Annotated in this window: 63 protein-coding genes (1 of these 63 only partly in view); 36 read left to right on the top strand and 27 right to left on the bottom strand. The window is 48.0% G+C overall.

Going from position 1 to position 56,648, the window contains the following annotated elements; translation table 11 throughout:
- The first annotated feature begins 69 nt into the window (after window positions 1–69).
- A complete protein-coding gene (locus XMD564_RS01170) occupies window positions 70–570 on the top strand; it encodes a ZapG family protein (RefSeq protein WP_173480532.1) in 501 nt (166 codons plus the stop codon).
- Between the two features lie 34 nt (window positions 571–604).
- Here the strand turns inward: XMD564_RS01170 and XMD564_RS01165 are convergent, their stop codons facing one another.
- Window positions 605–1,366 (bottom strand): Nif3-like dinuclear metal center hexameric protein, encoded by a 762-nt coding sequence (locus XMD564_RS01165; protein WP_173480531.1) that lies wholly within the window; start codon window positions 1,364–1,366, stop codon window positions 605–607.
- Between the two features lie 95 nt (window positions 1,367–1,461).
- On the opposite strand from XMD564_RS01165, the gene XMD564_RS01160 reads away from it, so the two are divergent.
- The gene (locus XMD564_RS01160; protein WP_173507661.1) at window positions 1,462–2,550 is read left to right on the top strand and encodes a S1C family serine protease; all 1,089 of its coding nucleotides are present in this window, start codon (window positions 1,462–1,464) and stop codon (window positions 2,548–2,550) included.
- A 20-nt stretch (window positions 2,551–2,570) separates the two neighbouring features.
- Here the strand turns inward: XMD564_RS01160 and hisD are convergent, their stop codons facing one another.
- From hisD to XMD564_RS01115, 9 genes are all read right to left on the bottom strand, one after another.
- The gene (hisD, locus tag XMD564_RS01155) at window positions 2,571–3,881 is read right to left on the bottom strand and encodes a histidinol dehydrogenase (protein WP_173480529.1); all 1,311 of its coding nucleotides are present in this window, start codon (window positions 3,879–3,881) and stop codon (window positions 2,571–2,573) included.
- Between the two features lies 1 nt (window position 3,882).
- Entirely contained in the window at window positions 3,883–4,527 is a 645-nt protein-coding gene (gene hisG, locus XMD564_RS01150) for an ATP phosphoribosyltransferase (protein WP_173480528.1), read from the bottom strand.
- Between the two features lie 14 nt (window positions 4,528–4,541).
- A complete protein-coding gene (gene murA / locus XMD564_RS01145) occupies window positions 4,542–5,804 on the bottom strand; it encodes a UDP-N-acetylglucosamine 1-carboxyvinyltransferase (RefSeq protein ID WP_173507660.1) in 1,263 nt (420 codons plus the stop codon).
- 21 nt (window positions 5,805–5,825) lie between these two features.
- Window positions 5,826–6,065 (bottom strand): BolA family protein, encoded by a 240-nt coding sequence (locus XMD564_RS01140; RefSeq protein ID WP_173480526.1) that lies wholly within the window; start codon window positions 6,063–6,065, stop codon window positions 5,826–5,828.
- A 106-nt stretch (window positions 6,066–6,171) separates the two neighbouring features.
- The gene (locus tag XMD564_RS01135) at window positions 6,172–6,417 is read right to left on the bottom strand and encodes a lipid asymmetry maintenance protein MlaB (RefSeq protein WP_173480525.1); all 246 of its coding nucleotides are present in this window, start codon (window positions 6,415–6,417) and stop codon (window positions 6,172–6,174) included.
- Window positions 6,417–7,037 carry a phospholipid-binding protein MlaC gene (locus XMD564_RS01130; protein WP_173480524.1) on the bottom strand — a complete coding sequence of 207 codons (621 nt, stop codon included), beginning with the start codon at window positions 7,035–7,037 and terminating at the stop codon, window positions 6,417–6,419. The genes XMD564_RS01135 and XMD564_RS01130 overlap by 1 nt, the downstream gene beginning before the upstream one ends.
- A 1-nt stretch (window position 7,038) precedes the next feature.
- The gene (gene mlaD, locus XMD564_RS01125) at window positions 7,039–7,497 is read right to left on the bottom strand and encodes an outer membrane lipid asymmetry maintenance protein MlaD (RefSeq protein ID WP_173480523.1); all 459 of its coding nucleotides are present in this window, start codon (window positions 7,495–7,497) and stop codon (window positions 7,039–7,041) included.
- Entirely contained in the window at window positions 7,497–8,279 is a 783-nt protein-coding gene (gene mlaE, locus XMD564_RS01120; protein ID WP_173480522.1) for a lipid asymmetry maintenance ABC transporter permease subunit MlaE, read from the bottom strand. The genes mlaD and mlaE overlap by 1 nt, the downstream gene beginning before the upstream one ends.
- Entirely contained in the window at window positions 8,276–9,088 is an 813-nt protein-coding gene (locus tag XMD564_RS01115; RefSeq protein WP_173480521.1) for an ATP-binding cassette domain-containing protein, read from the bottom strand. The genes mlaE and XMD564_RS01115 overlap by 4 nt, the downstream gene beginning before the upstream one ends.
- 181 nt (window positions 9,089–9,269) lie before the next feature.
- Here XMD564_RS01115 and XMD564_RS01110 point away from each other — a divergent pair, with 181 nt between their 5' ends.
- From XMD564_RS01110 to yjgA, 12 genes are read left to right on the top strand one after another with little or no spacing between them, the layout of a single operon-like run.
- Window positions 9,270–10,256 carry a KpsF/GutQ family sugar-phosphate isomerase gene (locus XMD564_RS01110; protein ID WP_173480520.1) on the top strand — a complete coding sequence of 329 codons (987 nt, stop codon included), beginning with the start codon at window positions 9,270–9,272 and terminating at the stop codon, window positions 10,254–10,256.
- Window positions 10,256–10,792 carry an HAD family hydrolase gene (locus XMD564_RS01105; protein WP_173507659.1) on the top strand — a complete coding sequence of 179 codons (537 nt, stop codon included), beginning with the start codon at window positions 10,256–10,258 and terminating at the stop codon, window positions 10,790–10,792. The genes XMD564_RS01110 and XMD564_RS01105 overlap by 1 nt, the downstream gene beginning before the upstream one ends.
- Window positions 10,789–11,379: an LPS export ABC transporter periplasmic protein LptC gene (gene lptC, locus XMD564_RS01100; RefSeq protein WP_173507658.1), complete on the top strand. Its 591-nt coding sequence runs from the start codon at window positions 10,789–10,791 to the stop codon at window positions 11,377–11,379. Before XMD564_RS01105 ends, lptC begins: the two co-directional genes overlap by 4 nt.
- Window positions 11,354–11,863: a lipopolysaccharide transport periplasmic protein LptA gene (gene lptA / locus XMD564_RS01095; RefSeq protein ID WP_173483318.1), complete on the top strand. Its 510-nt coding sequence runs from the start codon at window positions 11,354–11,356 to the stop codon at window positions 11,861–11,863. Before lptC ends, lptA begins: the two co-directional genes overlap by 26 nt.
- A gap of 2 nt (window positions 11,864–11,865) precedes the next feature.
- Window positions 11,866–12,591: an LPS export ABC transporter ATP-binding protein gene (gene lptB, locus XMD564_RS01090; protein ID WP_173483918.1), complete on the top strand. Its 726-nt coding sequence runs from the start codon at window positions 11,866–11,868 to the stop codon at window positions 12,589–12,591.
- Between the two features lie 30 nt (window positions 12,592–12,621).
- The gene (locus tag XMD564_RS01085) at window positions 12,622–14,121 is read left to right on the top strand and encodes an RNA polymerase factor sigma-54 (protein ID WP_173507657.1); all 1,500 of its coding nucleotides are present in this window, start codon (window positions 12,622–12,624) and stop codon (window positions 14,119–14,121) included.
- Window positions 14,122–14,173: 52 nt separating this feature from the next.
- On the top strand, window positions 14,174–14,464 hold the full coding sequence (gene hpf / locus XMD564_RS01080; protein WP_173483917.1) for a ribosome hibernation-promoting factor, HPF/YfiA family: 291 nt from the start codon (window positions 14,174–14,176) through the stop codon (window positions 14,462–14,464).
- Between the two features lie 12 nt (window positions 14,465–14,476).
- Window positions 14,477–14,935 carry a PTS sugar transporter subunit IIA gene (locus XMD564_RS01075; RefSeq protein ID WP_173507656.1) on the top strand — a complete coding sequence of 153 codons (459 nt, stop codon included), beginning with the start codon at window positions 14,477–14,479 and terminating at the stop codon, window positions 14,933–14,935.
- A gap of 2 nt (window positions 14,936–14,937) precedes the next feature.
- Window positions 14,938–15,798 (top strand): RNase adapter RapZ, encoded by an 861-nt coding sequence (gene rapZ / locus XMD564_RS01070; RefSeq protein WP_173507655.1) that lies wholly within the window; start codon window positions 14,938–14,940, stop codon window positions 15,796–15,798.
- Window positions 15,799–15,806: 8 nt separating this feature from the next.
- Entirely contained in the window at window positions 15,807–16,076 is a 270-nt protein-coding gene (locus tag XMD564_RS01065) for an HPr family phosphocarrier protein (protein WP_173483320.1), read from the top strand.
- A gap of 29 nt (window positions 16,077–16,105) precedes the next feature.
- The gene (gene mgtE / locus XMD564_RS01060) at window positions 16,106–17,461 is read left to right on the top strand and encodes a magnesium transporter (RefSeq protein WP_173480510.1); all 1,356 of its coding nucleotides are present in this window, start codon (window positions 16,106–16,108) and stop codon (window positions 17,459–17,461) included.
- 2 nt (window positions 17,462–17,463) lie between these two features.
- Window positions 17,464–17,985: a ribosome biogenesis factor YjgA gene (yjgA, locus tag XMD564_RS01055; RefSeq protein ID WP_173488568.1), complete on the top strand. Its 522-nt coding sequence runs from the start codon at window positions 17,464–17,466 to the stop codon at window positions 17,983–17,985.
- Window positions 17,986–17,994: 9 nt separating this feature from the next.
- Here yjgA and XMD564_RS01050 read toward each other — a convergent pair whose 3' ends face one another.
- From XMD564_RS01050 to XMD564_RS01025, 6 genes are read right to left on the bottom strand one after another with little or no spacing between them, the layout of a single operon-like run.
- A complete protein-coding gene (locus tag XMD564_RS01050) occupies window positions 17,995–21,753 on the bottom strand; it encodes a YhdP family protein (RefSeq protein ID WP_173507654.1) in 3,759 nt (1,252 codons plus the stop codon).
- A 10-nt stretch (window positions 21,754–21,763) separates the two neighbouring features.
- Window positions 21,764–23,242, bottom strand: coding sequence for a ribonuclease G (rng, locus tag XMD564_RS01045; protein WP_173507653.1), 1,479 nt, complete (start codon window positions 23,240–23,242; stop codon window positions 21,764–21,766).
- A gap of 11 nt (window positions 23,243–23,253) precedes the next feature.
- A complete protein-coding gene (locus XMD564_RS01040) occupies window positions 23,254–23,838 on the bottom strand; it encodes a nucleoside triphosphate pyrophosphatase (protein WP_173507652.1) in 585 nt (194 codons plus the stop codon).
- Window positions 23,838–24,329: a rod shape-determining protein MreD gene (gene mreD, locus XMD564_RS01035; RefSeq protein WP_173507651.1), complete on the bottom strand. Its 492-nt coding sequence runs from the start codon at window positions 24,327–24,329 to the stop codon at window positions 23,838–23,840. Before mreD ends, XMD564_RS01040 begins: the two co-directional genes overlap by 1 nt.
- Complete coding sequence (mreC, locus tag XMD564_RS01030) at window positions 24,322–25,158, bottom strand: rod shape-determining protein MreC (protein ID WP_173480504.1); 837 nt, start codon at window positions 25,156–25,158, stop codon at window positions 24,322–24,324. Before mreC ends, mreD begins: the two co-directional genes overlap by 8 nt.
- Before the next feature lie 34 nt (window positions 25,159–25,192).
- Window positions 25,193–26,230, bottom strand: a complete 1,038-nt coding sequence (locus XMD564_RS01025) for a rod shape-determining protein (RefSeq protein ID WP_173480503.1) — start codon at window positions 26,228–26,230, stop codon at window positions 25,193–25,195.
- 195 nt (window positions 26,231–26,425) lie between these two features.
- Here XMD564_RS01025 and gatC point away from each other — a divergent pair, with 195 nt between their 5' ends.
- From gatC to XMD564_RS11540, 5 genes are read left to right on the top strand one after another with little or no spacing between them, the layout of a single operon-like run.
- A complete protein-coding gene (gene gatC / locus XMD564_RS01020) occupies window positions 26,426–26,713 on the top strand; it encodes an Asp-tRNA(Asn)/Glu-tRNA(Gln) amidotransferase subunit GatC (protein WP_173480502.1) in 288 nt (95 codons plus the stop codon).
- A gap of 19 nt (window positions 26,714–26,732) precedes the next feature.
- Window positions 26,733–28,184, top strand: a complete 1,452-nt coding sequence (gene gatA / locus XMD564_RS01015) for an Asp-tRNA(Asn)/Glu-tRNA(Gln) amidotransferase subunit GatA (RefSeq protein WP_173480501.1) — start codon at window positions 26,733–26,735, stop codon at window positions 28,182–28,184.
- 10 nt (window positions 28,185–28,194) lie between these two features.
- The gene (gene gatB / locus XMD564_RS01010; RefSeq protein WP_173507650.1) at window positions 28,195–29,646 is read left to right on the top strand and encodes an Asp-tRNA(Asn)/Glu-tRNA(Gln) amidotransferase subunit GatB; all 1,452 of its coding nucleotides are present in this window, start codon (window positions 28,195–28,197) and stop codon (window positions 29,644–29,646) included.
- Between the two features lie 12 nt (window positions 29,647–29,658).
- Window positions 29,659–31,029 carry an FAD-binding oxidoreductase gene (locus XMD564_RS01005; protein ID WP_173480499.1) on the top strand — a complete coding sequence of 457 codons (1,371 nt, stop codon included), beginning with the start codon at window positions 29,659–29,661 and terminating at the stop codon, window positions 31,027–31,029.
- Complete coding sequence (locus XMD564_RS11540; RefSeq protein ID WP_173480498.1) at window positions 31,029–31,208, top strand: oxidoreductase-like domain-containing protein; 180 nt, start codon at window positions 31,029–31,031, stop codon at window positions 31,206–31,208. Before XMD564_RS01005 ends, XMD564_RS11540 begins: the two co-directional genes overlap by 1 nt.
- Here the strand turns inward: XMD564_RS11540 and XMD564_RS00995 are convergent.
- Complete coding sequence (locus XMD564_RS00995) at window positions 31,177–31,860, bottom strand: DUF3108 domain-containing protein (protein WP_256368148.1); 684 nt, start codon at window positions 31,858–31,860, stop codon at window positions 31,177–31,179. The genes XMD564_RS11540 and XMD564_RS00995 overlap by 32 nt on opposite strands.
- 209 nt (window positions 31,861–32,069) lie before the next feature.
- Window positions 32,070–32,492, bottom strand: a complete 423-nt coding sequence (locus tag XMD564_RS11525; RefSeq protein WP_371731415.1) for a cold-shock protein — start codon at window positions 32,490–32,492, stop codon at window positions 32,070–32,072.
- A gap of 176 nt (window positions 32,493–32,668) precedes the next feature.
- Between XMD564_RS11525 and XMD564_RS00985 the strand changes: the two genes are divergently transcribed.
- Window positions 32,669–32,878 (top strand): SlyX family protein, encoded by a 210-nt coding sequence (locus XMD564_RS00985; RefSeq protein ID WP_173480496.1) that lies wholly within the window; start codon window positions 32,669–32,671, stop codon window positions 32,876–32,878.
- Between the two features lie 24 nt (window positions 32,879–32,902).
- Here XMD564_RS00985 and XMD564_RS00980 read toward each other — a convergent pair whose 3' ends face one another.
- The 5 genes from XMD564_RS00980 to mpl are packed head-to-tail and all read right to left on the bottom strand — an operon-like array spanning window position 32,903 to window position 37,184.
- Window positions 32,903–33,679, bottom strand: a complete 777-nt coding sequence (locus XMD564_RS00980) for a class I SAM-dependent methyltransferase (RefSeq protein ID WP_173480495.1) — start codon at window positions 33,677–33,679, stop codon at window positions 32,903–32,905.
- Window positions 33,679–34,491 (bottom strand): undecaprenyl-diphosphate phosphatase, encoded by an 813-nt coding sequence (locus tag XMD564_RS00975; protein WP_173480494.1) that lies wholly within the window; start codon window positions 34,489–34,491, stop codon window positions 33,679–33,681. The genes XMD564_RS00980 and XMD564_RS00975 overlap by 1 nt, the downstream gene beginning before the upstream one ends.
- Window positions 34,488–35,177, bottom strand: coding sequence for a tRNA (adenosine(37)-N6)-threonylcarbamoyltransferase complex dimerization subunit type 1 TsaB (gene tsaB, locus XMD564_RS00970; RefSeq protein WP_173480493.1), 690 nt, complete (start codon window positions 35,175–35,177; stop codon window positions 34,488–34,490). The genes XMD564_RS00975 and tsaB overlap by 4 nt, the downstream gene beginning before the upstream one ends.
- 10 nt (window positions 35,178–35,187) lie before the next feature.
- Window positions 35,188–35,808, bottom strand: coding sequence for a flavin prenyltransferase UbiX (locus XMD564_RS00965; RefSeq protein ID WP_173480492.1), 621 nt, complete (start codon window positions 35,806–35,808; stop codon window positions 35,188–35,190).
- 8 nt (window positions 35,809–35,816) lie between these two features.
- Window positions 35,817–37,184, bottom strand: a complete 1,368-nt coding sequence (gene mpl, locus XMD564_RS00960) for a UDP-N-acetylmuramate:L-alanyl-gamma-D-glutamyl-meso-diaminopimelate ligase (protein WP_173480491.1) — start codon at window positions 37,182–37,184, stop codon at window positions 35,817–35,819.
- 129 nt (window positions 37,185–37,313) lie between these two features.
- Between mpl and XMD564_RS00955 the strand changes: the two genes are divergently transcribed.
- The 3 genes from XMD564_RS00955 to XMD564_RS00945 all read left to right on the top strand — a co-directional run bounded on the left by XMD564_RS00955 (window position 37,314) and on the right by XMD564_RS00945 (window position 39,571).
- The gene (locus tag XMD564_RS00955) at window positions 37,314–38,294 is read left to right on the top strand and encodes a class 1 fructose-bisphosphatase (protein WP_173480490.1); all 981 of its coding nucleotides are present in this window, start codon (window positions 37,314–37,316) and stop codon (window positions 38,292–38,294) included.
- Window positions 38,295–38,374: 80 nt separating this feature from the next.
- A complete protein-coding gene (gene ppa, locus XMD564_RS00950) occupies window positions 38,375–38,908 on the top strand; it encodes an inorganic diphosphatase (RefSeq protein ID WP_173480489.1) in 534 nt (177 codons plus the stop codon).
- Between the two features lie 102 nt (window positions 38,909–39,010).
- On the top strand, window positions 39,011–39,571 hold the full coding sequence (locus XMD564_RS00945; RefSeq protein WP_173480488.1) for a hypoxanthine-guanine phosphoribosyltransferase: 561 nt from the start codon (window positions 39,011–39,013) through the stop codon (window positions 39,569–39,571).
- A gap of 4 nt (window positions 39,572–39,575) precedes the next feature.
- Here XMD564_RS00945 and XMD564_RS00940 read toward each other — a convergent pair whose 3' ends face one another.
- Window positions 39,576–40,343: a ParA family protein gene (locus tag XMD564_RS00940; RefSeq protein WP_173480487.1), complete on the bottom strand. Its 768-nt coding sequence runs from the start codon at window positions 40,341–40,343 to the stop codon at window positions 39,576–39,578.
- A gap of 3 nt (window positions 40,344–40,346) precedes the next feature.
- The gene (locus tag XMD564_RS00935) at window positions 40,347–41,390 is read right to left on the bottom strand and encodes a DUF2333 family protein (protein WP_173507649.1); all 1,044 of its coding nucleotides are present in this window, start codon (window positions 41,388–41,390) and stop codon (window positions 40,347–40,349) included.
- Between the two features lie 336 nt (window positions 41,391–41,726).
- Here XMD564_RS00935 and accB point away from each other — a divergent pair, with 336 nt between their 5' ends.
- The 13 genes from accB (at window position 41,727) to XMD564_RS00870 (ending at window position 54,188) form a co-directional block, all read left to right on the top strand.
- Window positions 41,727–42,185, top strand: a complete 459-nt coding sequence (gene accB / locus XMD564_RS00930; protein ID WP_173494696.1) for an acetyl-CoA carboxylase biotin carboxyl carrier protein — start codon at window positions 41,727–41,729, stop codon at window positions 42,183–42,185.
- A 28-nt stretch (window positions 42,186–42,213) separates the two neighbouring features.
- Window positions 42,214–43,557, top strand: coding sequence for an acetyl-CoA carboxylase biotin carboxylase subunit (gene accC, locus XMD564_RS00925; protein WP_173480484.1), 1,344 nt, complete (start codon window positions 42,214–42,216; stop codon window positions 43,555–43,557).
- A 71-nt stretch (window positions 43,558–43,628) separates the two neighbouring features.
- On the top strand, window positions 43,629–44,519 hold the full coding sequence (gene prmA, locus XMD564_RS00920; protein ID WP_173480483.1) for a 50S ribosomal protein L11 methyltransferase: 891 nt from the start codon (window positions 43,629–43,631) through the stop codon (window positions 44,517–44,519).
- 16 nt (window positions 44,520–44,535) lie between these two features.
- Complete coding sequence (locus XMD564_RS00915) at window positions 44,536–45,270, top strand: DUF3426 domain-containing protein (RefSeq protein WP_173480756.1); 735 nt, start codon at window positions 44,536–44,538, stop codon at window positions 45,268–45,270.
- Between the two features lie 413 nt (window positions 45,271–45,683).
- A complete protein-coding gene (gene dusB / locus XMD564_RS00910; protein WP_173480482.1) occupies window positions 45,684–46,658 on the top strand; it encodes a tRNA dihydrouridine synthase DusB in 975 nt (324 codons plus the stop codon).
- 37 nt (window positions 46,659–46,695) lie between these two features.
- Window positions 46,696–46,965 (top strand): DNA-binding transcriptional regulator Fis, encoded by a 270-nt coding sequence (fis, locus tag XMD564_RS00905; RefSeq protein WP_173480755.1) that lies wholly within the window; start codon window positions 46,696–46,698, stop codon window positions 46,963–46,965.
- Between the two features lie 23 nt (window positions 46,966–46,988).
- Entirely contained in the window at window positions 46,989–48,566 is a 1,578-nt protein-coding gene (gene purH / locus XMD564_RS00900; protein ID WP_173480481.1) for a bifunctional phosphoribosylaminoimidazolecarboxamide formyltransferase/IMP cyclohydrolase, read from the top strand.
- A gap of 21 nt (window positions 48,567–48,587) precedes the next feature.
- A complete protein-coding gene (purD, locus tag XMD564_RS00895; protein WP_173480480.1) occupies window positions 48,588–49,871 on the top strand; it encodes a phosphoribosylamine--glycine ligase in 1,284 nt (427 codons plus the stop codon).
- 149 nt (window positions 49,872–50,020) lie between these two features.
- Window positions 50,021–51,064: a YeeE/YedE family protein gene (locus tag XMD564_RS00890; RefSeq protein ID WP_173494697.1), complete on the top strand. Its 1,044-nt coding sequence runs from the start codon at window positions 50,021–50,023 to the stop codon at window positions 51,062–51,064.
- A 30-nt stretch (window positions 51,065–51,094) separates the two neighbouring features.
- Window positions 51,095–51,709 (top strand): LysE family transporter, encoded by a 615-nt coding sequence (locus XMD564_RS00885; protein ID WP_173494698.1) that lies wholly within the window; start codon window positions 51,095–51,097, stop codon window positions 51,707–51,709.
- Window positions 51,710–51,723: 14 nt separating this feature from the next.
- Entirely contained in the window at window positions 51,724–52,089 is a 366-nt protein-coding gene (locus XMD564_RS00880) for a histidine triad nucleotide-binding protein (RefSeq protein WP_217363598.1), read from the top strand.
- 9 nt (window positions 52,090–52,098) lie between these two features.
- Entirely contained in the window at window positions 52,099–53,037 is a 939-nt protein-coding gene (locus XMD564_RS00875) for a bifunctional enoyl-CoA hydratase/phosphate acetyltransferase (protein ID WP_173483903.1), read from the top strand.
- A gap of 2 nt (window positions 53,038–53,039) precedes the next feature.
- Window positions 53,040–54,188: an acetate/propionate family kinase gene (locus XMD564_RS00870; protein ID WP_173483902.1), complete on the top strand. Its 1,149-nt coding sequence runs from the start codon at window positions 53,040–53,042 to the stop codon at window positions 54,186–54,188.
- On the opposite strand, the gene rlmB is transcribed toward XMD564_RS00870, so the two are convergent.
- Window positions 54,180–54,917 (bottom strand): 23S rRNA (guanosine(2251)-2'-O)-methyltransferase RlmB, encoded by a 738-nt coding sequence (gene rlmB / locus XMD564_RS00865; RefSeq protein WP_173480474.1) that lies wholly within the window; start codon window positions 54,915–54,917, stop codon window positions 54,180–54,182. The genes XMD564_RS00870 and rlmB overlap by 9 nt on opposite strands.
- Before the next feature lie 85 nt (window positions 54,918–55,002).
- Window positions 55,003–56,648, bottom strand: partial view of a SurA N-terminal domain-containing protein gene (locus XMD564_RS00860; RefSeq protein WP_173507648.1) — the 3' portion only. It continues 211 nt past the right edge of the window; only the last 1,646 of its 1,857 coding nucleotides appear in the window; the start codon falls outside the window, past its right edge — the gene reads right to left on this strand; the stop codon is at window positions 55,003–55,005.

The following is a 56,648-nucleotide window of genomic DNA, read 5'->3' as shown; positions in this document are numbered from 1 at the left end:
AGCATGGGCTTTAGCGCGACTTTCATTTATTCTTATCGGGTAGAGTTCGAGTCACACAAAGGAGTTAACGTGGATCAGAATACAGTTTGGGTTATTGCAATCGCTGCGCTTATTATCGGTACTTTATTGGGTTTCTTGTTTGGCCGTAGTGGCAGTAACGGTTCACGCGAAGTACAACTTGCGAACGATCTTGAGAAGGCTCAGCTTGATTTAGAGCGCTACCGTGATGAAGTTAACCAACATTTCAGCAAGACGGCTGAACTTGTGAACGGCTTAACCAACCAATACCAAAAAGTGCATCAGCATTTAGCCGAAAGTGCTGAAACACTGGTTCGTGATGAAAAACTGGTTGCTAGTCTAAAAAGCAGTGCAGGCAGCCAACTGGAAGACAAGTCTACAGCTTCTAGCACTCAAGCAGAGCCACCGACTCTATCAATGCCACTAGACTATGCTCCGAAGAGAGAAGATGAACCTGGCACACTGTCAGATAGCTTTGGACTTCACTCTGAAATTGTTGAGAACCCAGCGGACCCCGCCAAGGTTTACAACCGAGACGAAAAGAGCGCCTAAGCGCTCTTTTTTATTGCTAATTAGCCAGTCAAAATCAGGCGGGGTTATCGATATCGATAAATTGATGTTCGATACCAAAAGCATTCGACAAATGCTCTCCCAGTGCCTTTGCACCGTAACGCTCCGTCGCGTGATGTCCAGCTGACAGGTAGTGAATACCCGCTTCTCTGGCATAATGAACCACTGGCTCAGAGATCTCACCACTAATGAAAAGGTCAGCCCCAAGCTGATCAGCACGCTCTATCATGCGTTCTGCCGATCCGGTGCACCAGGCAATGCGTTGCACAGAACGATCGTCACCCAGCACCAATTCAGCCTGACGGCTCAGCTTTGTGGAGACTAAATCTGAAAACGCTTGAGCACTCATCGGTTGTGATATTGACCCGACATTTCCCACGCTGAACGGGTTACCCTGATCCATGCCATCTTCTATCTGCATGCCGATGATCTCAGCCAACTGAGCATTGTTTCCCACTACAGGATGCGCATCCAGAGGCAGATGATAAGCCAATAGGCTGATATCGTTTTTCATCAGGGTACGAATGCGATTGCCTTTGATACCGGTTAATGGCTCGGACTCCCCTTTCCAAAAGTAACCATGGTGAACCAACAGAAGATCAGCACCGGCTTCAATTGCCGCATCAATCAACGCTTGGCTTGCTGTAACACCACTGACAATTTTCGAGACATTTCTCTTACCCTCAACTTGCAATCCATTGGGGCAGTAGTCTTTAAACCGATCAACGGATAAATAGTCGTTGCAGTAACTGACAAGATCTTTCAACGCGACAGACACCGAATACCTCTTAGAAAAATAGTGTTCAAGTTACATCTTACCCCGCTATCGCCTTATAATCAGTAATCATTACAAGCTGGTAAGAGCAATTTAACATGGGCAAGTATCTGAACACCTTGGTTTGGCCAACACTGGCTGGCATTCTAGCGGCAGTATTGATCGTTCAATTCTTCCCACAGCTCAGCGGTTCTAACAGTACCGAAATTAAGCTGATCAACACACCCGCAGATCAAGCTGGGCCGCAATTGATTACAAGCTACTCTGAAGCCGTGAAGAAGGCAGCGCCATCAGTTGTCAGTATTTATGGACGCGCTTTAGAGACTAATGAGAACAACCAGATTTCACTCCCTCAAAGTTTAGGTTCTGGCGTTATTATCAGCAAAGATGGTTTCGTCATGACCAATAACCACGTTGTAGCTGCTGCTGAACAGATCATCGTTTCGTTAATTGATGGACGTGAGGCAGTGGCTTCCATTGTCGGCACCGATCCAGAATCAGATTTGGCACTGTTAAAAGTAAACCTGGAGAATCTACCCGGCATAACACTGCTTCCAACCAGCAGTGTAGCGATCGGTGATGTTGTGCTGGCCATCGGAAACCCTTTCGGTGTTGGGCAAACCGTTACCCAAGGAATTATCTCTGGCATGGACAGACACAGTTTAGGGCTGAATACCTACGAGGACTTTATTCAGACCGATGCTGCTATTAATCCAGGCAACTCTGGCGGCGCACTGATAACGGCCACCGGCGATCTGGTTGGCATCAATACTGCCATTTTTTCAAAGTCAGGTGGCTCACAGGGAATTGGCTTTGCCATTCCAACGGAACAAGTTATAGATGTGCTATCCAATCTGGTCCGTTATGGCCGAGTCATTCGCGGCTGGGTCGGCGTGGAAGCTCGTCCGATGCTTCCAAATGAGGCGGAGGCCGTTGGCCTGAAACGAGACAGCAAAGGTTTGTTGTTAACCGGCATCTATCGCAATAGTCCTGCGGAGCTGGCAGGCCTACAACCGGGTGACGTTTTATTAGCGATCAACGGTGAACCCGTTAAAGGTTCCGGAGTCGCATCAATGAATCAGATTGCTCGCGTTAAACCGGGTGATGTAACAGAGATGAAGATCTTTAGGGACAACAAAGAGTTGGTACTTGAGGTGACAACCAGTGAGAGACCTCCAAGCCGATAACCATCAGCTTGGAGACTAAGTTAAGTGTTGTCCTTAATTCGGTACTCAGCAGAGCGAGCGTGAGCTGTTAGCCCCTCTCCTCGCGCTAGAACAGAAGCAACCTTGCCCATCTCTGATGCACCCTCAGCAGAGAACATGATCAGTGAAGAGCGTTTCTGGAAATCGTAGACTCCCAATGGTGAACTGAATCGCGCAGTACCTGAAGTAGGCAGAACGTGGTTCGGACCCGCACAATAATCACCTAGAGCCTCTGCCGTATAGCGACCCATAAAGATGGCACCAGCGTGCTTAATCTTCTCAGTCAAGGCGACAGGGTCTTCAACAGAGAGTTCAAGGTGCTCTGGCGCAATTCTATTAGAGAGTGCAGCCGCTTCATCCAAATCAGCAACTTCAATCAATAGAGCACGATCTGCTAAAGATGCTGAAATAATCTGCTCACGCTCAAGAGTAGGCAGTAATTTGGCAATACTCTGTTCAACACGATCAATGTAAGCGGCATCGGTTGCGATCAAAATAGGCTGAGCGTCTTCATCATGCTCCGCTTGAGAGAAGAGATCCATCGCAACCCAATCTGGGTCCGTTTTGCCATCGCAAATCACAAGAATTTCCGAAGGTCCTGCAATCATATCGATACCAACAGCACCAAAGACCGCACGCTTAGCTGTAGCAACATAGATGTTACCTGGACCAACTATTTTATCGACTCGAGGCACTGTCTGTGTTCCATAAGCGAGAGCAGCAACGGCTTGTGCGCCACCGATTGTAAAGACACGATCGACGCCAGCAATCGCTGCGGCGGCTAAAACCATCTCATTGATAACACCATCCGGTGTCGGCACAACCATGATAATCTCTTCAACACCGGCTACTTTCGCAGGCATTGCGTTCATCAAAACTGAAGAGGGGTATGCCGCCTTACCACCAGGAACGTAGATACCTACGCGATCCATAGGGGTTACTTTCTGGCCTAACAACGTGCCGTCAGCCTCTTCGTACTGCCAAGAGTGAGAGAGCTGTCGTTCGTGGTATGAACGCACACGATCAGCAGCCACTTCAAGTGCATTACGCTGTTCTGGCGAAATAGCCTCAAGTGCCTGCTGCAAACGAGCTTTTGACATCTCTAACTGAGAGATCTCAGATACAGACGTGCGATCAAAACGATTGGTTAACTCAACTACCGCCTCATCACCCATAGCTCGAACCTGCGCAATGATGTCATCAACACGCTCATTGACGGCTTTATCTGAGACACTCTCCCAAGCCAACATCGCATCAAGTTGCTGATCGAAATCGGCTTGTGAACTTTTTAGACGTTTAACTTGAGAAGTCATATTACTTTCCACGTTTATCAATAACCGCTTGTGTTAGTTGATCAAGAATTGGTTGAATCAGATCGTACTTCATCTTCATAGAGGGCTGCCCTACTACGAGACGAGAGCTGATATCAGCAATGTGATCCATCGCTTCTAAGCCATTGGCACGTAATGTGTTACCGGTATCGACGATGTCTACAATACGATCGGCCAAACCCATGATAGGAGCCAACTCCATCGCGCCGTATAACTTAATAATGTCAACCTGACGTCCTTGACGGGCAAAGTATTCACGAGTCACGTTGACAAACTTGGTAGCGACACGCATGCGACCTTCAACCGCTTCAGCATCTTTCATTCCTGCTACGCGTAGTTGGCAGGTTGAGATCTCTAAATCTAAGGGTTCGTAGAGTCCGGCCCCGCCGTGCTCCATTAAAACATCTTTCCCGGCAACACCCATGTCAGCACCACCGTACTCAACGTAGGTTGGAACATCGGTCGCACGAATCACCACTAGCTTGATGTTCTCGTGATTAGTATCAAAGATGAGCTTTCGGCTTTTAAAAATATCTTCAGTCGGCTCTATGCCCGCTGCAGCAAAAAGCGGTAGGGTCTCTTCAAGAATTCGACCTTTAGACAACGCTATGGTTAATTGCTCTTTCATCACTAATCCAATTATTAAGCAGGAACACGGCGAATTTTAGCGCCTAAGGACTGCATCTTCTCTTCGATACACTCGTATCCACGGTCAATGTGGTAGATGCGCTCCACTGGAGTCTCGCCCTCTGCAACTAACCCTGTAAGTACAAGACTTGCTGATGCTCGTAGATCTGTCGCCATAACCGGTGCCGCTTTAAGTTTTTCTACACCTTCAATGGTTGCAGTGTTGCCATCAACAACGACTTTCATTCCAAGACGAATCATCTCTTGAATGTGCATAAAGCGGTTTTCAAAGACAGTCTCTTTGATGCGACCCACACCATCAGCAATGCTGTTAAGCGCTGCAAACTGAGCTTGCATATCGGTCGGAAACGCTGGGTATGGAGCGGTTGTAATGCTCACCGCTTTCGGACGGCGGCCCTCCATATCCAGCTCGATCCAGTCATCACCTTGTGTAATCTTGGCACCAGCCTCTTCAAGCTTTTTCAAAACCGCTTCAAGAATATCACCGCGAGTATTACGGGTACGCACTCGACCAGAAGTGATAGCGCCAGCGACTAGGTAAGTACCGGTCTCAATGCGATCCGGCATAACTGAGTGAGTACACCCTTTAAGAGTCTCTACACCCTGAACACGAATCGTATCTGTACCAGCACCTGAAATTTTAGCGCCCATAGCGATAAGGCAGTTGGCTAGATCGACCACTTCGGGTTCACGTGCCGCGTTTTCAATGATCGTTTCACCTTCAGCTAAAACTGCAGCTGATAGGATGTTTTCAGTACCGGTTACCGTCACAGTATCAAAAAAGACCGTAGCCCCTTTTAAGCGGCCATCAACACGAGCATCAATGTAGCCATCCATGACTTCAATCTGAGCCCCCATCGCTTCCAATCCACGCAGGTGAAGATCGACCGGACGACTACCAATGGCACAACCACCAGGCAGGGAAACCTGTGCACGACCATGTCGCGCTAACAGAGGGCCCAATACGAGAATTGAAGCACGCATAGTTTTCACCAACTCATAAGGTGCTGTGAATTCGGTGATCGTAGTGGGATCAAGCTCAACACTCATCTTCTCACCCACGGTAAGCTCAACGCCCATACGACGCAGCAGCTCAAGCATGGTGGTGATGTCATGCAAATGCGGCAGATTGCATATAGTGACCGGCTCACTGGCGACTAGGGTTGCAGCAAGAATCGGTAGCGCAGAGTTCTTTGCACCAGAGATCCACACTTCGCCGTCTAAACGAGCGCCACCTTCAATGATTAATTTATCCATCTGATTACCTAAGCAGATTAATTACTGCTGTGACTCCCACTGATCTGGAGTAAACGTTTTAATGGAAACAGCATGGATAGCACCTGATGCAATTTGATCAGTCAAACAAGCGTATACCGCTTGCTGCTTCTTAACCGGACTCATTCCGGAGAACATTTCACCAACAACCGTTACCTGAAAATCACAGCCTTCGCCCGCCGTATGGACCGTACAACCCTCAAGCTGACTCTCAACCAGTTGCTTCACTTCATCAGCGTGCATAGTAATCTCCAGATAATCCTTAAATTTAGCCGCGTATAATAACGAAAAAGGGCCCTGATATCATCTATCAAGGCCCTATAAATGCATTCAAAACGAACACTACAGATTATTGAATATCAACGCCCACTAGGTCCGCAATGGTCTCCATCTGAGTTGGAAGATTGGCCCACTCAATATTGGCGTTATTTCGTTTGATCTCTACCCACAAGGCGACCGCACAACTATCGACTTTCGTTACATTAGATAGATCGATCGCGCTTGCTCCTGCAGCAATAGCAGAGCAAACCTGTTCAACAACTTGGTTGTAGGTGTTACGAGTCAACTCACCTTGAATCTTAAACACCGGATCCATTAGGCACCTGACACTTTATCAGACATCGCTTCAGACCACTGCTCGATCACTTTAGCAATTTTTCCATGCTGCTCCATCAAGCCAGCAAATTGGTTACGGAAGGTAATTCTCAGATTAATACCATCGACAACCACATTGACCAATAACCAACGGTCATCTTTGTAAACCATGTAGTAAAGAAGAGAATAAACCGTTCCATCTTCCGCAGAGACATTCACGTTGACAATCTGTTTGTCGGGATCTGGGCTTTGCTCAACTGGAGGGATGATTTCAAACTCTTTAAAGTTGAACCCAACGACTGCTTTGGCATAAGTTCTAAGCAGAGTGCTTTTCACAACGACCGCAAAATCAGCGACCTCTTTGTCACTAGCGCGGCGGTAATATTTACCCATGATCGATTTCGCAATGTACTCAAAATCAACCGACTCACCGACCAGCTTATCGATCTCCCCCATCAACTCATCAACATTCTCTGGCTGTCGAAGGCGCTCATCATTAACCAAGGCGAGCATATCCGCAGTCGCTGTCTCCATGATCTGACTGGCAGAGTCCCAATTAGCCTGCGCAGGAGATAACGTCCCCATCAAGAGAGTAGCCAGAAAAATAAAACGACCTAACATGTTACTCACTCACCTTATTAAACAGGAACTTACCTACAATCTCTTCAAGCACTAGTGCTGACTGCGTATCTTCAATCGTCATACCATTTTCCAAAAGATCATCTTCAAACCCAGGGGTAATACCGATGTACTTCTCCCCTAAAAGACCTGCCGTTAGAATTTGCGCTGAGCTATCAATGCTAAGGTAGTCAACATCATCAAAGATCTGCATCTCCACTTCGGCCATCAGGCGCTTAGGATCAATGCGAATAGCTGAAACCTGACCAATTTGAACACCGCTCATGGAGACTTTTGCACGCTCAGTTAGACCCCCAATATTGTCAAAGCGAGCATAGACGGTGTAGCCTGTCCCCTTCTGAGAGAGGTTTAAACCGCTGACATTTATTGCCAGAGCGACAAGAGCCAAAATACCGGCGAGGATAAGTGCGCCAACACTGATTTCGAGGGCACGAAAACGCATTAAAAATCTCCAAACATCATTGCGGTTAGAAGAAAGTCCAACCCTAGTATAGCCAGCGAAGAGTAGACAACTGTGCGAGTGGTCGCCTGCGAGATGCCTTCTGACGTTGGCACACAATCATTACCCTGAAAAACAGCTATCCAGATCACTACAAAACCAAATACCAACGATTTGATTACACCATTTAAAACATCTTCAGAGAAGCTGACTGAAGCCTGCATATTGGCCCAGAAACTTCCAGAAAAAATACCTAGCCAGTCAACAGCGACTAAAGATCCACCCCAGATACCTACGATCGCAAAAATCATCGACAGTAAAGGCATACTGATAAAACCTGCCCAGAGACGCGGAGCAATAATGCGTCGCATGGGATCGACACCAATCATCTCATAACTGGCTAACTGCTCGGTCGCCTTCATCAAACCAATTTCAGCAGTGACCGCGGAACCCGCTCGTCCAGCAAATAGCAGTGCAGTAACCACAGGGGCCAACTCACGAACCAGCGACAGCGCCACCATCTGACCTACAGCCTGTTCTGAACCGTAATCCACCAGAATAGTGTAGCCCTGCAAACCGAGTACCATTCCGATAAACAGACCCGATACGATGATAATGACCAGCGATAGCACACCAATGAAATAGAGCTGGCGAACCAACAGCGGCAACATCATCACAGGTGCTGGCTTGGCAATTAGAGATTGACTCAATAACTGCCCTGCACGACCCACTGCAGCCACGCGATTAAGAGTTTTAGCGCCCAATTGTTGCAGAAACTGAATCATTGTGAGCCACCAAACAACTGATCTTTGAAAGAGGGAGCTGGAAAGTGGAAAGGAACGGGGCCATCAGGTCGACCTTTCATGAACTGTTCAACGCGCGGATCTTCAGAACCATTGAGTTGATCAGGTGCACCTTGAGCCAGCACCTTCCCATCAGAGATAAGATAGACGTAGTCTGCAATGCTCAAGGTCTCTTGGATATCGTGCGAGACTATGACTGATGTATGACCAAGCGCCCTGTTCAAACGAGAAATCAAATTAATCAGAACGCCCATGGCAATAGGATCCTGTCCTGCAAAGGGCTCGTCATACATCAAGAAATCCGGATCAAGGGCTATTGCCCTAGCTAATGCAGCCCGCCTTGCCATACCCCCTGATAACTCAGCTGGCTTAAGTTCACTGGCACCTCGCAAGCCGACAGCATTCAACTTCATCAAAACCAGATCTCGAACAACGCTTTCGGGTAAATCTGTGTGAACTCTTAAAGGAAAGGCGACATTTTCAGCTACTGACATATCCGTAAATAGAGCACCGCTTTGAAACAGCATCCCCATTTTTGCCCGTAACTCGAAGAGACGGCGACGTGAAAGAGAGTGAACATTGTCACCGTCGACTCTAATCGAGCCCTGATCAGGCGTAAGCTGTCCCCCAATCAATTTAAGAAGGGTCGTTTTTCCCGTTCCTGAGGGCCCCATGATCGCTGTGATCTTGCCGCGAGGAATGGTTAACGATAGATCATCAAAGATCTTTCGTTCACCACGCCAAAAGCTGAGATTACTCACTTCGATATGTGTGTCATTTAATTGAGCCATCAGTGCCTATCGATGAATAAATAGAAAATATTGGTAGAATTCTAGTCTAAAAACATAGCTTATCAAGCAGACCTTTAGATTAAGAGAAAAATATCGAGACTCTTTACCGGACAGTCACTTATAAAAACAGTAATATACTGTAAATTAAACAGTATTAACGCGAACTTAAGGATCTCGACCCTTGTCCGACTCCAATACCACTCGATTCGATTACGTGAGCGCAGGCAAACAGACCATCTCGATTGAGCAAGAGGCTATACAAGCCCTAAATGACTCTCTTGGAGAGGCGTTCAACCAAGCTTGTCACTCTCTTTTGAACTGCAAAGGACGTGTCATCGTGACTGGCATGGGCAAATCAGGGCACATTGGCACCAAAATAGCAGCAACTCTAGCAAGCACCGGAACACCCGCGTTTTTTGTGCACCCAGGCGAGGCGAGTCATGGCGATCTGGGCATGTTCACGAAAGAAGATGTTGTCATTGCCCTATCCAACTCAGGTGAATCCAACGAAGTCGTTACTATTTTACCTCTGCTTAAACGCAAAGGGATTACGCTCATTTCAATCACCTCTAAACCCCATTCAGCGTTGGCAACCAGTGCTGATATCAGCCTTGTGACCCCTATCGAACGCGAAGCTTGCCCACTTAATCTTGCCCCCACCTCCAGTACAACCGCACAACTGGTGCTTGGCGATGCGATCGCAACGGCTCTTTTAGAGGCGAGAGGATTTAGTGCAGAAGATTTTGCCTTTTCACACCCCGGCGGTGCGCTGGGTCGTCGACTGCTGTTGAAAGTGAGTGATTTAATGCACTCTGGAGACGAAGTTCCCTCAGTTGCACCAGGCACTCCCATTCAAGAAGCGCTTTTGGAGATCACCCAAAAACGCCTGGGAATGACAACCGTTGTGGATGAAGAACTCCAACCTCTTGGCATTTTTACCGACGGGGACCTCCGCCGTGCCATTGACCAGGGCGTTAATCTGAATCAAGCCTCAATCGACTCTGTCATGACAAAGAGTTTCACAACGGTGACGCCTGAGATGTTAGCCGCCGAAGCTTTACAGATCATGCAAGATAAAAAAATTAATGCACTCATTGCTTTAGATGAGACAGGGAGAGTTGCTGGGGCATTGAACATGCATGATATGTTAAAAGCAGGGGTCATCTAATGCGTCCCAATCCAACAGAAGAACAGATAGCACTAATCAAACCCATTCAACTACTGGTGATGGATGTTGATGGCATACTGACCGAGGGCAATCTTAGCTTCCTAGCCGATGGCAGTGAGATTAAGAGCTTCAATATACTGGACGGCCTTGGCATAAAGCTGTTAACGGAATCCGGCGTAAAAACCGCCATCATTACCGGTAGACAATCTAATCAAGTCATCCAACGCGCTGAGTCACTGGGCATCAATTACATACAGCAAGGCCGAGAAGATAAATTGACCGCGCTTCAAGAGCTTTGGAAAAACACCGGTTACAACGCTTCAAACACGGCCTATATCGGCGATGACTTACCTGACCTATCTGCCATTATAGCCGCACGCTTTGGGGTCACCGTTCCGAACGGTCACTGGCTCGTAAAAGAGAACGCTGATCATATTACGACTCAATCAGGCGGTCGCGGAGCTGCACGTGAGCTGTGTGAATTGATCATGGCTTGCCAAGGTACGCTAGACAACGCGTTGGAGCGATTTAAGTGATCACTAATCTCAGAGCGAAAATTCGATTAGCCATTGCGTCGACGTTGATTGCTCTTTTTTTGATCTTCACACTGTTATTGAATCAAGGCGATATTGAAGAGGGCGTACTCCTTAAAGAGAACCCAAACAGAATTGATTTTTTTGTAACTGACGCCACTCTCACTCGTTGGTCTGAAGCGGGCAATCTAAGCTCTGTCACCCACACCCCGCGAGCAGAGCATTTAGTTAACTCAGAACAGATGAAGTTAACAACACCTTTCTCCGTAGGCTATCGCCAAGATGGCACGACTGAACACACCATCAATGCTGATCTGGGCTTTTTTGCTGACGACAACAGTCAACTAGACCTTGAAGGCAGTGTAGAGCTTCACCATAATCCAGATTCTGAGAAAGACACTGCACTCTTCACAGAGCAGTTGAGCTACTTTCCAGAACAGAATCTGGCGACCAGTGATGTAGCCGTCGAATTTCTGAACAACCAGGGTTCAACCAAAGGGGTTGGCATGACACTGAATACGGAATTAAACACCTTAGATCTTCATTCAACCGTGAGGGGGGCCTATGTCGCTTCGAGCACTGACCAGTAACCTATTTCTAGCCTTTACAGTTGTTCTTAGTGGATCAGCTTTAGCGCTGCCAACCGATAGAGACGAGCCTATCTACGTTGAGGCAGACTCAGCTAATATTGATGAGGCCAAAGGAGTCACTCGATACACAGGCAACGTCATCATCACCCAGGGATCAATGGTGCTTAAAGGTGAAACCGTCGATCTGTTACGTGGTAATGATGACACCATCAATCAGATCATCTCAAAAGGTGCTCCAGCCTACTTCGAACAACGCCCTCAACTGGACCAAGAGATTACCTATGCAACCGGCTCAACTCTGGATTACACAGTAAGCTCTCAACTGCTGTTAATTACGGGGAACGCTAGAGTGACTCAGGGTGGTGACGAGTTCACTGGGGCTAAAATTAATTACGACATGGCGAACTCTAAAGTAAAAGCCTTTAGCAGTGAGAGCGGAAGCCAGCGTGTCAAAATGGTTCTTCAGCCTAAAAAAGATAACTAACCATGAGTTCACTCGAAGCCCTCCACCTAGCCAAAAGCTACAAAGGACGCTCTGTTATTCAAGATGTGTCCGTCACTGTTGAGCCCGGTGAGATTATAGGATTGCTTGGGCCCAACGGAGCGGGTAAGACAACCTGCTTCTATATGATTGTAGGTCTGGTCAGAGCGGATCGAGGCAACATTCGTCTCAATGGCGACGACGTCACTAGAATGCCTATTCATGAGCGCGCAAAACGCGGCTTAGGCTATCTTCCGCAAGAGGCCTCTGTATTCAGAAAGCTGAGTGTCTACGACAATCTGATGGCCATACTGGAGCAGAGAAAAGATCTCACCAAAGATCAACAGCACCAGAAAGCTCAGTCACTGCTTGAAGAGTTTCATATCACTCACATCAAAGAGTCCAAAGGGATGGTCCTATCCGGAGGTGAAAGACGCCGAGTTGAGATTGCAAGAGCCCTAGCAAACGATCCTGACTTCATCCTACTGGACGAGCCTTTTGCTGGTGTAGACCCCATCTCTGTCAGCGACATCAAACAGACAATCAGACACCTTAAAGATCGAGGTATTGGCGTCCTGATAACAGATCACAATGTCAGAGAGACTCTCGACATTTGCGAACGGGCTTACATCGTTAGTGAGGGTAACATTCTTGCAGAGGGTGAGCCTGAGCAGATCATGATGAATCAAGCCGTTAAAGAGGCTTATCTGGGCAATGATTTTCGCTTGTAACTCTCACACTTTTAAGTAATTATCATTTTAATGAAGCACTCTTTACAGCTCAAAGTCGGACAGAACCTGTCCATGACCCCACAATTGCAGCAAGCGATCAAATTGCTGCAACTCTCCTCCTTAGAGCTACAGACAGAGATTCAAGAGGCACTCGATAGTAACCCACTACTGGAGGTAGCCGATGAAGAAGATCAGAGTGAAGAGAACTCTCAAAGCATTGAGCAAAAAGAGTCATCAACCTTAGATGAGACCCAATCTAATTCAGAGATCGAAGAGACGTTCGAATCGTCTCAGCCGGAAGATAGCTGGTCTACTGATGACATCCCTGAACAGCTTTCAACCGACAGTCAATGGGACGATACTTACCAAAGCTCTTCAAATTCCAATCGTGATGATGATTGGATGCCAGGTGATAATGACGCTGCGGTTGAAACCATCCAAGACCACCTTAACTGGCAACTGAATCTGGTTAATTTCAGCGATGTTGATCGATACATTGCTGAGATGATTATCGACTCTATCGATGATCGTGGCTATCTGATCACCGATCTGCAGGACATTCTTCTTAACTGCCAAGAGGAACTACCTGAACTCTTTTTTGAAGTGGAAATGGATGAGGTGGAGACAGTACTTCACCGCATTCAACAGTTTGACCCACCCGGTGTCGGTGCCCGTGATCTTGCAGAGTGTTTGAAAATCCAGTTAAGACAGCTACCCATAGAGACACCTTGGCGCGCAGAGTCACTGCGCCTAGCGACCGACTATTTAAACCTGTTGGGCAGTCGAGATTTTAAATCTTTGATGCGCCGTATGAGGCTCAAAGAGGAGCAACTGTCAGAGGTGGTTAGGTTGATTCAATCACTTAACCCAACACCAGGAGACTCTTTAGATCTGGGTGATACTGATTACATCGTACCGGACGTGATCGTGCGTAAACGCGCTGGGGAGTGGACACTCACTTTAAATAACGACGTAGTTCCTGAGTTACGTATCAATGATGTCTACTCAGGCATGATTAAACGTGCAGACAACTCCGCGGAGAACCAATTTTTAAAAGACCATCTCCAGGATGCACGCTGGTTCATAAAAAGCTTACAAAGCCGCAACGAGACCCTCTTAAAGGTTTCAACGGAGATCGTTTCCAGACAGATCGGTTTTCTCGAGCAGGGTGAACAGGCGATGAAGCCTCTTATTCTTCACGATATTGCTGAAGCCGTTGATCTACATGAATCCACCATCTCCCGTGTTACAACTCGAAAATACATGCACACCCCGCGCGGTGTCTTTGAATTGAAGTATTTCTTTTCGAGTCAGGTGGCTACCAGTGACGGCAGTGGTGCATCGTCAACTGCGATCCGAGCAATCATTAAAAAACTAATTTCAAAAGAAGACCCTCGCAAGCCACTAAGTGACAGTAAGCTTGCTACACTACTAGATGAAGAGGGGGTGAATGTTGCAAGACGAACCATTGCTAAATATCGCGAAGTTCTCAACATTCCACCTTCAAATGAGAGAAAGCGTTTGGTTTAATTGAGGTAGGCGGCCTCATTTTTTCACTCCGCCTAAGACGAGGAGAAGTCATATGCAGATAAATATTACTGGTCATCACGTAGACCTGACTGAAGCTCTAAGTGAATACGTACGTAACAAGTTCGATAAGCTAGAACGTCACTTCGACAACATTCAGAATGTACAAGTTACTCTCAGTGTCGAAAAGCAGGGTAAAAAAGCCGAGGCTGATATTCACTTAGCCGGTGGCCAAGTGGTTGCTTCTGATGAGCATGATGACATGTATGCAGCGATTGATGGCTTAGTGGATAAGCTTGATCGCCAAATCATCAAGCACAAAGAAAAAATGAAATCTCACAAATAAACGAACGACAACATGCAACTAGGTGACCTACTGACGACTGAAACAACCGCCTGCCGGGAGTCAGTCGCCAGTAAAAAACGCCTTCTACAAGTGGCCAGCAAAAAGCTGGCCTCTTCAGTTGATGGCGTAACAGAAGATGAAATTTTTACAGGCCTTCTTAATCGTGAGCGATTAGGCAGTACAGGCATTGGCTCTGGCGTGGGTATACCACACTGTCGGATTCCGGGCTGTTCAACAGCATCGGCCTGCTTAATCACACTCGATGGCGGTGTCGATTTTGATTCAATCGATTCAGCGCCGGTCGATCTTGTCTGCGCACTGATCGTGCCCGATGATGGAAATGATGAGCACCTTAAGACACTAGCTGGTCTAGCAGAGCTGTTCAGCAAGCCCGAAGCCCTTAATTCACTTAGAGACTGCACGAATTCTGAGGCCCTACTCAATAAAGCAACTGAGCTATCAAAGGTCTGATCATGAGAGTCGTTGTCATCTCAGGTCGCAGTGGTTCAGGGAAGAGTACCGCCTTGCAAGCACTTGAAGATGTAGGGTTCTACTGCATAGACAACCTACCGGCGACACTATTGCCAGCGCTGGTCGAGCAGATGCTTAACGACCAGAATAACGCACCCCTGATTGCTGTGAGCATTGATGCCCGCAACCAGCATACCGACCTAAAAGCCTTCCCAGAGATCATGGAATCCTTGAGGGCTAGAGAAGATATAGGCATCGAGATCACTTATCTTGACGCATCAGAAGCGACCCTATTGAAACGGTACAGCGCCACTCGAAGAAAACACCCGCTGAGCGACCAAGATATTGGACTGGAAGAGGCAATAGCCTTAGAACGAGATCTGCTTGAACCCATCGCAAGTTCTGCAGACATGAGAGTTGATACCACTCGGCTTTCACTCTATGAACTGCGTGACACCATTAAATTGAGGGTAGCACAGCGTAAAGAGCAAGCGCTCTCTTTGCAGTTTGAATCCTTTGGCTTCAAGCACGGCGTTCCATTAGATGTTGATTTCAGCTTTGACGTCAGGGTGCTTCCTAACCCCTACTGGTTTGTAGAGTTGCGCCCTCTCTCTGGGAAAGATGAACCGGTTAAAAAATTTCTCAACGCTTCCGATGAAGTGAATGAAATGATTAATGACATAGAGCAGTTCATTGTGAAGTGGATTCCCCATTTCAAAACAAATAATCGAAGCTATGTTACTGTTGGCATTGGTTGCACGGGCGGCCAACATCGCTCTGTATACATTGCGGAGAGCCTTGCATCTCGCTTTGCTGACAGAATGGATAACATCCAAGTACGCCATCGAGAATTATCAGAATAAGTTTCGCAATGATTGAAAAAAACGTTACTATAATCAACAAATTGGGACTACACGCGCGTGCAGCGGCTAAACTTATTGGCGTAACAGGTAAGTTTGGTTGTGACATCAAAATCACAAAAGATGGCAAAACAGTCGATGCTAAAAGCATTATGGCCATTATGATGTTGGCTGCATCCCAAGGAACAGATCTAATCATACAAACGGATGGCGCTGATGAATCCGCCGCGATGGATGCCGTGATTGAGATCATAAATAACCGTTTTGACGAAGATGAGTAGAGACTAACCTACTCGTAAAGGAGGGCTGCATGAGTACGGACGAAGCACCGATCGCTCTAGATACGTTAAGCGAAGCCCTTCAATCAGATAATCTCAAACAGATTCGCTACATGCTCAACAAGGGCATGCGGCCTGTGGAAGTTGCTCACCTTCTAGAGAAAACCCCTCCTCGCGAACGTCGCATTGTATGGAACCTGCTCAACCCAGAGATAGAGGGTGAGGTTCTACAACACCTCGGTGAAGATATTCAGGCTGAAATTGTCAGCGATTTAGACGCGGCAGAAATTTTGGCGATGACAGAGTCACTCGATGTCGATGACTTAGCCGATATTCTTCAGCAACTTCCTGACACGGTCATGCAAGAGATGCTGCAAAACATGGATTTGCAGAATCGCCAACGTGTTGAAGCGGTACTCTCCTATCCTGATGATACGGCCGGCGGTCTGATGAATACCGATACGGTAACCATTCGACCTGATATTACGGTTGAGACGGCGCTTCGTTATCTACGTCGACACAGTGAGATTCCTGACAGTACCGACAGTATTTTCGTAGTGAGTCGCAAACGCAACGCACTAATCGGTGTACTTCCTATTACTCGACTTCTTATTTCAGACCCACAGATGCTGGTTCGTGAAATCATGAAGACCGAGAATGACCATGCAATCCCTGCCGATCTTCCTGAACGAGAGGTAGCTCGAATCTTCGAACAGCGCGACTTGATCTCGGCCCCTGTTATCAATGAGGATCGACAGCTTCTAGGTCGTATCACCATCGATGACGTAGTCGACGTCATTCGAGAAGACGCCGATCACTCACTGATGAGCATGGCCGGTCTGGACGAGGATGAAGACACCTTTGCTCCGGTACTAAAAACCAGTCGCCGTCGTGCAGTCTGGCTGGGAATTAACCTTATTACCGCTTTTTTGGCCTCGGCCGTCATTGGCCTGTTTGAAGCCACCATCGATCAGGTTGTAGCCTTGGCAGTACTGATGCCCATCGTCGCCTCAATGGGTGGCATCGCCGGCAGTCAAACCCTCACTCTTGTCATTCGTGGCCAAGCACTTGGACACATTGAAAGACACAATATTGGCTGGCTGTTTAACCGTGAGTTAATCGTTAGCATCATCAACGGGTCACTCTGGGCTGTTGTAGTGGCCGCCATTGCTGTCCTCTGGTTCCAAGATATGACCATCGGTATAGTGATCGCAATGGCCATCGTGATCAATCTAGTCGCGGGCGCTATGGCAGGCAGCCTTCTGCCACTGACCCTTAAGCAAGCGGGAATCGATCCAGCACTAGCCGGGGGTGTATTACTCACCACCATTACAGACGTGGTAGGTTTTTTTGCCTTCCTCGGACTAGCCACCTTTTTCTACGGTTAATTATGAGCAGTAAAAATTTTTCAAAAGAGAGTGATCAAGAGATCGAACTCGTCAGCCGCAGCCAGGTTAAACGAGAAGCTGAAGAGCTTCAAAAACTGGGTGGTCGCATCACTGAGTTACGACTTGATCAACAAGCGAAAGTCCCCATGTCTGAACGCCTAGCAGAGGCCTGTGCAGAGATGACAAGAATCACCTCTAATGGTGCGAAAAAACGTCAACTGCAGTACATCGGCAAATTGATGCGCACAGAGGATGCCGATGCCATTCGTGTCGCCATTGACCAATTCGACTCAGCTAGCGCTGCTCATAACCAGAAATTTCATGCACTTGAGCAGTTGCGTGAACGATTGATAGCCGGAGACAAGTCAGCGCTCTCTGAGGTGATGGAGAAGTTTGAAAACTGTGATATGCAGCATCTACGAGCTTTGATTCGAAATGCTCAAAAAGAGCGCAAAGAGAACAAGCCACCGGCCAATTTCAGAAAGGTATTTCAGTACCTTCGTGACTTAGATGACGAGTCTTGAGGATAAATCTTAACGATCTCTCTTATTAATGATTTCAAGCACAGGTTCTCTCCAAGGGCCTGTCATTGAATAGCTCAGTTTAGTCGCTTCGTTGATCTTATCCCCAATCAACTTGTCGATAAGAAACAGGGCTCCTGCCACCTGAGGGGCCCCAAGTAGAACGGCGGCCAGCGGTGAGTTACCGGTTAACGGCAAAATCACATCGACCCGTTTATCCACCGTTTTATTGATTAGATTTAAAGAGCCTTCTGCAGTCAAATCTGCCGAGGCGCCTCTCATAATAAGTGGCTCTTGAGTCTTAGCAACCCCACCCTCTAAATGGTACTTACCGACCAACTTATCAAAGGTGATACCGGATTTATAAAGGTCACTAAAATCGAGGCGCAGACGTTTAAATAGATTGTTAAAATCGAGTATTCCGAACAATCGAAGAAGCGCTGAGTTACCTTTTGCTTCAGTAATCTGCCCATCTCGAAGGTCAAATTGCAGATCACCTCCTAGGCGATAACGACTGAATGACCAAGGTGCACCAGGCCAGCTCAGTGCAAACTCAGCGGCGAGACTTTTCGTCTCTATCGCTCTTGGATCACCCATCGACTCAAGATAGTCGGCAAGGTTACTACCTTTTGCGCTCAGGGCAATGCGACTCTGCTCGCCCTCACCGACTGACCAGATCCCCTGTCCGGTTAAGCTGATACCTGCGACATCGGCCTCCAATTGATCGATCAAGAGACTGTTGCCTGATGGAAGTAGATGGGTTGTCCAACGCCCCCATTGATCATCATTCCAAACAAGGTTTTCAACCAGAAGGTTGGTTGAAGGTATTTTGCTGATCACCTCGATGGGTGTCGGATCAGGCAATGGAACTTCTGGTTCTATTATCGATGGATCGCTCTCTGGTGTGCGCAGGTGAAGGTGGCGAAGGTTTAAGTCCAAGCTGGAATCTGCAAGCTTGTAATCTATAACACCCTGAATATCACGGCCATCCAGTGCAATAGACCACCGATCGTTAGGATTGCTCGCCTCAGCAAGGATTGACTCAAATTTAAGAGCTCCAACATTCAGCTGTCCGATCTCGATGGCTGTTGTAACGGAAAGCCTTTCTTTAGTTCCATTTTTAGGCTCTGATAGAGCATCAATAAACCCAAGTAGCTCCTCAACTTCAATTGAAGGTAGGGATCCATCAATGTGAAGGCGATCAGATATTTTATAGCTCGCCTGATTGCCGCCCAGACGAATATTACCGGTTAAAAGCTCACCTAGATTTAGATGGGCCTTTAAACGATCAGCATAATTAAGCTGCAAGGTTGGTGATGACTGCAAGGTCATCAAAAGGCTCAAACGGCTAATATCGGAAGATTGATGTGCCAAATAGTCTGGAGCATCTACTCGGGTACCCGTTAGTTGAGACTCCAATTTAAGAGTCGATTGACACTCTTTAGAGCAAAGTTTTAATGTCGAGTTGAGTGGAATTTCACCCGAGATAACACCTGACAAAGGAATACCAGCCCATTGCATCAATCTTTGAGAATCAATTCGACCAGCAATCTGAATATCAGTAGCGGTTGAGTCACTTGAGATATCAACATCAAAAGTTCGACCTAAGAAGCTTGCTTTCAAACCCTCAGCCGACAGTCCGCTCTCTAAATCAAAATCAATAGTACCGTCTATATCCGTTACGGCAACCCGTTGGGTTTCGGAGATGAAAACACCACGATTCAGCTCAGATTGAACCTGCAGTTTAGGGGAACCTCCTTTGAGAGGAACTTGTAAATCCACTAATGATTTATGACTACCAGAGATCTGCCAATCCCCTAGCTTATTGCCAACACTGTTAGCCAACGCCTGGCTGTGAAATAGACTGTTCAAATCAAACGCTGAACCCTCAATCGCTAACAAGGTCTTGAGTTCACCCGACCCGCTCTCCATCCAAAGATCTGCAAAACCGATCTCAGTGCCTGCGGCACTGCCCTGCTCTAACTGAACACGAGCGGACCCATCTCGAGCATGAATGATCGCTTCAGCCCGGTTCAACACGGGCCAGGGTGATTGATAATCTAGTGTTGTATTCTCTACCGCAATGTAGAGTTCGCTCAATGGCTTAGGTCTATCAGCCACAGACCTAGTCGGAGTCACCAGAACTAAACCCGCCTCTTTGACATCACCTTGAATCAGCGCTCTGTTTAGCCAGCTATAAAGCCCTTCACCGACAACCTTAGGCGGAGTTAACAGGAGTGCCTCTCGGGCTATTGCACCCTCAAGCCCCATCGATAGATTAAGTAGCGCTTGTTGCTCTTTATCATAGGGTAGATCGATCGAGAACTGCCCTCGTGTTCGGATGTTATTCAGACCCAGCTCTAATAGATCAGATCCAACGGCCGCATAATCACTGTGAAGTTGCCAATTAACACGTCCTTGCGCAAAATTAAACGGCAATGCCCAGTCGTAGACCGTTGGAAATTCCATGACAAGCTGCTGACTGTCAATATCTACCCAGCCGCGGTCACTTGAAACATAAAACGAACCATTCAACTGTGATGCAGCAGGTGAACCTTTCCAGGATTTGACCGACACATCTGACAACTCACCGACTACTGAGAGGTATTCTAATCCTTGGCTAAGATCAACGGTTAACCCTTTGACTAAACCACCGGGAGAGAGCGATTTAATCACCTCTCTGCTTTGATCACCCAAAGGCTGGTTCAGCGCAAGAGCCGACAGGTCTGATAGATTGAGCTCAGCCAGTTGAATTCGGTTTGCCGTCCAACCATTGACGCCAGTACTTAAATCGATCGCAGTCGTTGGCAGTGTGAATTCACTGCCTTGATAGAGGGCTGAAAAATCTTGAAGTTGCAGCTGATAATCACGATCAACCGACTGAACAGAGAAATTTGTTGAAAGCTGCTCTAGTGCCAGCTCACCAAGCTCATCGGGCAGTACCAGTTGCAAGCTATTGGCTGATAAATTACCGACAAGATAATCCAGACTGGCACCACGCAACTGCCCCCATAGCCGCGCATTCGCACTAAGAGAGAAGCGCTGTTCGACCCCTGCAAGATCGGCTAACTCTGAGCCAATGTTATCGAGTTCAACATAGAAAGGTAATAGTAGCTGACCGTTTGAGGATTGACCTTGGTGCTGAATCGCAAAACGCATGCGACTATCTTGACCCAACACTGGCATCCAAAAACTACCGCTCAATTGATGCTCTGTTTCACTGCTTTCAAGAGACATATTGTCCAGATTGATGAAACGAGAGCGACCTGATTCTGGAATCAGATGAAGTTGTGATTCAGAAAACTCGATGGAAGGCTGTTCAAATAGAATAGCGATCAACGTATCGATTGCGCGATTATCGGTCTTTGATTGATTCGAGTCAGCTAACCACCGCCCTTCAGATTGACGCCACTTTACATTCAGACCCTGTGCCGTGACCCGTTGAAAAATAGGCGCAGCATCAATCAATGAACGCCATGGATCGAATTCAAACGAGATGTTTTGGAGGTGAAACTCGATCTGCTTTGATTTGAGGTAGTCAATATCCGAATGGATCTCTTTGAACTCAAAGGTTGGATAGGGACCGCGCCAGCCAGTCTCTAGCTCGCCTATGGTGACTTCAATACCAAGGTATTGACTAAGCTGAGCCGCAATATCAGTTCGGTAATCGCCCAGCAAAGGGAATGCTAGACGCACAGCCGTTAGCAGGATGGCTAACAGTGCTGCCACCATCAAAACCCACCAACTGACCCAAAGCGTATGCCGAACCATGAATTCCCCGCTACCTCAGAACCACATCAAAGTGTTCTGGGTTGTAGTGAGTGTCACTCTGGAATCGAATCGTTTTCCCAATAAACGACTCCAGTTCAGCGACATGGTCTGATGCATCATCCAGCAAATAATCAACCACGGCTTTAGCCGCAATGACCAAATAGGAGTCGGTATCGTAGGCCCTATGTTGACGCAAGATCTCTCGAAAGATTTGATAGCACACCGTCTCAGGCGTACGAATCATGCCTCGACCTGAACAGGTCTCACAGGTTTCACACAGAACCTGCTCTAAACTCTCTCGAGTACGCTTACGCGTCATCTCAACTAGCCCCAATTCGGATACGCCGGTCACTTTGCATTTAGCGTGATCTTTATCTAGCTGTCGCTGAAGAGTTCTCAAAACTTGACGCTGGTGCTCTGGGTCTTCCATATCGATAAAGTCGATAATAATAATGCCACCCAAATTACGAAGCCTCAGTTGGCGACCAATCGCTGTCGCAGCCTCCAAATTGGTTTTAAAAATCGTCTCTTCCAAATTGCGATGGCCTACAAAAGCGCCGGTATTGATATCAATCGTAGTCATCGCTTCGGTTTGGTCAAAGATGAGGTAGCCACCTGACTTAAGCTCAACCTTGCGGCCCAGTGCCTTCTCCATCTCCTCTTCGACATTAAATAGGTCAAAAATGGGACGTTCGCCTGGGTAATACTCAAGCTTTGATTCAATTTCAGGGACTAGTGTTCGAGCGAAACTTTGTGCACGCTGAAAGGTCTCTTTAGAATCAATTCTGATACGTTCAATCTCAGAATGAGTCATGTCTCTGAGTGCTCGCATATTTAGCGGCAGGTCCTCATAGACGGTTGCCGGCGCTTTCGCCCCTTTGACTCGGTTCTGAATACTCTCCCACAAGCGATGCAAGAAACTGATATCGGCTTTTAATTCCAACTCTGTCACGCCTTCAGCCACAGTTCTCAGAATGTAACCATACTCAGGCTCAGCTGTCTCATCGTCAGGGTGGATCAACTCAGATCTGAGAATCTGCTTTAAGCGATCTCGTTCCTCTTCATCCTCAATTCGTTGAGAGACCCCAATATGAGAGGCATCGGGCATTAAGACCAGATAGCGTGATGGCAGAGATATATGAGTCGTCAATCGAGCCCCTTTACTGCCAATAGGGTCTTTAGTGACTTGTACTAGCAACGATTCGCCTTCACGCAACACCTGAGCAATGGAGAGAGCAGCACGCTCATCCGGTGTCAGAGATTGATCAACGACTTCATCAACGTGTATGAAAGCAGCTCGCTCAAGTCCCACATCGACAAATGCAGCCTGCATGCCTGGAAGTACTCGTACCACTCGTCCTAAATAGATATTGCCTAAAATCCCGCGACGTTTTGCACGCTCAACATAGATCTCTTGCGGCATGCCATTTTCAATGACTGCGACTCGAGTCTCCATCGGTGTGAAGTTAATCAGTATCTCTTCACCCAAAACCTTACTCCTTACTCAACAGACCCTTGAGTCCACGCTGAGAATCCAAATTTTTCTAGAATCTTTCCAGTTTCAGCGATCGGCAAACCCACGACTGCGCTGTAACTTCCCTTAATCTCTTTGACAAACAGTGCACCCAAGCCCTGAATGCCATAGCCACCCGCTTTATCCTGAGGTTCTCCGCTGAGCCAATAGCGCTCCATCTCTCTCTTATTTACAGGATAGAAGCTAACCTGAGTAATCACCACTTCGCTGCGAGTCTGTTGACCATCAGAAATAGCCACTGCAGTCATAACCTGATGTTGGGCACCCGACAGGCGTTTAAACATAGTAAAGAAGTGATCAGAACTTTCAGGCTTCCCTAATATCTGATTATCGATCACTACACTGGTATCGGAACCTATTACCAGAGCCCCTGGGTAGTGTTGTGCAACGGCTTCGGCTTTATTGCGTGCCAGGCGGTTTACATAATCCTCAGGTGTTTCCTCGCTCAGCGGTGTCTCATCGATATGAGCCGGATGCACTTCTGGAGAGATCCCTATCTGTTTTAATAACTCCAGTCGTCTAGGTGACTGAGAGGCCAAAACCACGTTCATTAGTTCAAATCCAAGGATCGTGCCAAGCGACGCAAAGTCATAAACATGAATGGCCAGAGAAGCGCACTGGTCAAAGCCGGCAAAAGAAACAGCAGTGTATCAGCAGAATTTCCAACCAGACCTTGCATCCAATAGTAGATCAATTGATTCAGCCCCACCAACAGCAGCAACACAAAGGACTGCTGAAGCATTGGAAACACTCTTAACCGACTGTGCAGTAACTGTGTAATGAAGGCAATCAGAGTCAGAGATAGAGCACCTAAACCGAGCACTGAGCCTCGCATTAAATCCAGTAATAGCCCAATAAAAAACGCATAGACTAAGCCAACACGATTGGGGGCCCAAATAAGCCAAAAGAAAAGAACCAACAGAACGAAGTCTGGCCGGAACCACTGCAGAGAGCTCTCCAAAGGAAATTGACTCAGCGTTATTGCTAGCAGAAAAGTAGCCAGTGTGACAAAAAAGCCACCACCAGAGGCTTGATCACTCACTCTCCAACCTCTTTAGTCCATTCACCTGCTGAACCAAAAGCAGATAGCGGCTCTTATCAAGCGTTGCCGTTGGCCTTGCTCTGACCACTGCAAAGGAACGACCAGGCTCCTGTCTAAATTCGGTTATCTCAGCGACGGGGTAACCCATTGGAAAGACGCCGCCCAACCCTGAGGTAACCAACAGGTCACCAATACGAATATCTTCAGTATTGGGGATGTGGTCCAGTTTGAGCTCAGTAGTGGATCCACTACCGAGCGCAAGGGTACGGAAACCCGTACGTAAGAGTTGAACAGGCACAGAGGATCTAGAGTCAGTCACCAACATGACTCGACTGGTGACGGGCGCAAGATCAACGACAAGACCCATGATACCGCCGGAGTCCAGTGCAGGTTGCCCAATAACAACTCCATCCTGTTCACCGCGGTTAATCAATATTTCATGCTGAAAAGGGTCAGAGCTAACGCCGATCAACTCAGCCATCTGAACCTCTTCCTCCACCTTTTGGCGAGCATTCAGCAAAGTTCTTAAACGGCGATTTTCACTGGCAAGAGTCGCGTTTTGTAGCACTTTTTGTTCTAGCAGAATGGCTTCTGTTCGCAACTCATCATTCTCTGCAATCAGTGTGGCACGACTGACCACCACATCTGAAACGCCACCTGCCATTTTGACTGGCAAATCCACCAACCACTGCAAGGGGGTAGCAACAAGGTTTAGATAGGCTTTGCCTTCACGAAATTTGTTGGAGGTAAGATCGAGCGCTACGATAGAAAGCGCTACGATTATGAGAAGAGTAAACAGCAAACGCGACGGACCACTTTTAAAGATCATGACTTTAAACCCTTCGCGTTGCCGTTATTAAAGATCAGTCACGTGACAGTAACTCAAAACCCTGTTTATCCAGTATCTCAAGTGCTTTACCGCCACCACGGGCCACACAGGTCAATGGATCTTCTGCCACAATCACAGGAAGGCCGGTCTCTTCCGTCAGAAGGCGATCAAGATTTCTTAGCAGTGCACCACCGCCTGTCAAAACAATACCGTGCTCAGCAACGTCCGCTGCCAATTCAGGTGGACACTGTTCTAGTGCTCCTTTAACAGCCTGAACGATCGACTGAAGTGGCTCTTGAAGGGCTTCAAGAATCTCATTCGAGTTGAGCGTAAACATGCGAGGAATACCCTCTGCCAGGTTACGACCACGAACATCAATCTCTAACACTTCTGGCGCAGGGTAAGCTGTACCGATCTCTTGTTTGATTCGCTCGGCTGTCGCTTCACCGATCAAGCTTCCATAATTACGACGAACGTAAGTAACAATCGCCTCGTCAAATCGGTCACCGCCGACACGAACAGATTCAGAGTAGACGATACCGCTCAACGAGATCACCGCAATCTCAGTGGTACCGCCACCGATATCGACCACCATCGAACCGGTTGCTTCATCAACTGGGAGACCAGCACCGATCGCAGCCGCCATTGGCTCTTCGATCAGGTAGACCTCTCGAGCACCTGCACCTACTGCAGACTCTTTGATTGCTCGACGCTCAACCTGAGTTGACTTACAAGGCACACAAATCAGAACACGAGGCGATGGACGAAGAAAACTGTTGTTGTGAACTTTACTGATGAAGTACTGAAGCATCTTTTCAGTCACGTGGAAATCAGCAATTACACCATCTTTCAATGGACGAATAGCGGTAATATTGCCTGGCGTTCTACCCAACATTCTTTTTGCATCGGTACCGACAGCCGCTACGGTCTTCTGGTTGCCTTGCTGGCGGATAGCCACTACAGATGGCTCATCTAGCACGATCTCACTATCTCGAAGATAGATCAGCGTATTGGCAGTTCCCAGGTCGATGGAAAGGTCGCTAGAAAAGAGACCACGAATCTTTTTAAACATTGGATTTAAAACCTTATAAGCGATGACTTTAGAAGCCAATTCATTAATCAAAGAATGTTAGCAACGACGGGGATTTTGGGCAAGGCGCAAATGTGATAGATTACGCGCCATCACAATGTTTTTACGAAACTATTTTCCACTTCTTACAGCCGCAAAATAGTTTCAATCACACCATTTAAAGAAAGAAGGTTAAGCATGTCCATCGATCGCTCCGATGTTGAACGTATTGCCCATCTTGCCCGTTTAGAGTTGAACGAGCAGGATATTCCGGCCTACACCGAAAACCTAAGCAGCATTTTAAATCTTATTGATGAGATGCAGCAGATTAATACAGACGGTGTGGAGCCATTGGCACACCCACTGGATGCAGTCCAACGCTTGCGTGCTGATGAAGTTACCGAGCTGAATCAACGAGATAAACTTCAAGCGGTTGCACCAGCTGTTGAAGAGGGGCTTTTCCTTGTCCCTAAAGTCATTGAGTAACAGGATTCGGATTAGAGATATGTTTGAAAAAACACTGAGCGAACTGGCTCAAGACCTTCGCAATGGCACTGTGAGCAGTGTTGAGCTTACCCAAGCGTTTATCGATCGCATCAACCGTTGTGACAGCGAGTACAACTCGTTCATCACCACCACCCCTGAACTGGCTCTGCAGCAAGCAAAAGCAGCTGATGAGAGTATTGCAGCGGGCACAGCGGGCACCTTCACAGGACTTCCGATCGCGCACAAAGATCTGTTTTGCACCGAGGGCGTCAAAACCAGTTGTGGCTCCAAAATGTTGGATAACTTTGAGTCCCCCTATGACGCTACCGTAGTAGCAAAGTTTAAGTCAGCGGGCGCCGTTATGTTGGGTAAAACCAATATGGATGAGTTTGCGATGGGATCAACCAACGAGAGCTCTTTCTATGGTGCTTGTAAAAACCCTTGGGATACAAGCCGTGTACCAGGAGGCTCTTCAGGTGGTTCTGCTGCTGCAATCGCAGCACGACTAACACCTGCAGCAACAGGTTCAGATACAGGTGGTTCGATTCGCCAACCGGCAGCGTTCTGTGGCATTACCGGCATCAAGCCAACTTATGGACGCGTCTCTCGTTACGGCATGGTTGCCTACGCCTCTTCGCTTGATCAGGGCGGTCCAATGGCTCGCAGTGCTGAGGATTGTGCTCTTATGCTGAACGTCATGGCGGGACAGGACTCAATGGACTCAACCTCATCGGCACAACCGACTGAGGATTACACTGCGTCGCTCAACAACTCGCTTCAAGGCCTAAAAATCGGAGTTCCGAAAGAGTTTATGAGTGCCGATTTAGACAGTGCAATGGCGGCTCAGATTGAGACAGCGATCAAACAGCTTGAATCGCTGGGCGCCACAATCAAAGAGGTTAGCCTTCCGAATACACGCATGTCGATTCCGGCTTACTACATCATTGCTCCGGCGGAGGCATCGTCAAACTTGTCACGTTTTGATGGCGTACGTTATGGCTACCGTTGCGAGAACCCACAAGATTTGGAAGACCTCTATAAACGGACTCGTGGCGAAGGCTTTGGCTCTGAAGTTAAACGCCGCATCATGGTTGGAACCTACGCACTCTGTGCCGGCTACTACGACGCCTACTACAACAAAGCTCAACAGATTCGCCGTTTAATCCAACAAGATTTCATGCGCATCTTTGAAGAGGTCGATGTCATTGTTGGGCCGACAACACCAAGCCCTGCGTTTACCATTGGTGAAAAAGTGAATGACCCTGTCGCAATGTACATGGAGGACATCTTCACACTGTCGTTAAACCTGGCTGGTCTTCCCGGTATGTCCGTACCTTGTGGACAGGTAAACGGCTTGCCTGTTGGCCTTCAGTTGATAGGGAACTACTTTGACGAAGCTCGCCTATTGAACGTAGCTCACCAATACCAACAAAATACAGAGTGGCACACCCTGTCACCGGTTACGGCATAAGGAGATCGATATGGAATGGGAAACAGTTATCGGTCTAGAGATCCACGTTCAGCTCGCGACCAATACGAAAATATTTTCAGGTGCTAGCACTGCCTTCGGTGCCGAACCCAATACACAAGCGTGCGCCGTTGATCTGGCATTGCCGGGCACACTGCCGGTATTCAACGATGGCGCACAGAAAATGGCCATCATGTTTGGCTTAGCGATTAATGCCGAAATCGGTAAACGTGCCGTTTTTGAGCGCAAAAATTACTTCTATCCAGATCTTCCCAAGGGTTACCAGACAACCCAACTAGAAGCACCTATTGTTGGCGAAGGTTACGTCGATATTGAAACGGAAGATGGCGAACGTCGTGTTCGTATTCATCACGCTCACCTAGAGGAAGATGCCGGAAAATCCTTACACGAAGATTTTCACGGCCAATCCGGTATCGACCTTAACCGAGCCGGTACACCTCTAGTCGAAATTGTCTCTGAACCCGATATGCGCACCTCTAAAGAGGCCGCTGCTTACGCTCGCAAGATCCATGCGATTGTAACCACTCTTGGCATCTGTGACGGTAACATGGCCGAGGGCTCAATGCGTTGTGACTGTAACGTCTCCATTCGCCCAAAAGGCAGTGACACCCTAGGTACTCGCACCGAGCTCAAGAACATCAACTCGTTCCGCTTCATTGAGCGCGCAATCGACACCGAGGTAGAGCGTCAAATCGACTTAATCGAAGATGGCGGCACAGTAGTACAAGAGACTCGTCTTTACGATCCAGACAAAAACGAGACTCGAAGCATTCGCTCGAAAGAGGATGCTAACGACTACCGTTACTTCCCTTGCCCAGATCTACTTCCTGTCGTGGTCGATGATGCCTATGTAGAAGCCATTCGTCTAACGCTTCCAGAACTGCCGGACGCACGAAAAGAGCGTTTCATCAGTGAACTGGCTCTGTCTGAATACGACGCAGGTGTTCTGTCAGCTTATCGCAACCAAGCGGACTACTTTGAGTCAGTGGTTGAGTGTTGTGGCGATGCCAAATTGGCTGCTAACTGGGTGATGGGAGAGTTGGCCAAAAACTTAAACGCAGCCGATCTAAGCATTGATAACAGCCCTGTTAGCGCAGAGCAGTTAGGCGGTCTTCTGGTTCGCATCAAGGACAACACCATCTCTGGCAACATTGCTAAGAAAGTCTTTGAAATCCAATGGAACGAAGGCGGTACCGCCGACGAAGTGATTGAAGCCAAAGGGTTGAAGCAAGTTACTGACACCGGTGCGATAGAGACAATGATCGACGAGGTCATTGCCAATGCGACAGCACAGGTTGAGCAATACAAAGCCGCTGAACCAGAGAAACGCGGCAAAATGTTAGGTTTCTTTATGGGCCAGGTCATGAAAGCATCCGGTGGCAAAGCCAACCCTGGTGCGGTCACCGGCATACTTAAATCTAAACTGGATGCTCTTTGCGACTAACAGGTAAACACTATGTCTGAACTACTGAATGCAATCCACGCCATTGTAGGTGATAAAGGTCTCATCACCGACGAGCGTGTTGCTCAACGACCTAATGAGAGTTGGAGTAAAGGCAGCTGTCCGGCGAAAGCGGTGATTCGACCCGCGTCGACGGAAGAGGTCTCAAAAGTGCTCGCCCTGTGTCACGAGGCAAATCAGACCATCATTCCACAAGCCGGCATGACCGGCTTAGCGGACGCGACCAAAGCGACTGAAGGGGATTTTGTTCTAAGCCTTGAGCGCATGCGTTCCATTGAGCAGTTAGATACCCAAGGTGCCACTGTGCTCGTTCAAGCCGGTGTGGTTGTTGAGGATCTTCAAAATGCAGCAGCCGAGCACGACCTCCTTTTTGCAGTAGATTGGGGTGCTCGGGGTTCAGCACAGGTTGCAGGAATGCTTGCAGCCAACGCCGGTGGCAATAAGGTTATTCGCTACGGTATGGCACGTGATCAAGTTCTCGGTCTAGAGGTGGTGCTAGCCGATGGCACCGTCCTAACCAATCTTAAAGAGACACTGAAAGATAATACCGGATACGACCTAAAACAGCTGTTTGTCGGCTCAGAAGGAACTCTAGGTATTATCACACGCGCCGTTTTGAGACTTTGGCCTTCAGCGCCAGCACGTCAAACCGCACTGGTCGGCGTCGAGAGTTTTGATAACGCACTCTTACTGCTTAACACGCTGAAACAGAAACTCGAAGGTAAGCTCTCGGCATTTGAAGCGATGTGGAACAGTTTCTATAGCTTTATGGTTAACGAAACCGGTAATCATCAAAAGTTTATTGATGACTCCCTACCCTACTACATCCTAGTAGAGTCAGAGTGTGTCGATGACACTCGCGGAAAAGAGCAGTTCATTGAGGTGCTTGGCGAACTTCTAGAACAAGAGGTCATTGTCGATGCTGTGATTGCCGAAAGTCAGCAGCAGTCAGCGGCACTCTGGGCAGTTCGAGATGACATTGAGGCGATGGTTCAAGCCTTCAGTCCTCTGATTCCTTACGATATCAGCCTACCGTTGCGTCATATGGAAGCCTACACAAACGAAGTCAAAGAGGCACTGTCAGAACAGTTCCCTGAATCGACCTGCCTGACCTTTGGGCACCTTGGCGATGGCAACATTCACTTCTGTGTAGGTCCGGTCAGCGATAAAAAAGCGATCGACACGGTAGTCTATAAGATCCTAGAGAAATACAAAGGCTCTGTTTCGGCAGAACACGGCATTGGACTGAGTAAAAAGCCCTATATCCAGCTAAGCCGAAGTGAAGCTGAACTCGCCGTCATGCGCAGTATTAAAGCCGCTCTGGATCCTAAAGGGATTCTAAACCCTGGGAAGATTATTGGCTGATGAGCTCGATAGACTCTCTTCAGGAACCGATTCCACCAGGGGATTACGACTGCTGCGAAAGTGGTTGTGAACCCTGCGTTTGGGATATCTACTATGCAGATAGAGCCGCATGGCAAAAGCAGCAGGCAGCACAAAAATCAGCAGAGACTAAGGAAGATCAATCAACTGAAGGCGATTGATCTTCTCTCCTTCTCGTTGCTCAAATGAGTACAGAAGGTTATTTAATTCAGGAATTAAGCCGACCTTTTCAATTTTATCACCATCGACCCTTTGCCAAGTTTCCAGAACCAAATCCTTATCACGGCTCTTAATTAAAGAGTCCTCACCTTTAACAAAAACAACCTCCGAAACCCCTTTCGACTTCACAAGAGGTATCTTCAGCGTTTCAATAGATTCACCGCAACTAGTCGCTGCTTGAAGCTGAAGGATGAAGGTCAAAGGATCCTGAAAACCCTGCGGAAGCTCCAACTGAGACGTCTTACCTTTTCTATTCACTTCAGCCGTTGCGCCATTGAACTGAATGGTCGTTTTACGCGCCCCAAGCCCTTGCTGTTCAAAGAGGTAATTAATCGGAACGATGCCTTGCTCATCAACAATAAAATGGCTCTCCTCCTCTAGCGAAGCCAGTAGAACAGAGACAGACTGAAGCAATGTGAACTGACCTGAATCTGATTGAGAGATCGCTCGAGCCCCTTTCGCCCGAATACCATCAATTTCAACACGATACTCAAGAGTCTCGCCGACTCTGGATGCAAAATAATTCTGCATACATTGAGTGTCTGCCGACGCCAAAGAGCTGAGGAACAAAAAAAGTAGAGGATAGATTTTCATAAGATTTATTCTAACCCACTTAACTGAGTAGAAAATGAATACGCATACCATTCTGGGCATTCACAGCTCCTTTCCATCCGTGGAATCGCTGCATACCGTCCGTCCTGGACATTCACAGCTCATTTCCATCCATGGAATCGCTGTATACCGTCCGTCCTGGACATAAAAAAGGGTAGCTTGAGCTACCCTTGTGTTAGACGTCTTATTCATCACTCACGGATGATTGAAACATCCTCAGCTTGAAGACCTTTATCGCTGTCGTGCACATTAAAACGAACACGTTGGCCTTCGTTTAATGAACGGTGTCCACGGCCACGAATGTTACGGAAATGAACGAAAACATCATCTCCATTGGCACGAGTAATAAAACCGAAACCTTTAGAAACATTGAACCACTTAACAGTACCGACTTCACGACCATCATCGATGTCATCCTCTTCATCCGCACCGTTTACACGACGTGAAGATTGAGATGCTGATGCGGAGCCAGAGCTAGCCACAAGAGTACTGATGAAAACAGCCACAAACGAAACGGCAAGCACTGGTAAGTAGTGCGATTCCGCTTTAAAGAAGTGACCAGCAGCTGCGATAACACAGGCTGCAATTACGCTGATAATGATATTTTTAATCACTGATTAACCACCCATTGGAAATATTTCTTTGTATTTTTTGGAACAAACAAATTACTCTGTACGACATTAAAAAACCCGCACAGAAAGTGAGATATAACGTATTAGTTATATTTTTTCAACAACTTAGGGGTTTACGGCGGATAAATTAACCCAAAGAGTAAGAAGAACACGAAATTATGAGTGAATCGAACAGTCGTTTAGATGATCTGGAGAGTCGAATAGCGTTTCAAGAGGAAGCGATCGATCAACTGAGTGAAATCACCATTCGCCAAGCGAAAGAGCTGGATGAACTGCGACGCATGATTATGATTCTGAACGACCGTGTTAAGAACGCTGATAATAGTGGCTTTTCACCAGCGGCGGATGTGCCACCACCACACTATTAATCGACTCATTTAGCGGTTAACAAACTAACTGCCTAACTTGCGTCTCGCATAGATATCAAAACGCCCAGACTTACCCTCTAATGCATAGCTAGGCTTCGGTCCTTCAATAATAGGCGCCTTTCTTGGTCGCTTCACAACAACCCTTGCTGGGTCATGTTGCAAAGCGGCGTCTAGCAACTCTGCACTGTCCTGATCGGCACCCACAAGCGAGCGAAAGGCTAGCATCTCTTTTTTCACCTGAGCCGACTTATCCGTGTGAGGGAACATCGGATCGAGATAGATCACGTCGTACTGATTAGAGGTCGTTTGAAGGAACTCAACCGCTTGGAGGTGACTTAATGAGAGTCTGGCCAGAATCTCCTGCAACTCTGGATCGGATGAGAACTGAGCTCTGTGCAACCCATCTCTCAACAACGCATGAACTACTGGCACCCGCTCCACCATATCCACACGACAACCTAAGGTCGCCAGCACAAAACTATCACGACCCAGCCCAGCGGTCAGATCGGCTATGTAAGGGGTAAATGCAGAGGATACGCCACAAGCCTTAGCAATCTGTTGCCCTTTACCGCCACCAAAACGACGACGATGAGCCACCGCACCCGATTCAAAGTCTACTCGAATAGGACCGGGCGCTTTAGGGCCAAGCTGGACCAGCGACAGACCATCAAATCCCACCTGAAGTAGATAGTCGAACTCAGAACCTGATTGACCACTTTTTACCAAGGGAAGATTTAAGCCATTGCTAAGCTTTTCGGCTTCCGGAAGCAGTTCATGAGACTCAACGGAAAGACCAATCATCAGCGAGTCAAAGCCCAAACTGCGATCAAAGTAACACCTAGAATCAAACGATAGATTACAAAAGGACGCATGCCGATTTGATCAAGCAGCTTCAGAAACAGATGAATACACGCCCAAGCGCTGAGGGCCGCTACGAGTGCACCAACACCAATCATCTGCCAATGCGCGTCTGCGCCGATATCGATAAGCTCTTTACCCTTCAATAACCCTGCCCCCAGAATAACTGGGATTGAGAGCAAGAATGAGAAACGGGCGGCACTTTGACGATCAAATCCCAACATAAGCGCTGCTGTAATGGTGATACCCGATCGAGAGGTTCCAGGAATGAGAGCGATGGCCTGAGCTACACCAATCACAATAGCATCCTTAAAGCCGAGCTCTTTCATAATACGCGTCGCCTTATTGGTAGCGTCTGCCCAACCGAGTGCAAGGCCAAATAGAATGGTGGTGCCAGCAATAACCAAAATGGATCGACCATAGGTATCAATCCAGTCGCCCAACAGCAGGCCTGCTATGACAGCTGGGATCGTCGCAAATGCTACAAACCAACCAAGTTTCCCATCATCCGAGGTTCTACCAGCCAGAGTTAATGTTGACGCTGCCACAATCGACACCACTTCGCGCCGAAAATAGATGATGACAGCCGTCAGCGTGCCAACATGAACACCAACATCAAATGCTAATCCCTGATCACTCCAACCAAACAGCTGGGAGGGTAGAATCAAATGTGCAGAACTTGAGATCGGTAGGAATTCAGTTAACCCCTGTATCAGGGCCAATATCAGAGTATGTATCCAATCACTGAGCGTCACTGCTCACTCCTTTTTTTCCAAGTGCCCTCTCGAACATAAACGGGTAAAGCCTCTTCAGGCGGCACTTGATCACCCCTTTCTAGAGCTGACACTGCCATATTGAGCATACTCTCAGCCTGAGGGTACTGATCAGACAACACCCTACCCAAACCGTTTTGAACTAATGAATTCAACTGATCCAAGTAGTTAAGGCCTGGGCCAATTGCTACGCATTGAGAAACCTTTTCAGGCAGAACAACGGCTGAGGGTGCCGTCACCTGCTCCTCAGTCAAAGCAAAGATTGTGCCATTTTCCACCTTATAGACTGCCCAATAGACCTCATCCATTCGGGCATCCAAAGTCGATAGAATAAAGCCAGCCTCTGGGCATAATGCAAGCGCCTGATAAGCCAAGGTCTCAAGGGTCGATAGAGGGATCACAGGAGTATCAAAGGCGACTGCTAGCCCCTGTGTTGCTCCTGTTGCTATACGAATGCCGGCAAATGACCCTGGCCCGCGCCCAAAAGCGATCGCATCAAGCTCTTTTACCGATAGCTTGGCCTCTTCAAGAACACTTTCAACCATCGGCAACAGCAGTTGGGTATGCCCTCTGGGTACCACTTCAAACCGACAAATGCGCTGTTCGCCGTTTAGTAAGGCGACTGAACAGGCATCAGTTGAAGTATCTAGTGCTAGAACCTTCGTCATAATATTACTCTTAAATTAAATCTGAGCCCCAGGATGGCATGATCGATTGATCATAACCGAGCTGACTCAACACCCTTGCGACCACAAAATCGATCATATCTTCGACCGTGGTGGGTTTATGATAGAAACCTGGTGACGCCGGCAGTATGACCGCCCCCATGCGGGTCAACTTCAACATATTCTCAAGATGTATCTCAGAATAGGGAGCCTCTCGCGGCACCAAAATAAGTGATCGACGCTCTTTTAGGGCAACATCCGCAGCACGCTCAATCAGATTATTACTGGCCCCAGTCGCAATGGCTGACAGTGTTCCTGTTGAACAGGGACAGACCACCATCTGACTGGGAGCGCCTGAGCCTGAAGCGACAGGAGCAAACCACTGCTCTTTACCAAAGACTTTAATCTGCTCCGCTTTAGCACCCGTGAAATCAGTAAAAAACTGCTGCTGAGCATCAGGAGTCCCTGGCAAGCTGTGCTCTGTTTCAGCCGCGACAACAACTTGAGCCGCTTTGGAGACCATCACAAAGAGTTGAACGTTCTGCTGAACCAAGCAGTGCATCAAACGCAGTGCGTACTGAACCCCCGAAGCTCCGGTTATGGCTAGGGTTACTCTTGAGTCAAAATCTGCCACGGTTCACCTCAATGTGTCGTCGAAATAAGGAGTTGTTTAATTCGCTCGTGAATGCCTTCGAATCCACCGTTCGACATCACTACGATATGACTGTTGTGTTGTAGCTCTGATTCGAGAGACTCAAGCAGAAGATCAATGCTATTAAATACAGCCTGCCCGTCAAAGCCAGCAATCTGATTCTCTAAAGACCACCCCTGAGAATCCGGTTGATACCAAAAAACAGTATCAGCTTGCGCGGCGGATTCAGCTAACTGGCTCTTAAATACGCCTTGTTTCATGGTATTAGACCTTGGCTCGATGATGGCAATCAACTTCTCATCGTGCACTTTCGCTCTCATACCTTGCAAGGTCGTCGCAATAGCCGTCGGATGGTGAGCAAAATCATCATACAGAGAGACCCCTGAGAACTGACCTAACAGCTCCATGCGGCGCTTCACGCTTTTGAATTGGCTTAATGCCTCCGCACTCACTTCGGGGGTAATGCCAACGTGTCTTGCTGCCAACAGAGCATGCAGTGCATTGCGTTGATTGTGCTCACCGGTCAATTCCCAATCAACCCAGACAGGGGCCGTCTCTTTGACGCAAATTTGAAAACGCTGACCACCAGACTCTTGCTCACCGATTGCAGCACCAGAGTGACCAGGATTCATTGAAGTTGACTCTAACTCACTCCAACACCCCTGCTCTATCACCTGCTCGACTGCCGGAATATCCGAGGGGTAGATCACTCGCCCAGTAGCAGGCACCAAACGCATGAGGTGATGAAACTGCCTCTGAATCGCTGCAAGATCATCAAAGATATCTGCATGATCAAACTCTAAGTTATTAATCACCAGTGTTCTTGGGTTGTAGTGGACAAATTTAGATCGCTTATCAAAAAAAGCGGTATCGTACTCATCTGCCTCGATAACAAAAAAGTCGGTCTCTCCCAAACGAGCTGAGCAGTCAAAATCGAGCGGAACGCCACCAATCAAAAAACCAGGCTTCAACCCAGCGTACTCCAGAATCCATGCCAACATGGTCGCTGTGGTGGTTTTACCGTGAGTACCTGAAACAGCCAATACCCAACGATCCTTGAGCAAGTGATCATGTAACCACTGTGGTCCCGATGTGTGGTGAATCCCTCTCTCAAGCACCGCCTCAACACAAGGATTGCCGCGCGACATCGCGTTACCGACTATCACTAGATCGGGATTGGAGTCCAATTGAGTGGGATCGTAGCCTTGAATAATCTCAATGCCTAAGGTTTCAAGTTGCGTACTCATTGGCGGATAGACGTTCTGATCCGAACCGCTGACACGATAACCTAGCTCTTTGGCCAAAATCGCTAAAGAGCCCATAAAGGTGCCACAAATACCAAGAAAATGAAGATGCAAACCGGTGGTATCCCACAAAAAATTATAAAGATGGGCTTTAATTAACCGAAAAACCCATTTCGCACATGCAATAGCGTACCAACTTGCCTATAATTTTCATCATATTTCACACGACTAAGAGATTCTCTAATGCAGTTACTGAGCTCCTTCCTAAAGCACAACAAAACCGATGCAGACCTTGTAGAGGTGATCGAAGTCTTAATGATCGCCTGTAAAGAGGTTGCATTGCAGCTTCGCGAAGGCGCTCTGGCCGGCGTTTTGGGCACCAGCACTCTGACTAACGTACAGGGCGAGACCCAAAAGAAACTCGATATCGTTTCTAACGACATCATTAAAAAAGTCCTTCTGGATAATCGACTTGTTCGTGGCGTTGCCTCAGAAGAGGAAGAGGAGCCAGTTTGGGGATCTCGTGATGGTCGCTACCTTGTAACTTTTGACCCGCTGGATGGCTCATCAAACATCGACATCAACGTCTCGGTTGGCACGATCTTCTCAATCATCGAAGCCCCAAAACCTTGGGCTAAACAGGACACCAATGAGTTCCTCCAGCCAGGACGTAAGCAAGTGGCGGCAGGATACGTGCTTTATGGGCCTTCTGCAGTATTAGCCCTAACCACTGGTAGCGGCGTTAACATGTTCACGCTGGCTCATACCGGTGACTTTATCCTGACAGAGGAGTCGGTCAAAATTCCTGAAGAGACCAGCGAATTTTCGATCAACATGTCGAATAAGCGTCACTGGGAACCTCAGATGCAAGAGTACATCGACGATCTACTGCTTGGCGAAGAGGGTCCTCGCGAGAAGAACTACAACATGCGCTGGGTGGCCTCTATGGTGGCCGAAGTGCATCGCCTACTGACCCGTGGGGGCATCTTCACCTACCCATGGGACTCACGCGATCCGGGCAAACCGGGCAAACTACGCCTGATGTACGAAGGCAACCCAATGAGTTTCCTTATCGAGCAGGCTGGTGGCGTCGCTTCGACCTGTTACGAAGAGATTATGGATCTTAGCCCAGAGCACATTCACCAACGTGTATCCGTCGCGCTAGGTTCAAAACAGGAGGTAGAGATGTTGAAAGCCTACCACCGTAAGAAAAGTGAAAAATAGCGCTTAGTAGCATTTAGTTATATTACCAAGGTGCCTATAATGCGCCGCAGAAATTAATGAAACGTTCATAGGGAAACAACATGAGCTTTGAAAAAGTACCAGCGGGTAAAGACCTGCCAAACGACATCTACGTTATCATCGAGATCCCAGCTGAGAGCTCGCCTGTAAAATACGAGATCGATAAAGACTCTGACTCTATCTTTGTTGACCGCTTCATGGCTGCGCCAATGTTCTACCCAGCGAACTACGGCTACGTAAACAACACACTAGCTGACGATGGTGACCCTCTAGATGTACTTGTACTGACTCCACATCCAGTCATGACAGGTTCTGTTATTCGCTGTCGTCCAGTCGGCATTCTAAACATGACCGACGAAGCGGGTGAAGATGCGAAACTGGTTGCTGTTCCTCACGAGAAACTAAGCCAGGCTTACAACGACATCCATGACGTTGATGACCTGTCGCCACTTTTGAAAGATCAAATCTCTCACTTCTTCGAGAACTACAAGAAGCTTGAAAAAGGCAAGTGGGTTAAAGTTGAAGGTTGGTCTGACGCTGCTGCAGCTCGCGACGCGATCATCAAATCAGCTGAAGCTTACGAAGCAGCTAAGTAATTAGATAATTAAAAAGCCCGATCCGCTCTGCGGGTCGGGCTTTTTTGTATGTAACAGGTTAAACTTGTCGATTCAGTCAAGTTTAACCGCTCTGGAGCTAACATGAGCCGCCCCGATATTAACGAAATCAAGCAAGTTTACATTGAATCAGACTTGCTCTTTTCAAACTCTGAAGTCAACCAAGCGATCGACAAGATTGCTGATGAGATCACCGGCGAATATGCTGATCGCGATCCTGTCATCTTCACGATAATGAACGGCGGTCTTGTTATCTGCGGTCAGCTACTGACTCGCTTAGAGTTCCCTCTCGAAGCGGGCTACCTACATGCGACTCGCTACCGCAACACGACCTCTGGCCACGAACTAGAGTGGAAGGTTCCACCGATGATCGATTATCAGGGACGCGATGTGTTAGTGGTCGACGACATCCTAGATGAGGGACACACACTTCACGAAGTGATGAATCACCTCAAAGAGGGTGGAGCTAAAAGCGTGGCATCGGTCGTACTGATCGACAAAATACACGATCGCAAAGCCGTGCCTGGGATGAAAGCAGACTTCACCGGTCTAACCATACCGGATCGCTACATTTTTGGCTTTGGACTTGATTACAAAGGCTACTGGCGCAACGCACCCGGTATCTTTGCAGTCAAAGGTCTTTAGTAACCTACTGATTGATCTCATCAAACAGTAGGTTAAATGCCTCAGTCAATTTATGTTTGGCTGCCATGTGAACCAGTGGTTTAGCCAGCATATGACTCTCTTTCATTTTCACTGACGCAGGTAGCTTGGCGTTTAGCACCGGCAGATCTTGCTCCACGAGCGATTCAATGATCTGCCTAGGCAGCGACGCTCGTGGCTGAAACTGATTCACCACAATCCCTTCCAACACCAACTGCTCATTATGATCTTCACGCGTTTCGTTGATGTTATGCAGTAGGCTGTAAAGAGCTTGGCGTGCAAACTCATCACAATCAAAGGGGATCAAACAACGCTCAGCGGCGCAAAGTGCGGAGAGCGAAAAGAAGTTAAACGCTGGCGGCGTATCAATGTAGATCGCATCGTAATGGTCATCCAGAGCGTCACACAGATCTCTAAGCTTATAGATCTTATGTTTCGACTCTAACTTCGACTGCAAATCACCTAAATTCGGGTTACAGGGAATAATATCGAGATGATCGAATGGGGTCGCAAAACAGTAATCTTGTTCGGCCACTTTGTTCAGCTGAAAGCTCAATACCGACTCAAAGAAACTCTGTACATCGAGCTCTGGCGCATCGGAGTCATCACCCAACAGGTAGTGTGTTGAGTTACATTGCGGATCCAAATCGATCACTAGCGTTTTAAGTCCGCGAGCTGCACTGATAGCCGCCAAATTGACCGCGATACTCGACTTACCAACGCCACCTTTCTGGTTGAAAATAACTCGACGCATAAATTACCCCTGGGAGAGAAGATCTCTCAAATCAATAATGGCTGCATTAGCACGGGAAATGTATGAAGCCATCACCAAAGAGTGGTTGGCTAAAAATCCAAATTCGGTGCCGTTAAGAATAATGGGACTCCAGATGGTGCCCTGTGTGGCCTCTAGTTCACGAACAATCTGCTTCAACGAGGTGACCGCACTCTTCTTCTCAAGACTCTGTGCAAAATCCAACTCGATAGCACGTAAAATATGAATCAGAGCCCAGGCAGTTCCACGCGCTTCATAGAAGACGTCATCAATCTCACTCCAAGGCGTTTGTATCTCTAACTCTGAGGGCTGAGCCGTTGCTTGGGCGCCCCCCTGACTGCCGGCGAGATCGGTATTAATACGGCGCTGCCCAACGCTGGCACTTAAGCGCTGTGAAATACTACCCAGGCGAGTTGAAACGTCGCCCAACCAATCTTGAAGGTTATCGGCACGAGCATAGAACTGCGCCTGTGATTCATCCTGACTAGAGAGTTTGCCTTGATAGGCTCTTAATGAAACCAACGCATCTCGATACTCACTTTCACTTGAGGGTATCAACCAAGAGTTATTATCAAAGTGTAATTTGGGTTCCGCAGAGGCTAGATCCTTCTGTTCAGTCGACTGCGACTGAGAACGACTGAAGGTTTTGCGCATTGCTCGACTCAGGTCACGAATCTGCACAAGCACACCAAATTCCCAATTAGGCAGGTTATCCATAAGAACACCCGGCGGAAAACGATCATTGGAGAGGTAGCCACCTGGCTTGTTAAGAAGCGACTCTGTCAGTTCGATCAGTGTAGCGGTTGTGTAACTGCCGACCACCACCGTCTCATTTCGCTCGGCAGCGCTAGCTTCAGTCAACTGCTTCACATCAAATTGAGCTGGAGTCCAGCTCCAGAGAAAGCCCAATACAACCACCACCAGTGAGTAGGCTGCCAGAGGCGCCAGTAACAGATAAAAGCGCTTTACTCCGAACCTTTCCCGAAGACGATCTAGGAGATCCAACAGAGTTCTAAATAGACCTTTCATACACTACCTTTTGCGTAAATAAGCATCACAAAAATACAAATGCTGCACTGCACTATGACCTGTACAGCCCCTTGGGTCAATCCATCGATAAGTTGCTTTAAACAACCTCGTTTTAATATCAAAAGCCATTTTGCACAAATAATAGACAATTAACGTGTAGATAGCGTTAAATTTGCCGAAATTCACACCATTTTCGCAACTTTCAGCTGGACAACCCCCTTTAGTCTCATGCAAACTTAACCTTATAGGGCTCTGTTAATAGATATCTGCCTATTCGATGCAATTAACAGCCATATCCCAACAATTTATTACTTAACTGCGCTACAGGAGCACATCATGGATATTCGTAAAGTTAAAAAACTGATCGAACTTCTCGAAGAGTCAAACATCAACGAAATCGAGATCAAAGAGGGCGAAGAGTCTGTTCGTATTAGCCGTGGTGGTTCTATCGTTGCGGCTCCAGTAGCAGCACCTGCACCTGTCGTTGCTGCAGCACCTGCTTCCGCTGCTGCTCCAGTAGCTGCACCTGCTGCAGCAGAAGCTGCACCAGCTGCGCCAGCGGGTCATACAGTTAACTCACCAATGGTGGGTACTTTCTACCGTTCACCAGCGCCTAGTGCTCCAGCATTCATCGAAGTGGGCAAAACGGTTAAAGCGGGTGACGTCATCTGTATCGTTGAAGCGATGAAGATGATGAACCAGATCGAAGCAGACAAGAGTGGCGTGATTGAAGCCATCCTTGTTGAAGATGGTCAGCCGGTTGAATTTGATCAACCACTCGTTGTCATTGCCTAAACTCTAATCAACAGAGGAATATTCCATCATGTTGGATAAAGTTCTGATCGCAAACCGTGGCGAAATTGCGCTACGTATCATGCGAGCTTGTAAAGAGTTAGGCATTAAAACCGTCGCTGTTCATTCACAGGCTGATCGTGATTTGATGCACGTCCGTCTTGCTGATGAAGCGGTCTGTATCGGCCCAGCTCAATCTGCTCAAAGTTACCTAAACATCCCTTCCCTAATTGCAGCGGCAGAAGTCACTGATTCAGTGGCTATCCACCCTGGCTATGGCTTCCTCGCTGAAAACGCAGGCTTTGCTGAGCAGGTAGAGCAGTCAGGTTTTACATTTATCGGCCCTAAAGCTGAAACCATACGATTAATGGGTGACAAGGTGTCAGCCATTGAAGCGATGAAGAAAGCGGGTGTTCCAACAGTACCTGGTTCAGACGGACCACTGCCAGAGAACGACAACGATACGCTTTATAAAATTGCAAAACGTATTGGCTACCCTGTAATCATCAAAGCCGCTGCCGGTGGTGGTGGTCGTGGTATGCGTGTTGTTCATACAGAAGCTCACCTAGTCAACGCTGTGCAAGTGACTAAGTCTGAAGCAAAGGCTGCCTTTGGTGATGATACTGTCTACATGGAGAAGTTCCTTGAGAACCCACGCCACGTAGAGATCCAAGTATTAGCCGACGGACAAGGGAATGCGATTCACCTTTACGATCGCGACTGTTCATTACAGCGCCGCCATCAGAAGGTTGTTGAGGAGGCACCAGCACCTCACCTAGACCCAGAATCACGCGCAAAAGTACTGCAGTCATGTGTCGATGCTTGTATTGAGATCGGCTATCGCGGTGCAGGCACCTTTGAATTTCTGTACGAAGATGGTGGCTTCTACTTCATCGAAATGAACACTCGTGTTCAGGTTGAACACCCTGTGACAGAGATGGTTACCGGTGTCGACATTGTAAAAGAGCAGCTGCGTATCGCTTCTGGTGAAAAACTATCGATCAAACAGGAAGATGTCGTGTTACGTGGCCACTCTTTCGAATGCCGTATCAACGCAGAGGATCCAAAAACCTTTATGCCATCACCGGGTAAAGTTAATGGTTTCCATGCGCCAGGCGGCAACGGCATCCGTGTTGATTCGCACCTCTATGCGGGCTACACAGTACCACCTCACTACGACTCATTGATCGCTAAGTTGATCACTTATGGTGAAGATCGCGAAGTGGCAATGCAGCGCATGCGCAATGCTCTGGATGAGATGGTCATTGATGGTATTCGTACCAACATTCCACTTCACCACGAAATCATGCGTGATACCCATTTCGAAGTGGGTGGTGTTAACATTCACTACTTAGAAAAGAAATTAGGCCTGTAAGTTAACTTACGTCCTAATCAAAGCCCGCACTGTTGCGGGCTTTGTTGTCTTTAAATTACGAGCTCAAAAGAATGCCTTGGCTACAGATAAAAGTTGTTACAAATCCTGATATTGCAGAGTTTTACGAAGATCTACTTCTTGAAGCGGGCTGTGCTGCCGTGACCTTTGAGGACGCAAAAGATCAACCTATTTTCGAACCTGAATTAGGGACTACTCCGCTCTGGGGCACAACCGTAATAACCGGTCTGTTTGCAGCAGAGCATGATTTAGAGTCGACACTTACCTTTCTAAACGAGCAAAAACTCTCCGTTAAGGGTGGCGATACAATACAGTTCAAGGCAGAAATTCTTGAGGACAAAGATTGGGAACGAGAGTGGATGACTCACTATCACCCGATGCAGTTCGGTAGCCATTTTTGGGTCTGCCCAAGCTGGATTGAAGTACCTGATGCGAATGCAGTCAATCTGATGCTCGATCCTGGACTAGCCTTTGGCACAGGTACCCACCCAACCACTGCACTCTGTCTAGAGTGGCTCGCCAGTGAGCCACTACAGAACAGATCGGTTATCGATTATGGCTGCGGTAGTGGTATTTTGGGCATTGCCGCCATTCTTTTGGGTGCAAGCGCAGTGTCAGGCGTCGATATTGATCCGCAAGCGTTAACCGCCACTCAAGACAATCTTGTCAGAAACGGTCTAGATAAAGAACGTTTACCGGTATTCTTCCCAGAGAGCTTTGAATCAGAAGCGGTCGATTTAGTCATTGCCAACATACTCGCCGGACCACTGAAAGAGCTTGCTCCCACCCTGGCCGAATTGGTTAAATCAGGTGGTCAGTTAATTCTATCGGGGCTTCTGATAGAACAAGCGGATGAATTGATTGGCACCTACTCCGAGTGGTTTGATATGGAACCCCCATCAACCAAAGAGGAGTGGGTTCGTTTAACGGGTCGCAAACGTTAAGGTTGAGAAGGGATAGATGTTTGTAACAGAGTGTCCAGAGTGCCAAGCCAAGTTCAGAGTGACTGATGGTCAACTGCGCCTGGCTAATGGTCGCGTTCGCTGCGGCAACTGCCTCTCTATTTTTGATGCCGAAAATGGGCGTGCTGATCGAACACCCGCTACAGCAACTGAACAGCCTCAACAGACATCCACCGGAGCACAATTCGCTCAGCTAGATGCTGAGCCAATCGTACTTGAGCGATTTAATTCTCAACCAGAGTCGCCTTTCAAAACGGCATCAATGATTCTAATTCTTCTTTTATGCACAGTACTCGGCGCCTTACAGTACCTCTGGTTTGAACGAGCTAGGCTAAATGCACACCCCAGCTTACGACCCTTCTACATTATTGCGTGCAGTCAGATAAATTGTGATTTAAGTGCTAAAGAGGGGCTGGCTCTACTGGCGATTGAACAGACCCTAGTGAGGGAACACCCTCGTTACTCCAATGCACTTGAAGTGACACTGAGAATCAACAACCAATCTACCCTCTACCAGCCCTATCCGGCGGTTGAACTCTCTCTAAAAGATCTACAAGGCAAATTGATCAGCCGCCGCACATTTGATCCAAATGAGTATTTAGAACTTGGCATCAACGCTGAGCGCTTAAGCCCAAAACTCCCCATTCAAATTCAACTGACCATAACCAAACCGGATGAAGCGATCGCCTCTTTTGAAGCGAACCTTTCTGAAGCCCGTTTCAACCAACGCTAGGGAACCTACGAATAAGTCCATGACATCTCAGGCTTACAGTCAAATTTGTCATCCAGGCGTGTTTTTGAAGGCCTAGCGGGCTAAGTCGAGAAAACAGAACGCAGAGGATGGATTTGACTGTAAGCCCCGTAGGGCGCGACCTGAAACATCCATCTACAGCGTTGGATCGCTGACTAAAGGCGATGGCCATTAGTTGCACAATCCGCCTTGTATCTGAATGTTTCAGATCACGCTGAGAAATTATGGACTTGTTCGCAGGTTCCCTAGTTAGCCTGTCAACCCCAAAATTGATCATTTTTTATTCAAAAACGTCTTGGACCCTCGGTCCGTGAAGAGTATTATATGCGCCCTTCATAACCAACGACGGACATTCCAATTCATTGGAGTTACACCCTCGTTGTGGCAGGTTTTTGATGTTACAGATTGGTCCATACAGCCTTGACACTCAAGTTGCTCTAGCCCCAATGGCTGGTGTGACTGATCGCCCGTTTCGACAACTCTGTCGCGAACTGGGTGCAGGCCTTGTTGTGTCAGAGATGGTGACGTCAGATCCAAATCTTTGGCACACACGCAAGTCCTCATTTCGCCTAAACCATCAAGGCGAAGCGGAGCCTCGCTCCGTACAGATTGCGGGTGGCGATCCAGAGATGATGGCATTAGCTGCTCAGTTAAATGCAGAGCGTGGCGCACAAATCATCGACATCAATATGGGCTGCCCGGCTAAAAAAGTCTGTAATAAAGCAGCTGGCTCAGCACTGCTGAAAGATGAACCTCTGGTCGAATCTATATTGGAAGCCGTGGTCAATGCAGTCGATATACCAGTGACCCTAAAAATTCGGACTGGTTGGTCTCCAGACAATCGCAACGCACTCACCATCGCCAAAATGGCTGAACAAGCTGGTATAGCCGCGCTGACCGTTCATGGAAGAACCCGGTCAGATAAGTACCTTGGTGACGCTGAGTACGAGACCATTAAATCCGTTAAAGAGAACATCAGCATCCCTGTCATTGCTAATGGCGATATCACCACCCCAGAAAAAGCGCGTTTTGTTTTGGATTACACCGGTGCTGATGCAGTCATGATCGGTCGTGCAGCGCAAGGCACCCCGTGGATTTTGCGAGAGATTGATCATTATCTGCGTCATGGTGAAAAAATAGCGCCACCCACTCTTTCAGAAATACACTCTATTTTTAATCGCCACCTGAAAGCTCTGCACGAGTTTTATGGAGAGTTAATGGGCGTTCGTATCGCCCGAAAACACCTTAATTGGTATCTGCAATCAGTTAGCGATGTGACTGGCTTTAGAAAAGAATTTAATCAGTTGGAAACAGCTGAAGAGCAGCTTAACGCCCTCGATCAATATTTTGATCGTGCCCAAGCTGCTTAATATTTAGGTAACCGTAGTAGTGAGTAGTAACGATACAATGCAACATCTCGATATCTCTGAAATAACAACAGAAACCCAGACACCAACACTGCGTGAGAGTGTTCAATCTTCACTTGAGACCTACTTCAAGACGTTAGATGGACAGCCCGCAAGTGATGTTTATCAAATGGTGTTGACTGAAGTAGAAGCACCGCTGTTTGAAGCTGTTATGCGCTACACCAAAGATAACCAAACCCGTGCTTCAGAGCTTCTTGGCCTGAACCGCGGCACGCTTCGCAAAAAGTTGAAGCAGTATGATCTTCTTTAAATCTCTGAAAAATGGAAAGCCTCATGTCTAACGACTCATACACTCCTATTCGTCGCGCTCTGATCAGCGTGTCAGACAAAACTGGCATCGTAGATTTTGCCCGTGAACTGACTGCTCAAGGCGTTGAAATCCTATCAACTGGCGGCACTTACAAACTGCTTTGTGATGAAGGCATCGCAGCCGTTGAAGTCTCAGACTACACGGGTTTTCCAGAGATGATGGCAGGCCGCGTTAAAACCCTTCACCCTAAAGTGCACGGCGGGATCTTGGGTCGTCGCGGTACTGATGATGCGGTGATGACTGAGCATGGCATCAACCCAATCGACATGGTGGTTGTCAACCTATACCCCTTTGCAGAGACCGTCGCACGTCCAGATTGTGATCTTCCGATGGCCATTGAAAACATCGATATCGGTGGCCCAACCATGGTTCGATCTGCTGCCAAAAACCATAAAGATGTCGCAATTGTCGTTAACGCTTCTGACTACGATTCAATCATCGCTGACCTTAAAGCCAACAAGGGTCTTAACTACAACACCCGTTTTGACCTTGCTGTTAAAGCGTTTGAACACACTGCTGCTTACGACGGCATGATTGCAAACTATCTTGGTGCTCGAGTGGGTGTGGAAGAGCCAGAGACCTTCCCACGCACTTTCAATACTCAGTTCGTCAAAGTTCAAGACATGCGTTACGGTGAAAACCCACACCAACGTGCAGCCTTCTACGTTGAAGAGAACGCAACTGAAGCCAGCGTTTCAACCGCTCGTCAACTTCAGGGTAAAGAGCTCTCGTTTAACAACGTAGCCGATACTGATGCGGCACTTGAGTGCGTTAAGCCTTTCAAAGAGCCTGCCTGTGTCATCGTTAAACATGCTAACCCTTGTGGTGTCGCCATTGGCGGCAACATTCTGGAAGCATACAACCGCGCTTTCCAGACAGATCCTACCTCAGCATTTGGTGGCATCATCGCATTCAACCGCGAACTTGATGCAGAAACAGCAAAAGCGATCGTTGATCGTCAATTTGTCGAGGTGATCATTGCTCCAAAAGTGAGCGCTCAGGCATCCGAAATCGTTGCCGCTAAACCCAATGTTCGTCTACTTGAGTGTGGTGAATTTGCGGCACAGCCTGGTGCAGCTTTCGATTACAAACGTGTCAACGGTGGCCTACTGGTGCAAGATTGTGATCTAGGCATGGTGAACGCATCTGAGCTTCAAATTGTCACTAAGCGTCAACCATCTGAACAGGAGATCCGCGATCTACTGTTCTGCTGGGAAGTGGCTAAATTCGTTAAATCGAATGCCATTGTCTACGCTCGTGATGGCCAGACTATCGGTATCGGTGCAGGCCAGATGAGTCGTGTCTACTCAGCTAAAATTGCGGGTATCAAAGCGGCGGATGAAGGCCTACAAGTTGCTGGTTCGGTGATGGCATCTGATGCTTTCTTCCCATTCCGTGATGGCATTGACTCTGCAGCAGAAGCGGGTATCAAAGCGGTTATCCAGCCAGGTGGCTCAATGCGTGACCAAGAGGTTATCGATGCTGCTGATGAGCATGGCATGGCGATGGTATTCACCGGCATGCGCCACTTCCGCCACTAAGCGTTAAAGGGATTGAACGATATGAATATTCTAGTAATTGGCTCAGGTGGCCGTGAACACGCGCTAGCTTGGAGCGCCGCTAAAGATGCACGTGTAAATACTGTCTTTGTTGCTCCAGGTAATGCAGGTACAGCGATTGAAGCTGGTATTGAAAACGTCGCGATCGATGTCATGGACAAAGTTGCTCTTGCCAACTTCGCTAAAGAGAACGGCGTTGCCTTGACCATCGTAGGTCCTGAAGCACCGCTAGTCGATGGTGTCGTGGATTACTTCCAGTCAGAAGGCCTAGCAATTTTCGGTCCATCAGCAGGCGCTGCACAGCTTGAGGGCTCTAAAGCGTTTACTAAAGACTTCCTAGCACGCCAAGAGATCCCAACGGCAGAGTACCAAAACTTCACAGAGATCGAACCAGCACTTGCTTACCTTCGTGAGAAAGGCGCGCCAATCGTTGTGAAAGCGGATGGCCTAGCAGCGGGTAAAGGCGTTATCGTCGCGATGACACTTGAAGAGGCTGAAGATGCTGTCAAAGATATGCTTGCCGGAAATGCCTTTGGCGATGCCGGTAGCCGTGTTGTTATTGAAGAGTTCCTAGATGGCGAGGAAGCCTCTTTCATCGTCATGGTCGATGGCGAAAACGTTCTGCCAATGGCAACCAGCCAAGACCACAAACGTGTTGGTGATGGTGATACTGGCCTTAACACTGGCGGCATGGGTGCTTACTCTCCGGCTCCAGTGGTTACACCAGAGATCGACCAGCGCATCATGGACGAAGTGATCTACCCAACCGTTCGCGGTATGGCTGCAGAGGGTAACCGATACACTGGATTCCTATATGCAGGCCTAATGATTGCAGCCGATGGCACACCTAAAGTAATCGAGTACAACTGCCGCTTTGGTGACCCAGAGACACAACCAATCATGATGCGTCTACAGTCGAGCATTGTCGAACTTTGTGAAGCTGCGCTTAAGGGCGAACTCGACAAAACAACCGCTCAATGGGATCCTCGTCCATCCATTGGCGTTGTTATGGCTGCCGGTGGATACCCTGGTGATTACAACAAAGGCGATGTGATTTCACTTCCTGCATCACTTCCAGCTGACAGCAAAATCTTCCACGCAGGCACAGCCCTAAATGGTGATGATGTCGTGACAGCCGGCGGTCGTGTTCTTTGTGTCACTGCACTTGGCGACACAGTAACCGACGCACAAGCACGCGCTTACGAACTTCTAAAGCAAGTTAGCTGGAAAGACGCCTACTTCCGCACCGACATCGCTTACAGAGCGATCGCCCGCGAAAACGGTTGATATTCAACTTAACCTATCAAAGACCCTTCGGGGTCTTTTTTATTGCCTAAAATCATCATTGATGTCAGTCAACAGATCCAACCAAACTACTCGCACTTCAGTATTGATCAAGGCAAAATAATGATATTACCCTTTTATAAGAGACGACTATGCCTGAGTTTTTAGAGGCCTACTCCAGCGGAGAGGTTGCCGTTCTTTTAGGTTTGATCACCGGATTGGTGTTTGGTGTCTTTGCGCAGCAAAGTCGGTTCTGTCTTCGCGCGGCCTGTATTGAGTTCTGGCGCAACAAGCCTGGTCCTAAATTCGCCATTTGGCTCTTTACCTTCTCGACAGCGCTTATCCTGACTCAACTTCTAATGCTTAACGGTGATCTCGAGAAAAGCAGTATTCGGCAGCTGGTAACGACAGGCTCTATGTCTGGGGCCATCATTGGTGGATCCATGTTTGGTATTGGCATGGTCATGGCTAGAGGCTGCGCAAGCCGCCTTCTAGTCCTATCTGCGACCGGTAATCTACGAGCACTCATTGCAGGACTGGTGGTCACCGTTGTCTCGCAAGCCGCACTAAGAGGTATTCTATCTCCCGCCAGAAATGAGATCTCATCTTGGTGGCTAATCGATGGATCATCACGTGATCTGTCACTTTGGCTCCCAGAATTTGGGGCTTTAGGATTCGGTATTATTCTATTTGTCGCCGCTTTCTATTTGGCAAAAAGAACCTCACCCAGAATATACTGGCAGTTTGGTGCCGTCATGGTCGGGTTAAGTGTTGCTTTGGGCTGGGCACTAACCTCTTGGCATGCCAGTAACTCTTTTGACATTATCGCGGTGAAAAGCGTTAGTTTTACTGGACCATCAGCCGATACCTTAATGGCACTGATCAACGAGCCAGAGGTGCCTCTGTCGTTCGATATCGGCATTGTTGTCGGCGTATTTGCGGGCTCATTCTTGGCTTCTTGGATAACAAAAGAGTTCAAAATTCAAACCTTTACCGAAGAGACTGGCCTTTCACGCTATTTGGTTGGAGCCGGTCTTATGGGCTTTGGCGGCATGCTTGCGGGCGGGTGTGCAGTTGGTGCTGGTGTTACTGGTGGTGCAGTAATGGCCCTCACCGCTTGGGTTGCACTCTTCTTCATGTGGCTAAGTGCTGGCATCACTGACAGGGTACTCGACTACCGTCGCGAGACAGCCTAAATTAACAGCTCTAACGACTGAGCAAATTCTATGTCCTTTGAACTCTGGCTTGCCCTGTTAGGCGCAGCCATCATGATCTCGCTATCCCCTGGCGCAGGCTTTGCTACCGCTGTGAGTTTTGGGCTCTCAAATGGTTTACGAGGTGCAGCACCAGCTGTGTTTGGCCTTATTTGTGGCTATGGCACCCAGATGCTGGTGGTATCACTTGGCTTAGGGGCACTCATTGCAACCTCACCTATTCTATTCACAGTCATTAAATACATAGGCGCCGCCTACCTTATCTGGCTGGGCTTTCAGATTATCCGTTCGCAGGCTGAGCTCGAGCTTCATAACGCTGAGCCTCTTAAGAAGCGAGAGCGCTTTATTCGCGCCTATTTAGTTAATATCACCAACCCTAAGGGCATGGTGTTTCTACTAGCACTAGTACCACAATTCTTGAACCCTAACGAGCCACAAGCAGTTCAGTTGTGGATTATTGGCCTGACACTGGTATTGGTCGACTGGATTGTAATGACAGGTTATTCAGGCATCGCTGCGCGCCTAAGAAAATTTGTTCAAGACCCTAAGGGCAGAGCTTGGCTCAATCGCGCATCTGGGAGTGCACTGATACTAGCGGGTCTGGTATTGTCTACCGCAACACTTTAAAAATTGGAGTAATGATGGACTGTCTATTTTGTAAAATTGTCGCTGGCGATATTCCTGCTGAAAAGCTATTTGAGAATGATCATGTGATCGCTTTCCGTGACATCAACCCACAGGCTCCGTTTCACGCTTTAGTGATTCCTAAAAAACATATCTCAACTTTAGATGATGCCACTGCAGAGGATATTGAGGCCCTCGGTCACCTCCAATTAGCCGCAGCTGAGATTGCTCGTGACCAAGGATTTTCATCAGATGGTTATCGTACTGTCATGAACTGTCGCGAACATGGAGGGCAAACGGTCTACCACATTCACCTTCACCTGTTAGGTGGCAAGGCGATGGGATGGCCACCTTATACCGATACACTTAAGCAACCACTTTAAGGCTGTGTGATGACTGTCATAAAAGATCTACCCTCCAATAATCAACTCGAGTACTTCATTGAACAGGCACGACAGACGACAGCCATTACCACAGCCGTCGTCCACCCTGTGGAGGGTAATGGCTTAGCCGGCGCTCTTGAAGCGGCTAAACAGGGGTTAATCAATCCTATTTTAATTGGCCCCGAGCATAAGATTCGTCAGGCTAGTGAGGAGATTAACGCCGATCTTGGTGGCATTCAGATCATCAACACTGAACACAGTCATGAAGCGGCTGAGGTCGCCTGTAACATCGTTAGACAGGGCGACGCTCAAGCGTTAATGAAAGGCTCTCTAGGTACTTCAGAGCTGCTAGGAGCCGTTCTACACAAAGAGAGTGGCATCAGAACAGAGCGACGTTTGAGTCATCTGTTTGTGTTTGACGTACCGAACTATCACAAACCATTGATCATCACTGATGCGGCGATCAATGTTGTTCCTGATCTCTATACCAAAAAGGATATCGTCCAGAATGCGATAGACTTTGCGCATGCGTTAGGGAATGAACACCCCAAAGTAGCCATTCTAGCGGCTGTCGAGAAGGTGAAAGCGAACATGCAGAGCACCATTGATGCTGCTGCCCTCTGTAAAATGGCCGATCGCAACCAGATCACTGGTGGGATTTTGGATGGTCCTCTCGCCTTTGATAACGCCATATCAAAACAGGCTGCGATCGATAAACATATAAACTCACCAGTGTCCGGTGAAGCCGATATTCTTCTAGCACCTGATCTTGAAGCCGGCAATATGATTGCTAAACAGTTGATCTATTTAGCTGGAGCTCAGTCAGCCGGTGTCGCAGTAGGCGCTAGAGTACCGATCATTCTGACAAGCCGAGCGGATGGTGTTCTCGCACGGCTCGCAAGCTGCGCTCTGGCCTCCTACATGGTGCACCACGGCCGCAAGATATAGTCATGAACATACTGACGCTAAATGCTGGCTCTTCGAGCCTTAAAGCTGCTCTCTACACTCGACACAACGAGCTTTTATCCAAGATTGGAGAAGCTTCCTTATCCGGCGTAGGTTCAGACCATTTAGCTCTAAACATTGATGGCAAGGCTATCGAGATCACCGACCTCGACAAAACTGATCCAGCCAGCATCCATGCTGCCGTTGTCGATAGACTCTTTGAGCAGTTCAACTTAGTAGAGAATGAACTGATAGTCTCTCACCGTGTGGTTCATGGAGGCGGCCTTTTCTCGGCACCAGCCCTTGTCGATGACGTCCTGATGGCACAGTTAACATCTTTCAACTCACTGGCCCCGCTGCATCAGCCATTCAATCTACGTCTAATCGAACAAGTGCGAGCCGCACATCCAGGCTCAACTAATGTGGTCGCTTTCGATACGATGTTTCATGCTCATCAACCGGAGCTAGAAACTTGTTATGCACTGCCTAAATCGATTCGTGACATGGGTATCCGCCGTTACGGTTTTCATGGGCTGTCGTACGCCTATATAGCAGACTCCCAACAACTCTGTGAAAACCCAGAAGAGCGAACTGTCGTTCTCCACCTGGGAGCAGGCTCATCGGCTTGCGGTATGTTGGGCGGCGAGTCGAAAGCATCCAGCATGGGCTTCTCAGCAGTTGATGGTTTACCGATGGGGTCACGAACAGGCAATTTAGATCCTGGCGTGATGATTCATTTGATGCGTGAAGGGATGGATGCAAATCAGCTCGAAACACTTCTCTACAAACAGAGTGGCTGGCTGGGTCTTTCAGGTCTATGCAGTGATATGCGAACACTGCTCGAATCAGATTTAGAGGAAGCGAAGTTCACCGTCGATTACTACTGCTATCACATTACCCAAGAGATTGGTCGGTTAACCGCAATATTGGGTGGATTAGACAGAGTCATTTTCACTGCTGGCGTTGGCCAACATGCCCCACTCATTCGAGAAAAAGTGTGCAGTCAACTGGCTTGGCTAGGCCTAGAGATCGATAACAAGCTAAATCAGAGCAACCAAGTTGAGATTGCTACTAAATCATCCAAAGTCAGAGTGCAGGTCGTCCCTACGGATGAGGAGTGGATGCTAGCCAAATACGCGACGCAGTTAGTTTGATCGCTGTCTGACGATCTCAAACAGGGTAACACCGGTTGCTACTGAGACATTCAAACTGGAGACTTCGCCCGCCATTGGGATTTTAATCAACAGATCACACTGCTCTCGTGTTAAGCGGCGCATCCCCTTGCCTTCAGCGCCCATCACAAGCGCTAATGGGCCGGTTAGATCTGTTTGGTAAATGGAACCTTTCGCTTCACCCGCCGTTCCGACAATCCACACTCCACGCTCTTGAAGCTGATTAAGCGTTCTCGAGAGATTGGTTACCTGAAAATAGGGCACTGCATCCGCTGCACCACAAGCAACTTTAATCGCTGTCGCATTTAATGGCGCCGATTTATCACGAGGGGCGATGACAGCTGCGACACCGGCCGCATCAGCGGTACGCAGACATGCACCTAGGTTGTGAGGGTCAGTAACCCCATCAAGCACTAGCAGAAGAGGTGTTTGGTCAACCTCATCCATCAGCTTAAACAACTCTTTATCACCCAGAATGGGTAGAGGTTTAGCTTCGGCCAACACCCCTTGATGAACACCATCGACACGCTCATCCAAACGATGTTTGCTGATAGTCTCAACATGAACACCGGCCTGGGCAGCTAGGGCTAGAATTTTCTCTACTTTCGGATCAACGCGTCCCTGAACAATAAAGAGGCGTTTTACCCTCTCAGGGTCACGGTTTAACAGCGTTGTGACAGCATGAATGCCAAATACCTGATCCAATTTCATTCTCTTTTACCTTAGCGTTAAAGGCGCACCGACGTGCAACTGAAAAAAATAGCCGCTAAAGAGCGGCTATCTCACTGAAGTCGACTTAATTGATGACGATTTCAGCGTTTGATTTTAGTGTTTCAAACTGCGTTCTAAATGCCTGACTACCCTCACCGGCAGCCAACATTGTTGAAATTTGTGTCTGAAGCTCTTCAGCAATCTGCTCTTGCGAGGTTCCAACAGCATCAACAGTGATCAATGCCGCTGTACCATCAGAGAGCTGGACAACCTTATAGTCTGCACTACCTTCTGGACGAGCCATAGCAAAAGCTGCTTCTACAATCTGAGGTTCAAGATCAACGGCTGCACCACGTGCAATCGATTTGACTGAAGCCCACTCCAAGTCAACTTTACCCTCTTGTGCAGCAGAGAGTGCACTTTGAGCCTGTTCAAAGGCCAGTTTAGCCGCTTGGGAAGACTTAAGCCTGCTGACTAAATCATCACGCACTTCAGCAAGTTCAAGCTGACGTGCGGGTCGTAATTCATTCATATTAAGAACAAAGGTACGACCACTGCTCACCTCAATAGGGTCAGAGTTTAGACGCTCTTTGGTCACAACATCAGAGAAGGCTGCACGAACCAGTTTCTGGTCAGAAAAATCGCCAGTCCCACCATTACGAGTCAAAGGCTCTGAGGTTTGTATCTCGAGTGACAGCTCCTCAGCAAGCACGGCAAGGTCGCCTGAAGAGAAGGCCAAATCCGTTAAACGTTCTAGTGCGCTGACATAAACCTCTTCTGCATTCGCTTCAGCAACATCATAGATGAGATCCTCGCGCACTTCGCTCAGTGCTGGCACCTCTTTAGCACGTACATCGTTTAACTTGATGATGTGCACACCAAACTCGGTCTCGACAGGTTCAGAGTACTCGCCGGCATTTAATGAGAACAGAGCATCATCAAAGGGACCTTCAAAAAGGCCTGGCGTCAGGTAACCTAGATCACCGCCTGAATTAGCTGAACCAATATCTTGTGAGTACTCAGCAGCTAGTGAGGCGAAGCTTTCGCCGGCCGCCAACTTCGTACGAATCTCTTCAGCCTTTGCCAGCGCTGCATCCAGAGGCTGGGCATCGCTTATCTCAAGGAGTATGTGACTAGCAGAACGCTCTTCACCACCTTCAAAACCGACTTTTAACTGATCATAGGCAGAGTTAATTTCGGCTTCGGTCACACTGTCTGGGTCAACAAAATCCGCTTGGTCCAGTACAACATAGTCAACAACGACCTGCTCTTGGGTCATTAGCTGATCGCCCATACTGTCATAAGCAGCTTGCACATCCGCATCATTCACTGTCTGTGAATCAGCGTCAACAGAGAAACGCGCCACTCGGATATCACGCGTCTGTGTATTCAAAGCAAGAAGATGATCAAGTTCCGAAGCGGTTAGAAAGGCTGATTGCTCGTAAGCACCGCGCACCTGATTCATCAGCGCTTCACTCTTAAGAAGCTCACGGTACGTCAAAGGAGTAAAACCAGCTCCTCGTAGAGCGGATTCAAACTGGTTGCGATCGAATCGACCGTCAACCTGAAACTCCCGCGTTGCAACGATCATCTGGTCCAGCATTTGATCAGACACAAAAAGCCCTAGCTCTTCTGCTGCACTGATCTGTACGTTGCGATCTATGAGATTGTCCAAAACCACTTTGCGTAGAACAACATCGTCTAACATGGCTGGATCAGCATTGTCGCCCA

The organism is Marinobacterium sp. xm-d-564, assembly GCF_013283345.1.
GTDB lineage: Bacteria > Pseudomonadota > Gammaproteobacteria > Pseudomonadales > Balneatricaceae > Marinobacterium_E.
Note: the sequence above shows the minus strand (reverse complement) of the source record. Positions and strands in the feature narration are given on the sequence as shown.

Excerpts from the sequence above, each read along its gene's own strand:
- XMD564_RS01160 (WP_173507661.1), top strand. The coding sequence starts at position 1,462 with ATGGGCAAGTATCTGAACACCTTGGTTTGGCCAACACTGGCTGGCATT.
- hisD (WP_173480529.1), bottom strand. The coding sequence starts at position 3,881 with ATGACTTCTCAAGTTAAACGTCTAAAAAGTTCACAAGCCGATTTCGAT.
- hisG (WP_173480528.1), bottom strand. The coding sequence starts at position 4,527 with ATGAAAGAGCAATTAACCATAGCGTTGTCTAAAGGTCGAATTCTTGAA.
- murA (WP_173507660.1), bottom strand. The coding sequence starts at position 5,804 with ATGGATAAATTAATCATTGAAGGTGGCGCTCGTTTAGACGGCGAAGTG.
- XMD564_RS01140 (WP_173480526.1), bottom strand. The coding sequence starts at position 6,065 with ATGCACGCTGATGAAGTGAAGCAACTGGTTGAGAGTCAGCTTGAGGGT.
- XMD564_RS01135 (WP_173480525.1), bottom strand. The coding sequence starts at position 6,417 with ATGGATCCGGTGTTTAAGATTCAAGGTGAGTTGACTCGTAACACCTAC.
- XMD564_RS01130 (WP_173480524.1), bottom strand. The coding sequence starts at position 7,037 with ATGTTAGGTCGTTTTATTTTTCTGGCTACTCTCTTGATGGGGACGTTA.
- mlaD (WP_173480523.1), bottom strand. The coding sequence starts at position 7,497 with ATGCGTTTTCGTGCCCTCGAAATCAGTGTTGGCGCACTTATCCTCGCC.
- mlaE (WP_173480522.1), bottom strand. The coding sequence starts at position 8,279 with ATGATTCAGTTTCTGCAACAATTGGGCGCTAAAACTCTTAATCGCGTG.
- XMD564_RS01115 (WP_173480521.1), bottom strand. The coding sequence starts at position 9,088 with ATGGCTCAATTAAATGACACACATATCGAAGTGAGTAATCTCAGCTTT.
- XMD564_RS01105 (WP_173507659.1), top strand. The coding sequence starts at position 10,256 with ATGCGTCCCAATCCAACAGAAGAACAGATAGCACTAATCAAACCCATT.
- lptA (WP_173483318.1), top strand. The coding sequence starts at position 11,354 with ATGTCGCTTCGAGCACTGACCAGTAACCTATTTCTAGCCTTTACAGTT.
- lptB (WP_173483918.1), top strand. The coding sequence starts at position 11,866 with ATGAGTTCACTCGAAGCCCTCCACCTAGCCAAAAGCTACAAAGGACGC.
- XMD564_RS01085 (WP_173507657.1), top strand. The coding sequence starts at position 12,622 with ATGAAGCACTCTTTACAGCTCAAAGTCGGACAGAACCTGTCCATGACC.
- hpf (WP_173483917.1), top strand. The coding sequence starts at position 14,174 with ATGCAGATAAATATTACTGGTCATCACGTAGACCTGACTGAAGCTCTA.
- XMD564_RS01075 (WP_173507656.1), top strand. The coding sequence starts at position 14,477 with ATGCAACTAGGTGACCTACTGACGACTGAAACAACCGCCTGCCGGGAG.
- rapZ (WP_173507655.1), top strand. The coding sequence starts at position 14,938 with ATGAGAGTCGTTGTCATCTCAGGTCGCAGTGGTTCAGGGAAGAGTACC.
- XMD564_RS01065 (WP_173483320.1), top strand. The coding sequence starts at position 15,807 with ATGATTGAAAAAAACGTTACTATAATCAACAAATTGGGACTACACGCG.
- mgtE (WP_173480510.1), top strand. The coding sequence starts at position 16,106 with ATGAGTACGGACGAAGCACCGATCGCTCTAGATACGTTAAGCGAAGCC.
- yjgA (WP_173488568.1), top strand. The coding sequence starts at position 17,464 with ATGAGCAGTAAAAATTTTTCAAAAGAGAGTGATCAAGAGATCGAACTC.
- XMD564_RS01050 (WP_173507654.1), bottom strand. The coding sequence starts at position 21,753 with ATGGTTCGGCATACGCTTTGGGTCAGTTGGTGGGTTTTGATGGTGGCA.
- XMD564_RS01040 (WP_173507652.1), bottom strand. The coding sequence starts at position 23,838 with ATGAACGTGGTTTTGGCCTCTCAGTCACCTAGACGACTGGAGTTATTA.
- mreC (WP_173480504.1), bottom strand. The coding sequence starts at position 25,158 with ATGATCTTTAAAAGTGGTCCGTCGCGTTTGCTGTTTACTCTTCTCATA.
- XMD564_RS01025 (WP_173480503.1), bottom strand. The coding sequence starts at position 26,230 with ATGTTTAAAAAGATTCGTGGTCTCTTTTCTAGCGACCTTTCCATCGAC.
- gatC (WP_173480502.1), top strand. The coding sequence starts at position 26,426 with ATGTCCATCGATCGCTCCGATGTTGAACGTATTGCCCATCTTGCCCGT.
- gatA (WP_173480501.1), top strand. The coding sequence starts at position 26,733 with ATGTTTGAAAAAACACTGAGCGAACTGGCTCAAGACCTTCGCAATGGC.
- gatB (WP_173507650.1), top strand. The coding sequence starts at position 28,195 with ATGGAATGGGAAACAGTTATCGGTCTAGAGATCCACGTTCAGCTCGCG.
- XMD564_RS01005 (WP_173480499.1), top strand. The coding sequence starts at position 29,659 with ATGTCTGAACTACTGAATGCAATCCACGCCATTGTAGGTGATAAAGGT.
- XMD564_RS11540 (WP_173480498.1), top strand. The coding sequence starts at position 31,029 with ATGAGCTCGATAGACTCTCTTCAGGAACCGATTCCACCAGGGGATTAC.
- XMD564_RS00995 (WP_256368148.1), bottom strand. The coding sequence starts at position 31,860 with ATGAAAATCTATCCTCTACTTTTTTTGTTCCTCAGCTCTTTGGCGTCG.
- XMD564_RS00985 (WP_173480496.1), top strand. The coding sequence starts at position 32,669 with ATGAGTGAATCGAACAGTCGTTTAGATGATCTGGAGAGTCGAATAGCG.
- XMD564_RS00980 (WP_173480495.1), bottom strand. The coding sequence starts at position 33,679 with ATGATTGGTCTTTCCGTTGAGTCTCATGAACTGCTTCCGGAAGCCGAA.
- tsaB (WP_173480493.1), bottom strand. The coding sequence starts at position 35,177 with ATGACGAAGGTTCTAGCACTAGATACTTCAACTGATGCCTGTTCAGTC.
- XMD564_RS00955 (WP_173480490.1), top strand. The coding sequence starts at position 37,314 with ATGCAGTTACTGAGCTCCTTCCTAAAGCACAACAAAACCGATGCAGAC.
- ppa (WP_173480489.1), top strand. The coding sequence starts at position 38,375 with ATGAGCTTTGAAAAAGTACCAGCGGGTAAAGACCTGCCAAACGACATC.
- XMD564_RS00945 (WP_173480488.1), top strand. The coding sequence starts at position 39,011 with ATGAGCCGCCCCGATATTAACGAAATCAAGCAAGTTTACATTGAATCA.
- XMD564_RS00940 (WP_173480487.1), bottom strand. The coding sequence starts at position 40,343 with ATGCGTCGAGTTATTTTCAACCAGAAAGGTGGCGTTGGTAAGTCGAGT.
- XMD564_RS00935 (WP_173507649.1), bottom strand. The coding sequence starts at position 41,390 with ATGAAAGGTCTATTTAGAACTCTGTTGGATCTCCTAGATCGTCTTCGG.
- accB (WP_173494696.1), top strand. The coding sequence starts at position 41,727 with ATGGATATTCGTAAAGTTAAAAAACTGATCGAACTTCTCGAAGAGTCA.
- accC (WP_173480484.1), top strand. The coding sequence starts at position 42,214 with ATGTTGGATAAAGTTCTGATCGCAAACCGTGGCGAAATTGCGCTACGT.
- prmA (WP_173480483.1), top strand. The coding sequence starts at position 43,629 with ATGCCTTGGCTACAGATAAAAGTTGTTACAAATCCTGATATTGCAGAG.
- XMD564_RS00915 (WP_173480756.1), top strand. The coding sequence starts at position 44,536 with ATGTTTGTAACAGAGTGTCCAGAGTGCCAAGCCAAGTTCAGAGTGACT.
- dusB (WP_173480482.1), top strand. The coding sequence starts at position 45,684 with ATGTTACAGATTGGTCCATACAGCCTTGACACTCAAGTTGCTCTAGCC.
- fis (WP_173480755.1), top strand. The coding sequence starts at position 46,696 with ATGCAACATCTCGATATCTCTGAAATAACAACAGAAACCCAGACACCA.
- purH (WP_173480481.1), top strand. The coding sequence starts at position 46,989 with ATGTCTAACGACTCATACACTCCTATTCGTCGCGCTCTGATCAGCGTG.
- purD (WP_173480480.1), top strand. The coding sequence starts at position 48,588 with ATGAATATTCTAGTAATTGGCTCAGGTGGCCGTGAACACGCGCTAGCT.
- XMD564_RS00890 (WP_173494697.1), top strand. The coding sequence starts at position 50,021 with ATGCCTGAGTTTTTAGAGGCCTACTCCAGCGGAGAGGTTGCCGTTCTT.
- XMD564_RS00885 (WP_173494698.1), top strand. The coding sequence starts at position 51,095 with ATGTCCTTTGAACTCTGGCTTGCCCTGTTAGGCGCAGCCATCATGATC.
- XMD564_RS00880 (WP_217363598.1), top strand. The coding sequence starts at position 51,724 with ATGGACTGTCTATTTTGTAAAATTGTCGCTGGCGATATTCCTGCTGAA.
- XMD564_RS00875 (WP_173483903.1), top strand. The coding sequence starts at position 52,099 with ATGACTGTCATAAAAGATCTACCCTCCAATAATCAACTCGAGTACTTC.
- XMD564_RS00870 (WP_173483902.1), top strand. The coding sequence starts at position 53,040 with ATGAACATACTGACGCTAAATGCTGGCTCTTCGAGCCTTAAAGCTGCT.
- rlmB (WP_173480474.1), bottom strand. The coding sequence starts at position 54,917 with ATGAAATTGGATCAGGTATTTGGCATTCATGCTGTCACAACGCTGTTA.